This is a genomic window from Brevibacterium sp. CT2-23B (genome assembly GCF_013168765.1).
GTDB classification, from domain to species: Bacteria; Actinomycetota; Actinomycetes; order Actinomycetales; family Brevibacteriaceae; genus Brevibacterium; species Brevibacterium sediminis.
On the sequence record NZ_JABBYK010000002.1, the window covers coordinates 57672 to 111821 of the forward strand.

The 54150-nt window shown below is 64.5% G+C and carries 61 protein-coding genes (2 of these 61 running past the window's edge); 34 read left to right on the forward strand and 27 right to left on the reverse strand.

All coding sequences use genetic code 11. From position 1 onward, the window contains the following. A protein-coding gene (locus HIM68_RS05300; protein ID WP_172170400.1) for an aspartate dehydrogenase domain-containing protein crosses the window boundary here: on the reverse strand, nt 1–889 show its 5' portion. It extends 71 nt beyond the left edge of the window; 889 of the gene's 960 nt are visible here — the first part of the coding sequence; the start codon lies at nt 887–889; the stop codon falls past the left edge of the window. Nucleotides 890–996: 107 nt separating this feature from the next. On the opposite strand from HIM68_RS05300, the gene HIM68_RS05305 reads away from it, so the two are divergent. Further along, entirely contained in the window at nt 997–1617 is a 621-nt protein-coding gene (locus HIM68_RS05305) for a DNA-3-methyladenine glycosylase I (RefSeq protein ID WP_172170402.1), read from the forward strand. After that, on the forward strand, nt 1614–2057 hold the full coding sequence (locus HIM68_RS05310; RefSeq protein WP_172170404.1) for an NUDIX domain-containing protein: 444 nt from the start codon (nt 1614–1616) through the stop codon (nt 2055–2057). The genes HIM68_RS05305 and HIM68_RS05310 overlap by 4 nt, the downstream gene beginning before the upstream one ends. A 62-nt stretch (nt 2058–2119) precedes the next feature. On the opposite strand, the gene HIM68_RS05315 is transcribed toward HIM68_RS05310, so the two are convergent. Both HIM68_RS05315 and HIM68_RS05320 read right to left on the reverse strand, forming a co-directional pair. Beyond that, nucleotides 2120–2596 (reverse strand): hypothetical protein, encoded by a 477-nt coding sequence (locus HIM68_RS05315; RefSeq protein WP_172170406.1) that lies wholly within the window; start codon nt 2594–2596, stop codon nt 2120–2122. A gap of 308 nt (nt 2597–2904) precedes the next feature. Then, nucleotides 2905–4038, reverse strand: a complete 1134-nt coding sequence (locus HIM68_RS05320) for a YafY family protein (RefSeq protein WP_301539181.1) — start codon at nt 4036–4038, stop codon at nt 2905–2907. A 126-nt stretch (nt 4039–4164) separates the two neighbouring features. Between HIM68_RS05320 and HIM68_RS05325 the strand changes: the two genes are divergently transcribed. Beyond that, nucleotides 4165–5388, forward strand: a complete 1224-nt coding sequence (locus HIM68_RS05325) for an integrase (RefSeq protein ID WP_172170410.1) — start codon at nt 4165–4167, stop codon at nt 5386–5388. A 78-nt stretch (nt 5389–5466) separates the two neighbouring features. On the opposite strand, the gene HIM68_RS05330 is transcribed toward HIM68_RS05325, so the two are convergent. Further along, nucleotides 5467–6030 carry a hypothetical protein gene (locus HIM68_RS05330; RefSeq protein WP_172170412.1) on the reverse strand — a complete coding sequence of 188 codons (564 nt, stop codon included), beginning with the start codon at nt 6028–6030 and terminating at the stop codon, nt 5467–5469. Between the two features lie 110 nt (nt 6031–6140). Here HIM68_RS05330 and HIM68_RS05335 point away from each other — a divergent pair, with 110 nt between their 5' ends. After that, the gene (locus HIM68_RS05335; protein ID WP_172170414.1) at nt 6141–7373 is read left to right on the forward strand and encodes an MFS transporter; all 1233 of its coding nucleotides are present in this window, start codon (nt 6141–6143) and stop codon (nt 7371–7373) included. Between the two features lie 77 nt (nt 7374–7450). On the opposite strand, the gene HIM68_RS05340 is transcribed toward HIM68_RS05335, so the two are convergent. Beyond that, nucleotides 7451–7792 (reverse strand): helix-turn-helix transcriptional regulator, encoded by a 342-nt coding sequence (locus HIM68_RS05340; RefSeq protein ID WP_172170416.1) that lies wholly within the window; start codon nt 7790–7792, stop codon nt 7451–7453. Nucleotides 7793–7808: 16 nt separating this feature from the next. Between HIM68_RS05340 and HIM68_RS05345 the strand changes: the two genes are divergently transcribed. Next, the gene (locus HIM68_RS05345; RefSeq protein ID WP_172170418.1) at nt 7809–8324 is read left to right on the forward strand and encodes an SRPBCC domain-containing protein; all 516 of its coding nucleotides are present in this window, start codon (nt 7809–7811) and stop codon (nt 8322–8324) included. A 10-nt stretch (nt 8325–8334) separates the two neighbouring features. Here the strand turns inward: HIM68_RS05345 and HIM68_RS05350 are convergent, their stop codons facing one another. Continuing rightward, a complete protein-coding gene (locus HIM68_RS05350) occupies nt 8335–8868 on the reverse strand; it encodes a DoxX family membrane protein (protein ID WP_172170420.1) in 534 nt (177 codons plus the stop codon). 114 nt (nt 8869–8982) lie between these two features. Between HIM68_RS05350 and HIM68_RS05355 the strand changes: the two genes are divergently transcribed. After that, entirely contained in the window at nt 8983–9534 is a 552-nt protein-coding gene (locus HIM68_RS05355) for a TetR/AcrR family transcriptional regulator (RefSeq protein WP_139468213.1), read from the forward strand. A 73-nt stretch (nt 9535–9607) separates the two neighbouring features. Here HIM68_RS05355 and HIM68_RS05360 read toward each other — a convergent pair whose 3' ends face one another. The 4 genes from HIM68_RS05360 to HIM68_RS05375 all read right to left on the reverse strand — a co-directional run bounded on the left by HIM68_RS05360 (nt 9608) and on the right by HIM68_RS05375 (nt 13960). Beyond that, the gene (locus tag HIM68_RS05360) at nt 9608–11059 is read right to left on the reverse strand and encodes an MDR family MFS transporter (RefSeq protein ID WP_172170424.1); all 1452 of its coding nucleotides are present in this window, start codon (nt 11057–11059) and stop codon (nt 9608–9610) included. A gap of 315 nt (nt 11060–11374) precedes the next feature. Then, complete coding sequence (locus tag HIM68_RS05365) at nt 11375–12385, reverse strand: aldo/keto reductase family protein (RefSeq protein WP_172170426.1); 1011 nt, start codon at nt 12383–12385, stop codon at nt 11375–11377. Between the two features lie 73 nt (nt 12386–12458). Further along, nucleotides 12459–12827, reverse strand: a complete 369-nt coding sequence (locus tag HIM68_RS05370; protein WP_172170428.1) for a hypothetical protein — start codon at nt 12825–12827, stop codon at nt 12459–12461. Between the two features lie 767 nt (nt 12828–13594). Next, nucleotides 13595–13960, reverse strand: a complete 366-nt coding sequence (locus tag HIM68_RS05375; RefSeq protein WP_172170430.1) for a VOC family protein — start codon at nt 13958–13960, stop codon at nt 13595–13597. Nucleotides 13961–14116: 156 nt separating this feature from the next. Here HIM68_RS05375 and HIM68_RS05380 point away from each other — a divergent pair, with 156 nt between their 5' ends. Continuing rightward, the gene (locus HIM68_RS05380) at nt 14117–15079 is read left to right on the forward strand and encodes a WYL domain-containing protein (RefSeq protein WP_172170432.1); all 963 of its coding nucleotides are present in this window, start codon (nt 14117–14119) and stop codon (nt 15077–15079) included. A gap of 42 nt (nt 15080–15121) precedes the next feature. Here HIM68_RS05380 and HIM68_RS05385 read toward each other — a convergent pair whose 3' ends face one another. The 5 genes from HIM68_RS05385 to HIM68_RS05405 all read right to left on the reverse strand — a co-directional run bounded on the left by HIM68_RS05385 (nt 15122) and on the right by HIM68_RS05405 (nt 19551). Beyond that, a complete protein-coding gene (locus tag HIM68_RS05385) occupies nt 15122–15427 on the reverse strand; it encodes a helix-turn-helix transcriptional regulator (protein WP_172170434.1) in 306 nt (101 codons plus the stop codon). Nucleotides 15428–15757: 330 nt separating this feature from the next. Then, entirely contained in the window at nt 15758–16420 is a 663-nt protein-coding gene (locus HIM68_RS05390; RefSeq protein ID WP_172170436.1) for a GntR family transcriptional regulator, read from the reverse strand. After that, entirely contained in the window at nt 16417–17823 is a 1407-nt protein-coding gene (locus tag HIM68_RS05395; RefSeq protein ID WP_172170438.1) for an MFS transporter, read from the reverse strand. The genes HIM68_RS05390 and HIM68_RS05395 overlap by 4 nt, the downstream gene beginning before the upstream one ends. Before the next feature lie 148 nt (nt 17824–17971). Further along, complete coding sequence (locus tag HIM68_RS05400) at nt 17972–18607, reverse strand: NAD(P)-dependent oxidoreductase (protein ID WP_172170440.1); 636 nt, start codon at nt 18605–18607, stop codon at nt 17972–17974. Then, nucleotides 18604–19551: an EamA family transporter gene (locus HIM68_RS05405; RefSeq protein WP_172170442.1), complete on the reverse strand. Its 948-nt coding sequence runs from the start codon at nt 19549–19551 to the stop codon at nt 18604–18606. The genes HIM68_RS05400 and HIM68_RS05405 overlap by 4 nt, the downstream gene beginning before the upstream one ends. A gap of 79 nt (nt 19552–19630) precedes the next feature. On the opposite strand from HIM68_RS05405, the gene HIM68_RS05410 reads away from it, so the two are divergent. Genes HIM68_RS05410 through HIM68_RS05425 form a run of 4 tightly spaced genes read left to right on the forward strand, consistent with a single transcriptional unit; the run spans nt 19631 to nt 22972 of the window. Then, complete coding sequence (locus tag HIM68_RS05410; protein ID WP_172170444.1) at nt 19631–20512, forward strand: LysR substrate-binding domain-containing protein; 882 nt, start codon at nt 19631–19633, stop codon at nt 20510–20512. Between the two features lie 37 nt (nt 20513–20549). Next, nucleotides 20550–21305, forward strand: coding sequence for an enoyl-CoA hydratase/isomerase family protein (locus HIM68_RS05415; protein WP_172170446.1), 756 nt, complete (start codon nt 20550–20552; stop codon nt 21303–21305). A 44-nt stretch (nt 21306–21349) separates the two neighbouring features. Continuing rightward, nucleotides 21350–22156, forward strand: coding sequence for a thioesterase family protein (locus tag HIM68_RS05420; protein ID WP_172170448.1), 807 nt, complete (start codon nt 21350–21352; stop codon nt 22154–22156). 15 nt (nt 22157–22171) lie between these two features. Further along, a complete protein-coding gene (locus HIM68_RS05425; RefSeq protein ID WP_172170450.1) occupies nt 22172–22972 on the forward strand; it encodes a sulfite exporter TauE/SafE family protein in 801 nt (266 codons plus the stop codon). Nucleotides 22973–22986: 14 nt separating this feature from the next. Here HIM68_RS05425 and HIM68_RS05430 read toward each other — a convergent pair whose 3' ends face one another. Beyond that, nucleotides 22987–23928: an AraC family transcriptional regulator gene (locus tag HIM68_RS05430; RefSeq protein ID WP_172170452.1), complete on the reverse strand. Its 942-nt coding sequence runs from the start codon at nt 23926–23928 to the stop codon at nt 22987–22989. 80 nt (nt 23929–24008) lie between these two features. Here HIM68_RS05430 and HIM68_RS05435 point away from each other — a divergent pair, with 80 nt between their 5' ends. Continuing rightward, on the forward strand, nt 24009–24806 hold the full coding sequence (locus HIM68_RS05435; RefSeq protein WP_172170454.1) for an NAD(P)H-dependent oxidoreductase: 798 nt from the start codon (nt 24009–24011) through the stop codon (nt 24804–24806). Between the two features lie 142 nt (nt 24807–24948). Here the strand turns inward: HIM68_RS05435 and HIM68_RS05440 are convergent, their stop codons facing one another. After that, nucleotides 24949–25641: a hypothetical protein gene (locus HIM68_RS05440; RefSeq protein ID WP_172170456.1), complete on the reverse strand. Its 693-nt coding sequence runs from the start codon at nt 25639–25641 to the stop codon at nt 24949–24951. A gap of 271 nt (nt 25642–25912) precedes the next feature. Here HIM68_RS05440 and HIM68_RS05445 point away from each other — a divergent pair, with 271 nt between their 5' ends. Both HIM68_RS05445 and HIM68_RS05450 read left to right on the forward strand, forming a co-directional pair. Continuing rightward, a complete protein-coding gene (locus HIM68_RS05445; protein WP_172170458.1) occupies nt 25913–27001 on the forward strand; it encodes a DUF1524 domain-containing protein in 1089 nt (362 codons plus the stop codon). Nucleotides 27002–27187: 186 nt separating this feature from the next. Further along, entirely contained in the window at nt 27188–28789 is a 1602-nt protein-coding gene (locus tag HIM68_RS05450; RefSeq protein ID WP_172170460.1) for an AMP-binding protein, read from the forward strand. Between the two features lie 3 nt (nt 28790–28792). On the opposite strand, the gene HIM68_RS05455 is transcribed toward HIM68_RS05450, so the two are convergent. Together HIM68_RS05455 and HIM68_RS05460 are read right to left on the reverse strand one after the other, a co-directional pair. Then, complete coding sequence (locus HIM68_RS05455) at nt 28793–29308, reverse strand: PaaI family thioesterase (RefSeq protein ID WP_172170462.1); 516 nt, start codon at nt 29306–29308, stop codon at nt 28793–28795. Between the two features lies 1 nt (nt 29309). Next, nucleotides 29310–29750: a PaaI family thioesterase gene (locus tag HIM68_RS05460; protein WP_172170464.1), complete on the reverse strand. Its 441-nt coding sequence runs from the start codon at nt 29748–29750 to the stop codon at nt 29310–29312. A 75-nt stretch (nt 29751–29825) separates the two neighbouring features. Here HIM68_RS05460 and HIM68_RS05465 point away from each other — a divergent pair, with 75 nt between their 5' ends. Further along, nucleotides 29826–30293: a helix-turn-helix domain-containing protein gene (locus tag HIM68_RS05465; protein WP_172170466.1), complete on the forward strand. Its 468-nt coding sequence runs from the start codon at nt 29826–29828 to the stop codon at nt 30291–30293. A gap of 82 nt (nt 30294–30375) precedes the next feature. Here the strand turns inward: HIM68_RS05465 and HIM68_RS05470 are convergent, their stop codons facing one another. Next, a complete protein-coding gene (locus HIM68_RS05470; RefSeq protein ID WP_172170468.1) occupies nt 30376–31605 on the reverse strand; it encodes a calcium:proton antiporter in 1230 nt (409 codons plus the stop codon). A 428-nt stretch (nt 31606–32033) separates the two neighbouring features. Next, entirely contained in the window at nt 32034–32567 is a 534-nt protein-coding gene (locus tag HIM68_RS05475) for a DUF1453 family protein (protein ID WP_172170470.1), read from the reverse strand. Nucleotides 32568–32646: 79 nt separating this feature from the next. Between HIM68_RS05475 and HIM68_RS05480 the strand changes: the two genes are divergently transcribed. Further along, entirely contained in the window at nt 32647–33273 is a 627-nt protein-coding gene (locus HIM68_RS05480) for a TetR/AcrR family transcriptional regulator (RefSeq protein ID WP_172170472.1), read from the forward strand. A 70-nt stretch (nt 33274–33343) separates the two neighbouring features. Here HIM68_RS05480 and HIM68_RS05485 read toward each other — a convergent pair whose 3' ends face one another. From HIM68_RS05485 to HIM68_RS05500, 4 genes are all read right to left on the reverse strand, one after another. Beyond that, the gene (locus HIM68_RS05485; protein WP_172170473.1) at nt 33344–33910 is read right to left on the reverse strand and encodes an NADPH-dependent FMN reductase; all 567 of its coding nucleotides are present in this window, start codon (nt 33908–33910) and stop codon (nt 33344–33346) included. Further along, nucleotides 33907–35154 carry an LLM class flavin-dependent oxidoreductase gene (locus HIM68_RS05490; RefSeq protein ID WP_253903775.1) on the reverse strand — a complete coding sequence of 416 codons (1248 nt, stop codon included), beginning with the start codon at nt 35152–35154 and terminating at the stop codon, nt 33907–33909. Before HIM68_RS05490 ends, HIM68_RS05485 begins: the two co-directional genes overlap by 4 nt. A gap of 62 nt (nt 35155–35216) precedes the next feature. After that, nucleotides 35217–35663 carry a MarR family winged helix-turn-helix transcriptional regulator gene (locus HIM68_RS05495; RefSeq protein ID WP_172170475.1) on the reverse strand — a complete coding sequence of 149 codons (447 nt, stop codon included), beginning with the start codon at nt 35661–35663 and terminating at the stop codon, nt 35217–35219. A 167-nt stretch (nt 35664–35830) separates the two neighbouring features. Continuing rightward, nucleotides 35831–36310: a DoxX family protein gene (locus HIM68_RS05500; RefSeq protein WP_172170477.1), complete on the reverse strand. Its 480-nt coding sequence runs from the start codon at nt 36308–36310 to the stop codon at nt 35831–35833. Nucleotides 36311–36614: 304 nt separating this feature from the next. Here HIM68_RS05500 and HIM68_RS05505 point away from each other — a divergent pair, with 304 nt between their 5' ends. From HIM68_RS05505 to HIM68_RS05515, 3 genes are read left to right on the forward strand one after another with little or no spacing between them, the layout of a single operon-like run. Further along, nucleotides 36615–37148 (forward strand): molybdopterin-binding protein, encoded by a 534-nt coding sequence (locus HIM68_RS05505; RefSeq protein ID WP_172170479.1) that lies wholly within the window; start codon nt 36615–36617, stop codon nt 37146–37148. Between the two features lie 14 nt (nt 37149–37162). Then, nucleotides 37163–38044, forward strand: a complete 882-nt coding sequence (gene fdhD, locus HIM68_RS05510) for a formate dehydrogenase accessory sulfurtransferase FdhD (RefSeq protein WP_172170481.1) — start codon at nt 37163–37165, stop codon at nt 38042–38044. A 44-nt stretch (nt 38045–38088) separates the two neighbouring features. Then, on the forward strand, nt 38089–39231 hold the full coding sequence (locus tag HIM68_RS05515) for an aminotransferase class V-fold PLP-dependent enzyme (protein ID WP_172170483.1): 1143 nt from the start codon (nt 38089–38091) through the stop codon (nt 39229–39231). A 13-nt stretch (nt 39232–39244) separates the two neighbouring features. On the opposite strand, the gene HIM68_RS05520 is transcribed toward HIM68_RS05515, so the two are convergent. Beyond that, entirely contained in the window at nt 39245–39727 is a 483-nt protein-coding gene (locus HIM68_RS05520) for a MarR family winged helix-turn-helix transcriptional regulator (RefSeq protein ID WP_172170485.1), read from the reverse strand. 122 nt (nt 39728–39849) lie between these two features. On the opposite strand from HIM68_RS05520, the gene HIM68_RS05525 reads away from it, so the two are divergent. The 9 genes from HIM68_RS05525 (at nt 39850) to HIM68_RS05565 (ending at nt 49099) form a co-directional block, all read left to right on the forward strand. Then, the gene (locus tag HIM68_RS05525; protein WP_216656959.1) at nt 39850–40509 is read left to right on the forward strand and encodes a DUF998 domain-containing protein; all 660 of its coding nucleotides are present in this window, start codon (nt 39850–39852) and stop codon (nt 40507–40509) included. A gap of 277 nt (nt 40510–40786) precedes the next feature. Further along, nucleotides 40787–41020, forward strand: a complete 234-nt coding sequence (locus tag HIM68_RS05530; protein ID WP_172170487.1) for a hypothetical protein — start codon at nt 40787–40789, stop codon at nt 41018–41020. A 164-nt stretch (nt 41021–41184) separates the two neighbouring features. Next, nucleotides 41185–42429, forward strand: coding sequence for an MFS transporter (locus tag HIM68_RS05535; protein WP_172170489.1), 1245 nt, complete (start codon nt 41185–41187; stop codon nt 42427–42429). Between the two features lie 94 nt (nt 42430–42523). Further along, nucleotides 42524–42883 (forward strand): hypothetical protein, encoded by a 360-nt coding sequence (locus HIM68_RS05540; RefSeq protein ID WP_172170491.1) that lies wholly within the window; start codon nt 42524–42526, stop codon nt 42881–42883. Nucleotides 42884–43111: 228 nt separating this feature from the next. Beyond that, complete coding sequence (locus tag HIM68_RS05545; RefSeq protein ID WP_172170493.1) at nt 43112–43507, forward strand: general stress protein; 396 nt, start codon at nt 43112–43114, stop codon at nt 43505–43507. Between the two features lie 121 nt (nt 43508–43628). Further along, a complete protein-coding gene (locus HIM68_RS05550; RefSeq protein ID WP_172170495.1) occupies nt 43629–45002 on the forward strand; it encodes an NAD-dependent succinate-semialdehyde dehydrogenase in 1374 nt (457 codons plus the stop codon). Nucleotides 45003–45083: 81 nt separating this feature from the next. Next, complete coding sequence (locus HIM68_RS05555) at nt 45084–45884, forward strand: SDR family NAD(P)-dependent oxidoreductase (RefSeq protein WP_172170497.1); 801 nt, start codon at nt 45084–45086, stop codon at nt 45882–45884. A 66-nt stretch (nt 45885–45950) separates the two neighbouring features. Next, nucleotides 45951–47132: an NAD(P)/FAD-dependent oxidoreductase gene (locus HIM68_RS05560; protein WP_172170499.1), complete on the forward strand. Its 1182-nt coding sequence runs from the start codon at nt 45951–45953 to the stop codon at nt 47130–47132. Between the two features lie 110 nt (nt 47133–47242). Next, nucleotides 47243–49099 (forward strand): MFS transporter, encoded by a 1857-nt coding sequence (locus HIM68_RS05565; RefSeq protein ID WP_172170501.1) that lies wholly within the window; start codon nt 47243–47245, stop codon nt 49097–49099. Here the strand turns inward: HIM68_RS05565 and HIM68_RS05570 are convergent. Then, on the reverse strand, nt 49094–49402 hold the full coding sequence (locus HIM68_RS05570) for a hypothetical protein (protein ID WP_172170503.1): 309 nt from the start codon (nt 49400–49402) through the stop codon (nt 49094–49096). The two genes, HIM68_RS05565 and HIM68_RS05570, sit on opposite strands and share 6 nt — an antisense overlap. A 310-nt stretch (nt 49403–49712) precedes the next feature. Here HIM68_RS05570 and HIM68_RS05575 point away from each other — a divergent pair, with 310 nt between their 5' ends. The 6 genes from HIM68_RS05575 to HIM68_RS05600 all read left to right on the forward strand — a co-directional run. Next, nucleotides 49713–50852 carry a YbdK family carboxylate-amine ligase gene (locus HIM68_RS05575; protein WP_172170505.1) on the forward strand — a complete coding sequence of 380 codons (1140 nt, stop codon included), beginning with the start codon at nt 49713–49715 and terminating at the stop codon, nt 50850–50852. Nucleotides 50853–51111: 259 nt separating this feature from the next. After that, the gene (locus HIM68_RS05580) at nt 51112–51792 is read left to right on the forward strand and encodes a hypothetical protein (protein ID WP_172170507.1); all 681 of its coding nucleotides are present in this window, start codon (nt 51112–51114) and stop codon (nt 51790–51792) included. Next, nucleotides 51785–52897, forward strand: coding sequence for an SRPBCC family protein (locus HIM68_RS05585; protein WP_172170509.1), 1113 nt, complete (start codon nt 51785–51787; stop codon nt 52895–52897). Before HIM68_RS05580 ends, HIM68_RS05585 begins: the two co-directional genes overlap by 8 nt. Before the next feature lie 31 nt (nt 52898–52928). Continuing rightward, entirely contained in the window at nt 52929–53363 is a 435-nt protein-coding gene (gene gvpJ / locus HIM68_RS05590) for a gas vesicle protein GvpJ (protein WP_139908841.1), read from the forward strand. Then, a complete protein-coding gene (locus HIM68_RS05595) occupies nt 53360–54112 on the forward strand; it encodes a GvpL/GvpF family gas vesicle protein (RefSeq protein ID WP_172170511.1) in 753 nt (250 codons plus the stop codon). The genes gvpJ and HIM68_RS05595 overlap by 4 nt, the downstream gene beginning before the upstream one ends. A gap of 8 nt (nt 54113–54120) precedes the next feature. Further along, nucleotides 54121–54150, forward strand: the beginning of a protein-coding gene (locus tag HIM68_RS05600; RefSeq protein WP_039206887.1) for a gas vesicle protein GvpG. It continues 222 nt past the right edge of the window; the window shows 30 of its 252 coding nt (coding positions 1–30); its start codon is at nt 54121–54123; the stop codon falls past the right edge of the window.

The window sequence follows — 54150 nt, forward strand, 5'->3', positions numbered from 1 at the left end:
CCGGGCTCGGTGTCGACCGGATGTCGAAGGCGAATTCCCCTGCGGACCCGGACGCCCGGATTCGGTGGGCGGACTGGGTCTGACCGGCGACCGCCTGGAGCACGACCCGCACCCGCTCCAACGAGGCACCGAGTAAGTCGGCATCGGTGCGTTCAGGTGCGGTGTCGGTCGACGCAGCTCTGGCTCCTGAGTCTGAGGCCGGTGCAGCAGAACTCAGTCCGCGGGTGGCCCAAGCGAGGGCGACGGCGATGTTGACATTGGCGGGGAACTTCTCGATCGCCTCGGCGGGATTGCCCTCGAACACCGTCAGAGGGCCGTCCTCAGGACGGAGGACACGCAGACGCTCGGCTTCGGTCTCGGACATCCACGGTCGGATGAGTCCGCTCGCCTCCTTCGAGGTGGTGATTTCGACGCTGTCGAGGCCATCGGACTGAGCCGCCGCCTCGAGCACATCGAGTCCGCCGATCGCCCCATTGGTCACATGCAGGCGGCCGGGTCCGGCGAGCAGACCCGCACGGGTGCCGGGATCGGCCATGGCTCCGACACTGGTGAGCACGAATGGGTGACCGGCCGCGATGACGGCGGGGCCGAATCGGGCGGCGGCGGGAACCCCGGCGCATTCGACGATAACATCGAAGCGGTCGAACATCCTCGGCGACGGTGATTGCGTCGATGACGCAGCAGGCAACGATGGGGCCGGTTCGTGAACTGGGGTGGTGAGCGTGGGGAGGTCGACCACCTCGGCGCCGTGATTCGGGCGACCTCTGTGGTTGGCTCGATCCGAGACCAGGGCGGTCAGGTTGAACGCCCCGGACTCGAGCTCGGGAGAGAGCAGCCGGGCGACGTGACGGCCGATGGCACCGAAGCCGAGGAGGAGCACTGAAGTCATGGCCGCACCTTATCGGAGACATCTGACACGGGGCTGGACCGTTGCCGCAGGAGGCCGGAGCGTGGGGGTGCGCGGGCAATATCAGTGCGACGCGATACGGTTGCAGGATGGACGACGAATCACAGCCGAGCGCATCCGGGGGAGCCGTCACCGGCGACGACGGACTTGCCCGCACCCCGTGGGCGTACGGCGACCCGATGCTGCTGGACTACTACGACAGTGAGTGGGGCCTGCCCATCCACGACGAGGCGGGGCTGTTCGAGCGGATGAGCCTCGAGGGATTCCAGGCCGGTCTGTCGTGGCTGACGATTCTGAAGAAGCGGGATCGGTTCCGTGAGGTCTTCGCCGGATTCGATCCCGACGCCGTGGCCCGCTTCGGCGAAGGCGAGATCGAGCAGCTGCTGACCGATTCCGGGATCATCCGCCACCGCGGCAAGATCGAAGCCTGCATCAACAATGCCGTTCGCGTGATCGAACTGCGTGAAGACGGCGGACTCGATGCGTTCCTGTGGTCGTTCCAACCTGCGCAGACCCCGCGACCGCGTACCATTGCTGAGATCCCGACGACCGGACCGGAATCCGTGGCGCTGTCGAAGGCGCTGAAGAAGAAGGGGTTCCGCTTCGTGGGACCGACGACGATGTATGCGCTGATGGAGGCCATCGGCATGGTCGATACGCACCTGCTCGATTCCCACCGCCGAGGAGCGTCCGGAGTGTGGTCGGAATGAATGACATCCGCGTCTCCGCACTCGTCCTCCTCCACCCGCAACGCCGGGAACTGCTCATGGTGCGCAAGGCCGGGACCAGTTCCTTCATGCTGCCCGGCGGCAAACCCGAAGAGGGGGAGACCGCTGAGGACACCATCGTCCGTGAGATCGCCGAGGAGCTTGGACTCGATCTGGACCGTCACCGACTGCACGCTTTGGGCACGTTTGCTGCCGCGGCGGCGAACGAAGCCGATCACCGTGTCATCGGCGACGTGTTCTGCTATGACGGTCTGCCGGCAGCACTCGATGTGGAGAACATCGCGCATCTGGCCGAGATTGCCGAAGCCGGATGGTTTCCCATCGACCCGCTGCCCGCGGACACCGATATCCGCCAGTTCGCGCCGCTGACCCGCAATGAAGTCATCCCGGCGCTGCAGGTCGCGGGGAGGTCAGCTGGTTGACCGAGTGAAGCGCCGTCGTCTTGCGCGGTGCGATGCTGCTTTCACGCTGGGCGGCGCTGGTCTCATGCGGTGCGACGCTGGAACCCGAGGTCGAGGGTGAACAGGTGCAGGGAATGCACCACGGTGATCGCGGCGATGAGGAAGCTCAGTGAGATGTCGATGATACCGAAGATCGTCAGCGCGGGTGGGCTGACGTAGCCGGGTGCCTGCAGGAGGGTGCAGCCGATGACGATCGCGCCGGTGAGGATCGCGATCAGGACGGCGATTGTCGTGCGGCCCACCGCTGCCAGGCACAGCAGCCCGGTGGTGAACAGCAGAGCGAAGAGCGCGAAGACATCGACGCCGCGACCGATGATGAGGACTTCCTGCCACAGGTTCCCGTACGTGACCGAACTGCCCGGCTCGGGGGAGTAGTAAGGGAAGAACGATGCGGCGATCACCAGCATGACCAGCGGCCCATAGAGGCGGGCATAGATGATGTTCGTGCGGCGGATGCGCTCGGCGAGGCCGTCGGCGCTGCGGAGATTTCCGGTCGTCATCGACCGTCCGTCATCTGTTGCTGTCACTGCGGCCTGCCGTCGGAATCGAGGATGGCGGTACGAGGACTCGTTGCTGTGCCGAAGCACGGCAGAAGCATCTCATTTCTCCGATCAGAGGATTAGGGATTGTGGTCGGCGGCGGCCCGAATGGATTAGTCGCCATCAAGCGAACCGATACCTGAAACGTATCCAGGAAAGTTACCGCTCGGTGTTCTCGGGCGACAAGGAATGGACATGACTCACGGGTCATGCCCGCGAAATTTCACATATTCGCACAAAGGCTTTTATGTCGGGTTGTGACCTTATCCCTATTTCGCTGCTCGGGGAGCCGCATTCTTCGCTCGGGAAGGTGCGAGGTCGGATGCCGCATGGCCCTCGGCAGCCCGACCGAGCTGGACCGAGAGTCGGTGGAGGCATTCGCGGAGGTCGGGACTGTCGATGACGGTGAAGTCGGTGTCCAAGCGCGCCAGGGCCAGGGCCATCGTGGTCAGGCTCTGGCCGCCGACGGTGACGAGACAGCGGTCGTCCTCGAGTGCTTCGACAGTGCCTTCGGCGGACGCGAGCTTCTTCATCACTGTGGGCGCCGGTGCATCGACGATGACTTGGGCCGAATGCCGCCACCTGGGTTCCGTGGCGTGTCGTTCGACGAATTCTCCGATGTCGTCGGCCGGCAGTGGACGTGGAGTGAAGCTGCGGCCGCTCGGGGTCTTCGGCACGATGCGTTCTGCGCTGAAGACCCGCCAGTCCTCAGCCTGGGGTTCGAAGGCCAGCAGGTGCCAGCGGTGCTGACGATTGACGAGTCGGTAGGCTTCGACTTCCAGATGGACCTCGTGTGCCGAGGTGCTGCTCGGGTCGTTCGGTAGGAGAGAGTCGCCGGTGTCCGGGTCGGCTGTAACTGGGCTGGTGGCGCATGAGTCGCCTGTGCCGCCGGGTGAGCGGTCGGACGGTTCACCGAGATACGTGAAGCGCAGGCGTTCGTGTCGGCGACAGTGGTCGATGAGAGTGACGATGAGGTTGGGGTCGACAATCGGCATCGGCTGACTGCCGACGACCGGGACAGTGAAGTGCGCGAGGCTCTGCACCCGTGTCCGGACTGCGGTGGGGAGAATGGTCTCGAGCTTCGCCAGTGCCAGTGCCGAAGTCTCTTCCATTCCGCCGATGATGCAGCTCAGCCCAGAGTGGAGGCCGACGGCGACCGCCACCGCTTCATCGGCGTCGAACATGAGCGGCGGGATTCCCACGCCGTTGGAGGAGAGACGATATCCGCCCTCGTTTCCGCGTGTGCCGTCGATCGAATAGCCGATATCGCGGAGCGTGCCGATATCGTTCCGGATGGTCCGCGGGCTCACTCCCAGGCGATCTGCCAATTCGGTTCCCGACCAGGTTCGGGGCACCATCAACAGTGACAATAACCCGAGCAGTCGTGCTGCAGTCTGTGACATCTCTGCGTCTTCTGTCGTTTAGGAAGACCTCCTGCCTGAACTCAGAATAGCATTATGCAAATCGTTCCGGGGCAGAGCGAAAACAAAGAAGTGGCTTCCCCGAATTCGGAGGAACTAACAAAATTGATGCACGATCAGCAGAATATTCAGAGCATTCCTTCCCCAGAGACAACTGAAGCAGAATTCGACGTCGATGACTATCTCGAGTTGTATTCGTCGGCACGGAAGAAGGACAAAGGGTGGATCCTCGACGAGGTCATGATCCTCACCGGTTGGTCACGTGACCATGCGCGGCGCCGCCTGGCGGCCTTCCGCATCGGAGAAGATGATGCCTACGACGATCCGCCCGCCGACCAGCCGTCGTCGAGGTGCTGCAAATACTCACCCGAATCGCGAGCACTCCTCGTCCGGATCTGGGAGTGGTCGGGGTTCCAGAGTGGAAAGTACCTGGCCGCTGTGATGCCGCAGCTGCTCGATGCGGCCGAGCGACACGGCGCCCTGGTGCCCGACCGCGACGGTTACAGCCTCAAGGTCCGGTCCGAGCTGCTCGCCGTCAGTCCGGCGTCGATCGACCGGTATCTGCGCACCGCGCGAGCCGAGGACTTCCGAGATCGTCGGGTGTCGACGAAACGATTCACCAGTCCCAGCGAAGACTTCCTCGACTTCGCTTCGGGGCCGAACGAGCACGAACCCGGATTCTTCCTCGTCGACACCATTGCCCACGCAGGACCGACCCGGGCCTCGAACTGTGTGTTCACCATCAGCGCCTCTTGCCTGCACACCGGTTGGGTCTTCACCCACAGCCTTGCCGACAACGCTCCGGGCACCATGGTGGACGTGCTGCAGTGGTCGCTCGATGAGGTGCAGGGGATTCCCTTCTGGGTCAATGCCATCGAGCTGAGCAATGCCGATGGCACCGTCCACGAGGCGACCGACCGGTGGGCGCGGGGACTGGACATCCATTTCAGTCCGGTGCTCAAAGATCTCCGCCGCGATCGGCTTCCGGAAGCGTCGCGGCATCAGCATCTCGTCCATGAGTACGGCAATATCCGCCGCTATGACACCGACGAGGCCCGGTCTGCACTCAACGGACTCTGGCGCGCGGTCGATGACCGGCTCAACTACTTCACTCCCACGCGCAAACCGGCTGGCTGGGCCGATGACGGTCACGGCGAGCAGCGGCGAATCTACGACGAACCGCGCACACCGTTCGAACGTCTGCGCGCAGCGGGAGTCATGTCACCGACGCAGGAGGACGAGCTCACCCAGTATGCGGATGGTCTCGATCCGGCCCGACTGACCGAGGAGATCGTGTTCTGGCAGAGGCGTCTGCAGGAGCTGGCCGCCTGAGAGAGTTCCGTTCCCACGCCGCCGGCAGAGCATCGTGTCCGCTGGCTGTCGGCAGATCCGCCCCCTGGGGGTGGAGACTTAGTCCCGTTCCTGCCGCGAATACGCGATGAGCGCCCGGTACAGGTCGATCGGCGCGCAGTTGGCTCTCTTGGCCAGGGACTTCATGAGTTTGCGGTAGGTCTGATAGTCCATCTGCGCCGGATTGTCCGTGGGCACGAGAGCGAAATCGTGCAGAACGGTCAGCGCCCGGGAATCCATGATGGAGAACTTCTTGGGATTGACCACGGTGAGCAGGGTGCTGGCCATCGGAATTCCCACTCCGGGAAGCATCTGCAGCAAAGGCAGACGGAAGCGGTTGGGTGTGTCATCGTCGAGCGCGACGCCGGTGACGAAGTCGATGTCATCGGACGAGATCTCCTCGAGGCTCGGCAGAACTCCGATGGCCTTCCACTCGGCGACCTTGAGGAAATGCTTGCGTTTGAACGATTCGCGGACCTTCGTCTTCGGGCCGATATCGCTGAAGATCTCCGACTCGAGGTCCGTGAGGGCATAGAGCGGTTCGAATTTGAGGACGAATGCGGTGTCGATGGTGCCGCTGGGAGCGTCGCGTTTGAGGTCCGAGCTGAGTTCCGATGAGTTCATGGACCGATGGTAGGCGATCATTCTGACGTGGAGGTGAACACTTCTGCACCGGATGGACGGCAGATGGTGCGGGCACGGCAGATGCAGTGCCGATGTCGTAACCTCGGACTATGGACCCCGAACATCCGTCTCAGGCGACGTACACCCCGGCTCTGTTGGGTCTGGTGTGGACGGCGATGTTCGGGTTCTCCGCCTTCTTCTTCAGCTATTCGACGATGGTGACGATTGCGGCGACGGACGGACTGTCGACCGTCACCGGCGGGTCCGTGCTGACGACGATGATGATCGGTGTCATCGTCGCCCAGCCCTTCGCCCCGTGGGCCGGTCGCGTCTTCGGTTTCAAGGCCTCGCTCATGCTGGCTCTAGTCCTGCAGTTCCTCGGCCAGCTCCTCGGACTCTTCGTCACCCCGCCCCTGTTGGCACTCGTCCTCGCCGGACTCTGCGGAGGCGTCGGGTTCGGGCTCTTCGTCGTCCTCGCCAATGCCGCGGTCCCAGGAACGACCGCGCCGGGACGGATCGGCAAGGCGCTTGGCTTCTTCGGTGGGATCACTTCCCTGGCCGCGGCCGTTGGTGCTCCGCTGGGGCTGTGGTTGGTTGAGACGATCCCGATCTGGACCTTCCGCATCATCGTCTGTGCCTGTCTCCTCCTGGCCATCCCCACTGTGCTCAAATTCGTACCCGGTCGGCCGCCTCGGCGAGGGAATGACGATTCGGGAGAATCGGCGAGCGACAACGAGACGGTCGGGGTTCGGTCCGGACGCAACGAGAAGCGGAGCCTCCGAAAAGCAGGACGCTGGGCGGGGGAGGCCCTCGGGCTCGTCCTCATGCTCTCTCCGTTCCTCGTCGGCATGATCGTCTTCGGGATCATCGTCGGCTTCGGTCCGGGCGAGGACGTCGCCGTGGCGGCACTGTTCATCGCCGGGATGCAGATCTCGGCGGTCATCGGACGCTTCGTCGTCGGGGCCGTTTCGGACAGCTTCCCGCCGTTCGCTCTCAACATCTTGGGCCTCGTCCTGACGGCGATCGGGCTGGTCTGCGCTGTCGTCTCCTACGGTGGGACGCTGTTCGTCTCGATGCTCATCATCGGACTGGGATTGGGTGCCCTGCAGTCGGCAAGTCTCGTCATGGCTTTCGCCGCGGTCAGTTCGCCGAGCCGGGCCAGCGTCGCCTGGAATATGAACTTCGACATCGGGCTGGCCGTCGCCGGTGTGGTCGGCGGGCTCGGTTTCACCTATCTCGGGTCGTCGTCGACCTTCTTGGTGTGTGCTCTGCTTCTGCTGTTCACCGGTGCCCTGTCGTGGATCGCGCGGACTCTGCAGAGGCGGAACAACGGGCACGGCTGAGCTGTCAGTGCGGGCGCTGCTGACCCGGAGACTGCGGGGTGCGACTGAGCCTGTGGTTGAAGGGCAGGGCTGGATCGTCAGTGCGGGGACTCCTCATCGAGCTGCGCGAGCAGTCCGATGGCCGCACGTGTGTACTCACCGATCCAGCGATCATGGATCCGTTTGATCGGGAGCGGTGCCAGAGCCAGCAGTCGGGTGCGTCCTTCCTTGCGGCCGGTGACCAGCTCAGCGCCCTCGAGCACTCGAATATGCTGCAGCACAGTCGTGCGATCGAGGTCGGGAAACGCCTCGCAGACCTCACCGGTCGTCCGCGGTCGAGTCCGCAGCAGGTCGAGGACGCGTCGGCGGGTGGGGTTGGCCAGGGCCTTGAAGACCGCATCGTCGGATTCATCCGAGCCTGTTCCCAACTCCCGTGACATGTGGTAAAAATATCACATGACAGATGAGCAGAGCACCCAGAACACACCCGTCGAGCAGAACGATCAGTCCCGTCCACTGGAGGAGCTGTCCTTCACGGTCACCGGCTACATCTCGAAGACTCCTCATGAGACCTATGAGGCGGTCGCTGATCCCGAGCAGCTCTCGCATTACTTCACGACCGGCGGCGCCCGCGGCCGTTTGGAGGCCGGGGCCGACGTGACATGGGACTTCGCTGACTTCCCGGGTCGGTTCCCCGTCGAAGTCGTCGAGGCCGTCCAGGACGAGAAGATCGTCATCCGTTGGGAAGGCTCCGACGACTCCGTGGAAAAGGACACGACAACGACCTTCGAGTTCACTCCCGTCGATGACGGTGCGCGGACGCTCGTGACGATCACGGAGAAGTCCTGGAAGCTCACCGAGGGCGGAGCTCAGGGCGCCTTCGGCAACTGCATGGGCTGGACCGGAATGCTCTCGGCTCTCAAGGTTTGGATCGAGCACGGAATCAACCTCCGCGAGGGCTACTACAAATAAGCCCGGGGCGTCAGCGCCCGGACGGTCCCGCCGCAGAGTCCGATGTCGTCACAGTGCCCGACGTGCGCTGCCTTCGTGCTCCCCGTTGTGCCCGGATCTCCGGAATGAGCACTGCGAGGACCGCGGCAAGGAAGACGGCCTGCATTACTGTGCGCGGCACCAGCTGATCGTCCCACGGCAGATTCTCGCCGGTCAGCGCCAGATGCACATTCGCCGGGAACATGACGATGAGCATCAGTCCCAGCCCGCCGGCCGCCCACGGGCGAGTCGGGCGCAGCAGCAGGCCGAAGGCTCCGAGCAGTTCGAGCACCCCGGTCACGGTGACGAGCGCAGCTGCTGCTGGAAGCCATGGCGGCACCATGTCGATGAGAGCCTCGCGCATGCCGACGAAATGTGAGATGCCGGTGACGATGAACATCACGGCCAGCCCGAACCGGATTGCCACCGGCCATGTACCAAGACCACGTTCGGCCGCCGCCGAGTTGAAGCGCCCGACGGCGTAGACGGCGAGAGTGGTGATGAGGAGAAAGAGTAAGGGTGCCATGAGAGGCTCCTCCGATGAGCGAGGCCTTGCGGCCGCGGCGAATCTTTACAGTGAAAAGGTAGATCGTCGACAAGCATCTTGTCAATGAAAAGTTTGCTCCGGTACGATCGGACTGTGACTTATCATCATGGGGATCTGCGTCGGACCCTGTTGGCGGAGACCGCCTCGGCGATTGCCGAAGACGGCGTGGCCAAACTGAGCATGCGTGCGCTGGCGAAACGGGCCGGGGTCTCAAACGCCGCTCCGACGTATCATTTCGGTGACAAATCCGGTCTGCTCACGGCGCTGGCGACAGAAGGATACGACCGCCTGGCGGAGGCGATGTCCGGAGTCGACGAAGGCGGCGGACTCATCGACCGCGGAGTCGCGTACGTCGAATTCGCGCTCGCCTGCCCATCTCACTTCACGGTGATGTTCCAACCCCGGCTGCTCCACGATGACGACGGCGAACTGACTGCGGCCCGTCAGCGGGCGTGGGCGGCGCTCTCGGTCGGAGTGGCGACGACCAGATCAGGGCCGGACTCCGACTTCGGGGTGGCGGCATGGTCGCTCGTCCACGGATACGCCACTCTGGTGCTCAGCGGAGCAGTGGAGCCCGAAGACGCACTCAGACAGGCGCGCATCGTGGCGGGCCACCTCGTCGAGGGCGCCGACAGGAGCCGCTGAGGGGCTGGGCCGGATTTAAGGAGCTGGTGCGGATCCGCTGATGTGGCGGTGAGGCACCTGCGGTGCCCCGGAATCACTTGCCGGTGACCTTCTTCTGCCCCGGTTCGAGTCCGTGGGAGTTCTTGATGAAGAACGCGCCGATGACGCCGAGGATGCCGACGCAGGCGGCGACGAAGAACGCGACGTTCGCGCCGTGCACCAGGCCTGCCATGCCGTAGGTCTCCGGGTTCCGCGCGGCCGAGACCATGATCGTCACGAGCGCCGCGGTGCCGACCGACGCCGCGATCTGGCGCAGCGTGTTGTTCAGGGCAGTGCCGTGGGGGATGAGATGCGAGGGCAGCTGGTTGAGCGCGGCCGTGGTCACCGGCATCATCACCATGGCGACACCGAACATTCGGATCGTGTTGACGACGGCAAGGTAGACGAACGAGGTGTCCGGTTCCAGCCGGGCGAAGAGGAACGTGGTTCCGGTGAGCAGGACGAAGCCGGCGATGGCGAGCCATTTGGCGCCTATGGCGTCGAACACGCGACCGGTCACCGGTGACATCAGTCCCATCACCGCGGCGCCGGGGAGCAGGACCAGGCCCGACTCCATGGCCGAGAAGTCATTCATGTTCTGCATGTACAGCGGCAGGACCATCATGCCGCCGACCATGACGATGAACACGCACATGCCCAGCAGGGTGTTGAGCGTGAACATCCGGTAGCGGAGGATGCGGAACTCGAGGATCGGCTGTTCGAGTTTGAACTGACGGGTGATGAAGAATGTCAGCGAGATCGCGCCGATGACCAGCGGGATGAGCACCTCGGCGCTGAGCCAGCCGGCGTCACCGGCGGTGCCGAAGCCGAACAGCAGTCCGCCGAAGCCGAGGGTGGAGAGGATGATCGAGAGGACGTCGAGTCGGGGGAAGGTGCGTTCGGTGACGTTCTTGAGCAGGAAATAGGCGACGATGAGATCGATGATCGCGATCGGCAGCATCATGTAGAACAGCGTCTGCCAGGGCAGGTGGTCGACGATCCAGCCGGAGAGGCTGGGGCCGATGGCCGGGGCGAAGGCGATGACGAGGCCGAAGGTGCCCATAGCCGATCCGCGTTTCTCTACGGGGAAGATCGCGAAGAGAATCGTCTGCATGAGCGGCATGATGATGCCGCCGGCTGAGGCTTGGATGACGCGGCCGATGAGCATCACCGGATAGACCGGAGCGATCGCGCAGACGAGGGTGCCGATGATGAACAGGCCCATCGCGGTGAAGAACAGGCCCCTCGTCGTGAACTTCTCGATGAGGAACGCGGTCACCGGAATCATGATGCCGTTGACGAGCATGAAGCTCGTCGTCACCCATTGTGCGGCGCCGGAGGTGATGTCGAAGTAGTGCATGAACGCCGGCAGGGCGGTGTTGAGCAGCGTCTGGTTGAGGATGATGACGAACGCGCCTGAGACGAGAACCGCAAGCACGAGGTTCCGGTTGACCGGGGTGCCTTCTGACGGTTCCTTCTGAATGTCGTCTCCGTTCGCCAATGGCATCCCCTCACCTGTTGTTCGTCTGCGTCACTTCTCGTCTTCCAGCGACAGAGCGCCCGAGGCGGTGTGCTGAATCGGCCCCTCTTTGCGCCCGGAAATAAATTCCTTGGTTATATAACCGCTTCATGCAGTTTAACCCACCGCCCTCGCCGAGGCGGCCCCGGGTCGGTGTGAGATTCGTCGAGTTCATCTCCCAGTTGGGTGACGGACACCCGTCACCGCGGAGCTTTTGTCGCCGGTGAGGAAGATTCCGACCGCGGCCCCACCAAGGGACCGCGGTCGGAATTCCTACGGACGGTCGGCCGCCTCGGTGAGGGATCAGGTCAGGCGGGTGGACGGCGACTGGGTCTTGTTGGGGTCGGTCTCCGGCAGATCGCCGAGGATGTCGTCGATGCGAGTGAGGACGTCCGCGTCGAGGGCGACCCCGGCGGCCTCGGCGTTCGAGGCGATCTGCTCGGGGCGGGAGGCGCCGACGAGGGCGGTGGCGACGTTGTCGTTGGACAGCACCCAGGCGATCGCGAGCTGCGCCATCGTGATTCCGAGCTCGTCGGCGATCGGTTCGAGCTTCGCCACGGCCGTCAGCTTGTCGTCGTGAAGATAGCGGCTCCTGATCGATTCAGCGCCGCCGCCGTCCTCGTCGGTTGCCCGGGATCCGGCGGGGACCGGCTGGCCGGGCTTGTATTTGCCGGTCAGTGCGCCCTGGGCAATCGGGGACCAGACGATCTGCGAGATGCCGAGTTCCTTCGACGTCGGGACGACCCGTTCTTCGATGACGCGCCAGAGCATGTTGTACTGCGGTTGGTTCGACACGAGCTGGATGCCGAGGTCGCGGGCCAGGTGGTGGGCGGCGCGCAGCTGGTCGGCGTTCCATTCGCTCACACCGATGTAGAGTGCTTTGCCGGAGCGGACGATGTCGGCGAAGGCCTGCATCGTCTCTTCCAGCGGGGTTTCGTAGTCGTAGCGGTGGGCTTGGTAGAGGTCGACGTAGTCGGTGCCGAGTCGGCGCAGCGAGCCGTTGATCGACTCCATCATGTGCTTGCGCGACAGGCCGATGTCGTTGTGTCCCTTGGGTCCGGTGGGGAAGTAGACCTTCGTGAAGATTTCGAGCGATTCGCGCCTTTGGCCCTTGAGTGCGTCGCCGAGGACCTGTTCGGCGACGGTGTTCGCATAGACGTCGGCGGTGTCGAAGGTGGAGATGCCCGCGTCGAGGGCTGCGTGCACGCACTTCGTGGCGGTGTCATTCTCCACCTGCGAACCGTGCGTGAGCCAGTTGCCGTAGGTGATCTCGGAGATCTTGAGTCCGCTGTTTCCCAGATATCTGTGCTCCATGACCTCAGCCTACGACCGGGCGCGGAAGTGGGGAACCCCTCGCCGAGGCTGGGTCAGAATCCCGCGGGCCCTGTCACTTGGTCAGGGTCGGGAAAATGGAATCAGGCTGGGCTAGGTCCACGATGACATGTCCAATGGCGCTGGACTCGACCTTGGCAGCCACGATCTCCCCGCTGTCGGGATTGACAACGACCGTGGCAGGAACAGCTGATTCGTCGATCTCTTTGATCTTAGCTGGATCGGTCGTCGCCCCAGGGACGAGGTCGAGCGGGTCGGCTTCCGCACCGTCTTCGAGCAGCGAATCGATGCGGTCTCTTTCTTCGGCAGGGGAGTTGGAAATCTGTCCAGCATCCGGATCGGGTATGGCCATCGCGGGTTGGGCAGAGACCAAGGTGCCGGCGGCCATCGCCAGTCCGCTGACAGTCAGCGCAAGCTTCTTCATGGTCGTCCGTTCTGTAGGGGAAGTCCGGAACCAGACCATCGTACCCAGCTCCTCGCTCGGCTCTCTTGACCGACACGAGTTTTGGGCGATCGCCTAGTTCCGGCTGTCAGTCCTTATGCGGGCGCAGTCGCCCGGCTTCGACCGCGTCTGTAAAGAGCTGAGACGAGAACACCCACTAGCACTCCAACTGTGATCCCGGTCCAACCGATGATCACCGTCGCCGAATTGAATTGCGCTCGGCCGAGTGGAATCAGCAGATACTGGACGACCTCGACCGCGAGTGAACTCAATAGGGCCAGCGAACCGAAAAGCATGACATTCCGTCGCCTGGAGTACAAGCCGCTCGCGAAGCCTGCCGGTGCAAAGAGCAGCAGGTTCATCGACTGCCAATTCACATGGGTCAGCGTACCCGGAGAGGGCAGAGACCAGATCCACACCCGTGTGGTTCGCAGCCCCTCGTGAGCCTCGAACGCTTGGCTTGAAGGAGTGAGAGTCGCGGCAAGGATCAACGACAGACTTGCTAACCACAGGAAGACGACTGCGGGATGTTCGTGGATCTGTTTCCCAAGGCGTCTCGAGACGATTCCGGCGATAATCGCCCCGAGGGCGAATACCGGCAATGCGAATGGCAGAGCAGCCAGATACCTGAGCATTCACATCCTCGCACAGTTCGAATTGCCGGTCGGCATAGTCGTCCTGAATCGTATCGCCAATCTGTCCGACTGTTAGCCAGCGCTTCCGTGCTGACCCCTTCGCCGAGGCGGAGATCAGTCCACGGGCGAGACGCGGATGAGATTCCCGTCGGGATCGGCGACGACGAAGGTGCGCCCGAAGACTGCGTCGTAGGGCTCGGAAACGACAACAACTTCCTTTGCGGTCCAGTCGGCGAAAACAGCATCGACTGCTTCTGCGGTTCCGGGCACCATGAGTCCGACTTCTGACGTGCGCACTGATGTTTTTGTGACTGACTCACTTGCGCCGCTCCAGAGGGAGAACAGAACTCCCGGTGCGATTTCGAATGAGACGTAGTGGGGTGTGACCATCTCGGGTTCCATCTCGAAGAGGTTGCTGTAGAAGGCCGTCGAGGCGGCGGTGTCGGTGACGTAGATGAGGAACAGGTTCGGTGCAGGCATGAGGTGCTCCTTCTGTTTGCTGGTTTTCGATGATTTCGACGTTCGGTGACCTTCAGTTCGGTCGCCGTGGTTCTACACTGACAGCAATAGATGACAGCCCATGTCATGTTTGGAAACGAGCTCGGAAAAACTCTCTGCAGGGGGAGGAGGAACGAAGTGAAACGTCCGCAGCGATTGCTGTCGATCATCGTGGCGCTCCAGTCCGCTGGTCAGACGACGGCTGCTCGTCTGTCCGAACAGTTCGGTGTTTCGGTGCGAACGATCCTGCGTGACATCGACGCATTGATCGAAGCGGATGTGCCGGTCGTTGCAGCGCCCGGCCGCTACGGCGGGATCTCCCTGCAGACGAGAACGCAGATCGACGTGAACCGGCTATCCGCAACCGAAGCGGAGGCGCTGGCGCTGGTCGGTTTGGATTTCAGAAGTGCGCGCCATCTCGGCCTCGAAGAGGGAATGCTGCGGGCCTTCCAACGCTTAGACGCGCGGCGGCCAAAGCCGTTCGAGCGGACAGATCAGCAACTTATTCCTCTCCGTGAAGTGGTCGAGATCGATAGCTCGGCATGGTTCGCCGACGAAGCGGCATTCGACTTCGCTGACCTCGTCGTTTGCCTCCGGTCGGCCCGGCGATTGCAGATCGAATATCGGTCAAGCGGGAAAGCTGAAACGCGAATCTATCAGGTCGACCCGTATGGTCTCTATCTGCGAGGCGGGCGGTGGTACCTCATTGCCGATGTCGATGGGAATCCGCGCATGTTCGCCATGACCCGAATGCGGAAGTGGACTGTTCTTGAATCTGTACGGACGCTCCGGCCGGAGACGACGCTGCAGGGTGTTGCGCAATTTTTGGTCGAGCGTCTGGAGAGCCGAGAGGACGTATTTGTGACGGCTCTTCTCGAGGTCGGAGGAGAGGATATTGCGCGCAGGATCCTCGGCAGTCGACTGCGTTCCGTCGAACAAGTGCCGACTGATGATGCGAAAGTACGGATCATCGTCGCTTACGACCAACTCGACGGAGTCAGGCAGCTCATGCAATTCACCGACCACATCGAAGTCATCGATCCACCGGCGGCGCGGGAGCTGGTCAGGAAGCTGGCCGCCGACATGGCGGCACGACATTGAGGTATCGCTGGTGCGACGTGCGGCGACCACAGCCAGGACGAATCAGGCGATCTGGATTCGAGTTTCTCCGAAGACGAAGTCGAGTGTCAGGTTTCCGCCAACTGCTTCCAGGTAGCGCCGAGCAGTGCCGATCCTGGTGTTCTCAATGTCTCCGTGCTCAATCTTGGAGACTTGACGCCGTGAAACACCAATTCTGTCTGCAACTTCCTGCTGTGTGAGGCCTGCGTTGGATCGCAGTTCTTTCAATTGGTAGGCGCGCACCTCAGCAAGCATCTTCTGCTTGTGTCGTTCGACGTTCTCGCGGTCGACCGGGTGATGGGCGAGGAACTCGCTCAGCGTGTCAGCCATACTTCTCACTTTCCTTTCAGTCGCAGCATGTGTTGAGCGTCCTGAGAGCAGATGAATGTCCACCTTCCACATCTTCCAATATAGAATCTCTAGGTTCTGAACTCATTAGTGTGAAGATCGCGATTTCCGAGGAAGATGCCGGGACGTCCGGAATCACGCCAAAGGCGCCCGCCGCCGCATATTCGCGATGGCAATGTCGTTGCGGAGCGGATGCACCGCGGCACCTTGCCAATTCGGTACACCTTCCTCTGGACTGCCCACTGAAGAAAGTGATCACCTCAGAGAAGGATGTACCGAAACGCGTGTTGGCAGCAGGGTCAGCGGTTGAGCTCAGTGCGCCGGGCCGGCGTTCTCCGCAATATGCTCCCGCAGGGTCGCCGCGAAAGCTGCGGAATCGCCGGAGCGCAGATGTGCGACAAGGGCCTCGTGTTCGGCGATGAGTTCGTCCGAACGGTCGAGCAGGTGTCGGCTGTTCATGAAAAGCGTGAATCGGTGCCGGTCGGAAAGCAGCGAATACATCTCGAGCATCACCCGGTTGTCCCCTGCCTCGACGAAGCCGCGGTGGAACTCCAGGGTGAGTTCGATGAATCGGGCGACATCCCCCTCAGCGAAAGCGGCCCGATGCTGCGTGATGAGAGCGCCGAGTTTCTCCGCCAACCGTTTCCGCATGGGTTCGGATGCCCGCTCGACAGCGGTCGTCTCGAGCACATAACGGGCATCGGCGAGCTCGGAGACCGTGCGTTCGTCGATGCCTTGGACGATCGCCCCGCGCTTGGGATAGATGTGGATCCACCCCTCGTCCTGCAACCGGGCCAGGGCCACGCGCACCGGGGTGCGGCTGACGCCGATCTCGGTGGCCAGCGCCGCCTCGCCGAGCATCGTGCCGGGCGTGTGAGAGCCGTTGATGATCTGCCCGCGGATGACCGAATAGGCGCGCTCGGCCGCGCTCATTGATTCGGTCGCCGTTCTCGAGGATCCTGTCTTCTTACTCATTTCCCCACCCCGTCCTGTCTCGCGGCGGCAGCGGGCCGGTCGGCCGCCTCGGCGGGGGCGGGTGCGCGGCGTCCGGGCCAGCTCATCAGCGGAATCGCGCGGATCGAGAATCCGACGGCGACGAGCAGGACGAACGTGGCCATGAGGTTGATCCACAGGAATCCGCCGGCGCCGAGCACGGACCCGGCCATCGCCGCCATGAGCGCCCCGCCGAGGTTCATCGCCGAATCCGAGGCGCCCTGCAGCGGCACCTTCGCATGTGCCGGCACCGAGGCGGTGAGCAGGGACGAGCCGCCGATGAGGAACATGGACCATCCGATTCCGAGCAGCGACAGCGCGGTCGACAGCAGCACCATCGACGACTCCGGGGCCACCGCATCGATGACGCCGAGGACGATCGTGAGAACGAAGATACCGGCCCCACCTGCGATGACGACGCCCGAACCCCACCGGTCGGCCATCCAGCCGAACACGGGGGACAGGGCGTACATGCCGGCGATGTGGATGCTCACGACGATTCCGATGGCGCCGAGGCTGAACTCCTGGTGATCCATGTGCACCGGGGTCATGACCATGACGTTGGTCATCATCATCTGCCCCGCGATGATCGTGATCATCGCAAACAGCGGCACCGGGCGGGCCAGGGCGAAGCGCAGCGCTTCGCCGAGTTTCATCGGGGGAGGGGCGGTCGCCTCGGTGGTGGTGGACTCGTCGGTCTGTGCGGAATCCTTCGCCGAGGCGGCCCCGTCGTTGTTCTCGGTCGTGCCTTCACCGTCGTGGCCGGGATCGTCGACCCCGGGTTCGCCGGGGTGGTCGGTTCCGGCAGCCACCGACTTCGTCAGCGTCGAGGCCGACAGTGTGGCCAACGCGAACGCGACCATGGAGATGAGGTAGGGCCCGGCCAACCCGTTCATGCCCAGCGTTTCGCCGAGGTGGGCGCCCGGGGCGGTGAAGCTGGGGCCGAGGACGGAGCCGACGGTCGTGGCCCACACGACCAGGGACATCGCGCGACCAGCGGCGGCCGGGTCGGCGAGGTCGACGGCGGCGTAGCGGGCCTGCAGGCCCGAGGCGGTCGAGGATCCGCACATCATCATCCCGAGCATGAACAAGGGCAGGAACTGCAGAGCGACGCCGATGAGGACAACCACGGCGCCGAGCGTGCCGATGCCGAAGCCCAAGGTCAGCGCCTTGCGACGGCCGGAGCGACCGGCGAGCACGGCGAGGGGATAGGCGATGAGGCCGGCGCCGAGGATGACGCTCATCTGCGCGAATCCGGCCATCGAGGTCTGCCCGGTGATCTCTTCGGCGAGCAGTCCGCCGACGGCATACCCGGAGGCGATGCCGGCTCCCGAGAGGAGCTGGGCAGTGATGAGTTTGGCCTGTTCGCGGATGTGGCTGGTCATGGTGGTCTCACGTCGTTGTAGTGGTCAAGACCCACTCACATTAACTTGCATCCATCTTGGATACAAGAGTGAGGCTGACCGCAGGTGGGACAGACAGTGACGACCGAGGTGGTGGTCGGCCGATGCCCTTCGCCTGACCGCGCGAACCTCAGACTCTTGCGACGGTGAAGTGCCGGTCGCCCTCTGGTGATTCGAGTTCGTCGATGACGGCAGCGGCGAGGTCCTCGGCGCTGATGCGCGCCTGGCCGTCCGCCCCGATGAGCAGGGCTGTCGTTCCGCGCTGGTACTCGCCGAGGCGGTTGCCGGGTTCGAGCACCGCCGGCGGGCTGAGGTAGGTCCAGTGGTCTCCGCCCTGGTTGCGGCAGACGTCGAGCTGGGCGACGCTGGCGGCAGCGAGCTCCTTCCACTCGGCGGCGACGAACTCCGGGTCGTTGACTACGAGGATGTCGGCCCGGTCCGGGGAGCGCAGCGGCCCGGCACCGCCGACGATGAGCAGCGGCACCCTCGCGTGAGCGGTCGCTTGCAGCACTTCCTCCGTGGTGGAGAGGAACTGCTGTGTCTGACCGGGTGTCGCGCGCACAGTGAGAACGGCTGCGTCGGCACCGCGCAGGGCACGGTCGAGGTCCTGCGAACGACTGGCGTCAATCGCCGGCGGATGCACCTCGGGGCGAGGTGTGTGTTCGGGGTGGCGGGAGGCGGCGATGATGCCATGGCCGCGGTCGGCCGCCTCGGCGACGATGCGGGAGCCGACCATTCCGGTGGCTCCGATGACGGTGATCTTCATACTGCGGGTTCCTTATCTGTGCGGTTTGATGTGCGTGCACGGTTGAGTGCGGTCGGGGAGAGCTGTCCGCAGGCTAGTGCTGCCAGAGCGAGGACGAATCCGGCGATCTGCGCGAGGTTGAGGCTCTCACCGGCGAAGACGATGCCGAGTCCGGCAGCCACGAGCGGGGAGAGCAGTCCGAGCAGGGCGGTCGCGGTGACCGGCAGGCGTCCGAGGCCGCGGAACCACAGGGTGTAGGCGAGCAGTCCGCCGACGCCGCCCAGCCACAGATAGCCGGCGATGCCCGGGGCGTCGACCTGTGCGGGGACGCCTTCGATGAGCAGGGTGGGCAGGAGGAGGACGAGTCCGCCGGCACTCAGCTGCCAGCTCGCGAACCCGACCGGTCCGATGCCCGGCGGCAGTCCCCATTTCTTGGCGAGGATGACGCCGGTTCCCATCGAGGCGGCACCGAGGATGCCCGCTGCGATGCCGACTGGATCGAAACCGGCGCCGGGGCCGAGCACGACGAGACCGACTCCGGCAACGCCGACGAACCCCCAGCCCAATCGCCACACCGACAGACGCTCACCGAGGACGATGACTGCGAGGACGGTGACGAGGATCGGCTGCGCGGCTCCCAGGGTCGCAGCGACCCCGCCGGGCAGGCGAGCGGCTGCGACGAACAGGAGCGGAAAGAAGATCCCGATGTTGAGCGTGCCGAGCACCACTGCTTTCCACCACCAGGACCCGGCGGGCAGGCGGCGGGCGATGAGGAGGCCGATGAGGCCGGCCGGAAGGGCGCGCATGAGGGCGGCGAAGAGCGGATGGCCCGCGGGCAGGAATTCCGTGGTCACGAGGTAGGTCGAGCCCCAGACGGCTGGGGCCAGGGCGGTGAGGACGGTGGCTCCGACTCGTGAGTGCGTCGGTGACGGGGCGGATGGGGTGGGCGTGGTCATCGTTGTCATGACACCAGCGTCAACCCGCGCACTGCCATGAGTCCAACACATTGTTTTCATCCGATCAATGAACTGAGATCATTAATGGATGGAGTTGCAGCAGCTGCGCTATGTCCTCGCCGTCGCCGAGGAGCGGAATTTCACCCGAGCGGCGACGAAGACTCATGTCGTCCAGTCGGCGTTGAGCCATCAGATCAAGGCCCTCGAACGCGAGCTCGGCGTCCGACTCTTCGCCCGGACCAGCCGCAGAGTCGAACTCACCACAGCCGGGCACGCCTTCGTCGCCGGTGCCCGAGCCACCCTCGACGCCGCGGATCGGACCGTCACTGAGGCGGTCGCGGCGACCGGACAGATGCGCGGAAGTCTGAGCGTCGGAGCGATCCCGACGGTGACCCGACTCGACCTCACTGCGGTCCTCGGCCGGTTTCATCGCACGTATCCGCAGGTGAGTATCGGCATGAGCGTGGGAGGCAGTCTCGACTTCATCGAACGGATCCGGACGGGAAGCCTCGATGCGGCGGTCCTCGGACTGCCGGAGGACGTCGAGCCGAAGGGCGTGGCGAGCACCGTCATCGCACAGGAGAGGCTCGTGGCCGTGCTCGGCCCGGGCCATCGGTTCGCCGAACGCCGACGGCTGCGGCTGGCCGATCTCGCCGATGAGGCATTCGTCGACTTCCCCTCCGACAGTCCCGGTCGTTCACAGTCCGATCGGGCCTTCGCCGAGGCGGGACTGACCCGAACGGTTGCGTTCGAATCGATGCTCGTGGACATGATGCTCGACCTCGTCGGGCAGGGGCTTTGTATTGCGCTGCTCGCCCCGGCGGTTGTGCCGGACGGGCGAGAGCTGGCCACTGTGCCCGTGACCGACGGACCTAAGCGCGCGGAATACCTCGCCTGGAGCGAATTCAATCCGAGCCCGGCGGCGTCGGCCTTTGTTGAGTCGGCGTTGGCGAGCCTTGGGGCGGAATAAGGTTGAGGAAGCGACACACTCACAGGCAGGAGCCCGCATGATCAGGCAAGACCGCACCGACGACATTCTTACCGTCACCATCGACAATCCGGGGCAGGCGAATGCGCTCACCGAGGACATGCTCGGACAGCTCATCGACGCCTTCACCGAGGCGGGTGCTCACGAGAGCCTGCGCGCGGTCCTGCTTACCTCGGCCGGCGGACGCGGATTCTCAGCCGGAATGGACACCGCACAATTCGCGCACACGAGTGCGTCGCGGGCGTACGCGACGATCAGCCGCCTCGGCGAGGTGTGCGAAGCGATCAAGGACTGCGCCCTTCCTGTCGCCGCCGCCATCGACGGCTACTGCATCGGCGGGGCCGCCGAGATCGCCGCAGCCGCGGACTTCCGCATCGGCAGTCAGGACTCCTGGTATTCGATGCCCGAGGTGCGAATCGGCATCCCCTCGGTGCTCGAATCGGTCAACCTCCACCGCCTGATGGGCTGGACGAAGGCGACAGAGTTCGTGCTCACCGGCAACTGTTTCTCCGCCGCTGACATGCTCGCCTGCGGCTTCCTCAACGACTCCGTCGACGGGTCGGTCGAGGAGCGCGCACTCGAGCTGCTGCGCGACACCACACGCGCCGATCGAGCCGTCATCGCGCAGCAGAAGCGACTGCTGCGGACGTGGAAGAACACCTTCGAGGCGCATGCGATCGCAGACAGCCAGAAGGAGTTCGCGCTCGCCTTCGCCGCGAAGAATGAGACTGCCGACCCCGACTCGGGCGACTCAGCCCCCGAGGGCAAAGTCTAAGGTCGGGCAGAATGGTGGAAACGCTCAACGACTGAGGAAATTGCATGACAGACAACGAGGTCACACCACTGCCTGAGGCCTTCTACCTTCCGCGCGGCGAGGACGAATTCGACTCCACACGTGCGACGACGAGCCCGTGGGATGAGGCGATGCAGCACGGCGGCCCGCCCGCCGCGCTGCTCGCCCGTGCCGTCGAACGAGTCCGTGAGGACGACGCGATGAGCATCGGCCGGCTGACGATCGACATGCTCGGCCCCATCCCGCAGGGTCGCATCCGCACCGAGGCGACCATCGTGCGTCCGGGCAAGCGCATCGAACTCGTCGAGGCGAAGCTCTGGGCCGAGGATCGCCTCGCCGTCACCGCGACCGCGTGGCGAATGCGCTCGACCCCCGATTCGAGCGCCGAGGTGGCCTCGACCTTCGACACGTCCGCTGTGCCGGGCCCGCAGGAACAGAAGTACTTCCCCGGTATCAGCCCCGACTGGGGGTATGGCCGTGCCATCGAGTGGCGCTTCGTCTCCGGCGGTCTCCAGGAACTCGGGGCGGCCGACGTCTGGGTGCGACCGCGCATCCCGCTCGTCGCTGGTGAGGAGACGAGCCCGATCCAACGCTTCGTCATCGCTGCGGACTCGGCGAACGGCGTCTCGGCGGCGGTTCCGTTCGGCGAGTGGACGTTCATTCCGCCGTCACTGTCGCTGACCTTCGCTCGCGAACCGCGGTCGGAGTGGCTGAACATGAATGCCCGCACCCACGTCGGCCCTGATGGGCGCGGTGTCACGGACGGTGATCTGGCCGACGAGCACGGATATGTCGGATCGGTGACCCAGCCGTTGCTCATCGCCCGGCTCTGAGGTTTCCCGCCAGTCATGGAATTCCTCGGACTCGTCCTCATCGGCTGTCTCGTCGGCCTGACCACCGTGCTCTTCGGGTTCGGCGGCGGCTTCGTCACGGTCCCGATCATCACCCTCGTCGATGCGGACCTCGGACATGACACGGCGAGGGTGGCGGCGGCCACCTCGGCGCTGGTGATGCTCGTCAACGCGATCGTCGCGACGGTGTCGACGAAGCGATCCACGCTCGCCCACCTGAAAGGGCGATGGTGGCTGCTCGGGCTGCTCGCGCTGGGCGGGGGATTGGGTGCGTTCGCAGGACGATTCGCACCGGACGCGCTGCTGCAGTGGGGGTTCGTCGCGTACATCGCGGCCACTGCCATCGATCTGCTCGCCCGGCCCGGATTCTTCCGACGCAAGGCCGCGGTCGTCGATGACGTTGGCGAAGTCAGCGAGGGAGGCCGAGGAATCGCCGCTGTCTGGGGTGTGCTGATCGGTGGGCTGGCTTCGTTCCTCGGTGTCGGAGGGTCGGTGATGACGGTGCCGATGATGCGCCGGTCCGGGGCGACGATGACCGTGGCCACGACCCTGGCTAACCCGCTGACCTTGGTGATCATGAGCCCGGCCGTGCTCGTGACGATCCTGACCCCGGCGGCGATCGATGCCCCGGGCATCGTGGGATCACTCGACCTGGTGGCGGCCGCGGCGCTGCTCATCGGCGGACTGCCGATCATCGTGTTCCTGCGCCGTCGGGTGCCGAAGATCCCCGAGATCCTCCACGCCTGGGGGTATTTCGTGTTGCTTGTGGCGGCTGGGGTAGTCGTCGCCGCGGCGTGAGGAAGCAGGTGCAGTCAGGCGTCTGCTGACGCCCTGCGATACCGGCTGGGGCGGATCCCGTACTCGCGATAGAAGGCAGTGCTGAGTGAGTATCCGCTGGAGTAGCCGACTTCGAGCGCCACGGATTCGACTGTCGAGTCGCTCTGTTCAAGGAGGTCGGCGGCCAAGCACAGACGCCAGCTCGTCAGGTATGTCAGAGGGGGCTCTCCCAGCAGTTCGGTGAAACGTCTCGCCAGCGTCGCTCGCGAGACGTTGGACTGTTCGGCCAGAGTCGCGATGGTCCATGGGTGCTGCGGGGAATCATGGATGGCGCTGAGCGCGGCGCCCACGGTCGGGTCGGAGCTCGCGCGGTACCAGCCTGGGGCCTGAACTTCGGGCATTGCGAACCAGTCCCGCAGCGCCGCAGCCAGCACGACGTCGAGCAGTCGATCGAGGATGACCTGTTGTCCGGGCTCTTCGCGCATGATCTCCGTCTCAAGAAGACCCAGCGTCTTCGTGCGCTGTGACTCGTGCGGCACGACGAATACCCGAGGGAGTGTCGTCAGCAGGCGGTCGGCTACGCGACCGTTCACAGTGAATGATCCGGTCAGCATAGTGTCATCGGCATCCAACTGTGTGCCGCAGGTCCGGGTCCCCAGCGCAATGCTGTCGGCCACACCTCCGTCTGCGGCAAGGCAGACTCCCGACTCCGTCTGGACGTACATGGGATCAGGAGACATTCCGGGGTCACTGGTGACCTCGAAAGGGGCCTGTCCGACGACAACGGCGATGTCATGGGGCTTGAGTCGGTGAGGCTGTCCGCCATCGACGATCCACGCATCACCCCGGATCATGGCGACGAGCGTAAGAGAGGACTTCTCCGCGAACACTGCAGACCATGGCGGATTCGCCAAAGTCCTACCCAGCAGCGCGCCGGACGACCGGATATGTGTGAGCACATTTGTCAGAGCATCCACGTTGCCATTTTAGACGATGGAGCATCTATCTGATCGTGCCACCTATTCTCCGTCTCGTGCGCCTCGTATGTAATTGAGTCATGAACTCATTTCATGAACCGATCTCCGGTCGCGCCCACTGGGTCTACACACATCCGCAAGCAGATTCGCTCAACAGGCACCTGCTCCAAGTCGGTCGATCCGCGCTGGCCGAAAAATACGAGCTCACAGTGTCGGATCTCTACGCCGATCGCTTCAACCCGACGCTCGGTGAGCATGATCTCGGAAGTCTGTCCGGCGCCGGTGGGAACCTGGCGGAACTGACTGGCAAAGCCTATGCCCGGGGTGAGGTCGAGCCTGAGGTGAGACGCGAACAGGAGCGGCTGGCGGCGTCCGAACTCCTGGTTCTCCAGTTTCCGCTGTGGTGGTACGGGCCTCCCGCGATGCTCAAAGGATGGATCGACCGTGTGCTGCAGACCGGTTTCGCGCAAGGCGACGTCGATGACTCCACCGGGCTGCCGAGACGCTACGGCGACGGTCGGCTCATGGGCAGGAAAGCACTGATCATCGTCACAGCAGGAGACGACAGTCGAACACTGGGCCCACGCGGAATCAGCGGCGACCTCGAATCACTGCTCTTTCCGCTGACACACGGTGCACTGTGGTACGTCGGGATCGAAACCTTCGACCTCCACGTAGTCTATGACGCGGATGGGCTCGGTGCCGACGGCAGAGAACGGGAGGCCGCGCGACTGACCGCTCGGATCGCGGGACTGCGCGAGGAACGTGCGCGTCCCTACCGTCGAATGCTGGGCGGAGACTATGACCGGTCCACTCGGGCGCTGGTCGACAGCGTCCATCCCGGACGCACGGACCTGACGATCCACCGGGCCGGTTGACCGAGGCTGTTCGACCGCTCGCCTCAGCCATGTTCCTGGCCAAAGACCGCTCGCATGAGCGCCGAGCGCTCACCTCAATCCGCAATGCGTGTGCGCTCGAGGCTAACTCGAGCGGTCGACGAGGGTGGGTCAGAGAATGTGCTCAGTTGTCCCAGCGGCGCCTGCGCAGAATAGGTGGCAGGCCGAAGTAGATCGGCGGGCGGGCTGAGGCCGGACGCGCAGTTTCCGAAGAAACAGCCAGTGGTGACGGTTCTGTCGTGACAGCGTTTCCCGCGACAGTCGCACCTTCCGTGCCGCTTCCGGAATCACTCTCATCGCTTCCGCTCGTGCCCAGCGCCCAGGCGCTTTCCCAGCTGATGAGTTCGCCGGCATGGCAGACGGGGTCGCCTCCGCTCGACGGCGGCTCGGCCCACATCCACAGGTTGATCCCGTACTCCATGAGAACCAGCTTGTGGGAGGCCTCTCGTGACGAGTTCTCCTTGACCAAAGCCGCCCGCACCTTCGCCGAGGCGTCCTCGAGATCCGTCCACCCGTCCTGCCGATGTGGCAGGAACACCCACGTCCCAGCGGGGACGTGATTGGGCACGAGCCCTTCGAGGGCGGCGATCTCAATCGAGTCCCCGAACTCATCGAGCATTTCCCTGAAGCACGCACGGGCCACTTCGGGGGAGGGCGCGACGATGAGGAGGTGTGCCGCCTCGGCGCGCACCTCATCCAGTGAAAGACGCGTGAACGGATTCGCACGCATCGACCCGAGCACCTGCGTCCAGTGCCCCGGCACCGTCCCATCGGCAAGGAACCCGCTGGTGCGCGGACGCTCCTCATCGTGTCGCATCGAAAATCCTCCTCGCCGAGGCCGCCCACCGTTCCCTCCCATCATGCACCCACCCGACGGTGGAGTCAGATGGGAAGGTCAGTGGGAGGTCTGCTGGCACGTTTCCGCGTATCTAACGAATGGGATACGTTCCGGCCGATCCCGTGCCATCGTCGCCCGGCCCGCCCTACACTGATCGGAGTGGATCGGGCAGCGGCATTCGTGTCGGCTCGGTCCACGACCACGTCTGAACCACCTCGCCCCAGTGGCGAGCCTGCACGCCCGAAAGCCCATGCCCTTGCTCTCTTCCTCACGCCGCGCACTCGCGGCATTCGCAGCAGTCCTGTCCCTCGGCCTCCTCTCCGGATGTGCCGAGGATGCCGATCCGACCGTCGACACCGTCTCATCCGGCGCCGCCGACCCCACACCCACACGTGGGGCCTCGGAGGCAAGCGAGGATATCCCCTCGCCGTCGGATTCCGATGACACCGACGAAGCCGGCGAAGAGGACGAAGGCCGCGCGGGCAGCGCGGCGACGGGGACCGCCTCGGCGATGTTGGACGAACTCACGGTCAAGGGCCGGGCGCCGAAGACCGGGTACGACGGCGACCTGTTCAAATGGCGGTCGGACACCGACCACAACGGCTGCGACACCCGCAACGACGTGCTCCGCCGCGACCTCACGACCATCACCCTCAAGGCCGGAACTCACGGATGCATCGTGCTGGCTGGAACGCTTGACGACCCCTATGCCGGGGAGACCTACGACTTCGACCGCAGTGCGAACGCCGTCGACATCGACCATGTCGTCGCCCGCTCGAACGCCTGGCAGACCGGGGCTTTCAAATTCGATGACGAGACGCTGAAAGGGTTCGGCAACGACCCACTCAATCTGCTCGCAGTCAGCTCAAGCCTCAACCGACAGAAGGGCGACGGCGACGCCGCGACCTGGCTGCCGCCGCACAAGAGCTTTCGCTGCGAATACGTCGCCCGACAGATCGCCGTGAAGCACAAATACGAGCTGTGGGTGGTACCGGCCGAGAAGTCCGCCATGGAACGCGTGCTGGCGAAGTGCGATGACCAGCCCGCCTTCGCCGAGGATGTCGACTGGCCCGGCCCCGGTGACGGCGACAATGTCACCACGAAGGAAGAGACCCGCCCGGCGAACCAGAAATCCTCGAGCCCGGGCTCATCGAGTTCATCGAGCTCGGGCTCGTCGTCGAGCGGAACCACGAGTGGATCGTCCAGCAGCTCCGGCTCGTCGTCCTACTTCGAGAACTGCACGGCCGCCCGCGAAGCCGGCGCCGCACCCGTCCACCGAGGCGACCCCGGATACGGGTCCCACCTCGACCGCGACGGCGACGGAGTCGGCTGCGAATAGCGGAGGCATCGCGCCCACGTTCGCATGGAACCGAAGCGCGGACAGGGAACGGTCGCGCTGACGATCGGCCGCCTCGGCGAGGGGTGGTGTGCACGAGGTCACAGTCGCTCGGTAATCTGAAGTCGAACACCGTCGCAGCTGCGCCTGCCGACGGTCGCCACGATCATCGACGATGAGGAGATCCCCATGTCCGGACTCGATACCGCCCTGACTCCGCTGCGCTTCCTCGAGCGCTCGCTCGAGGCTCACCCGGATCGGGAGGCGATCGTCGACGGGCCCCGCCGGTTCACCTACAGGCAGATGGCCGAGACCGTGCAGAACCTCGCCGAAGGACTCGTCCGCCGTGGCCTGAAGCCAGGGGACACGGTTGCGGTGCTCGCCCCCAACAGCGCCGAGGCGCTCATCGCCCACTACGCGGTCCCGTTGGCCGGCGGCGTGCTCGTCATGCTCAACACCCGACTGGCCCCGCCCGAGGTGGAGTACATCCTCGGCCACAGCGAGGTGAAGTTCTTCTTCGGCGATGCCGGACTCCTCCAGCCGGTCATCGATGCCGGGGCTGCGAACGCCGTCGAAACGATCGTCGTCCACCCCGACGAGAACGGCACCCCAGGTGAGGTGGCCGCCGCGGATCTCAGCGTGGAAGCGTATGCCGACTGGACCGCCTCGGCGCCGGAATCACCGCGAGCCTACGAAGTCGAAGACGAAACGGCGACGATCACCGTCAACTACACCTCGGGCACGACGGGTCGGCCCAAGGGTGTGATGTACACCCACCGCGGGGCATATCTGAACTCGCTGAGCGAGGTCATCACGCAGGGCTTCGCCCCGCTCACCCGGTACCTGTGGACGTTGCCGATGTTCCACTGCAACGGTTGGTGCACGACATGGGCGCTGACCGCGGTGTCGGGCACGCACGTGTGCATCCGCGCCGTGCGCGGGCCAGAAGCCTGGCGGCTCATCGACGAGGAGAAGGTCACGCGGATGGCCGGTGCTCCCGTCGTGCTCAACACCATCGCCGGGGCCAAGGAGGCCCACGACCTAGGCGGATCGCTGTCCATCACCACTGCCGGCGCCCCGCCGTCGCCGACGACGATCGCCCTCCTCGAGGGGCTCGGCATCGAGGTCATCCACGTCTACGGGCTCACCGAATCCTACGGCCCGTACTCCTCGTGTGAACCGCAGCCCGGATGGACCGGCCTGCCGGTGGAGGAGCGCGCGAAGCTGAAGTCCCGACAGGGGATCGGCATGATCAGCGCCGAACGTATGCGCGTGGTCGAGCTGCGCGACGACGATGTGCTCACCGACGTGCCTCGCGATGGGGTGACGATGGGCGAGATCGTCATGCGCGGCAACAACGTCATGAAGGGCTACCTCAACGCGCCCGAAGCCACCGCCGAGGCGTTCCGCGGCGGCTGGTTCCACACGGGTGATCTTGCCGTGATGCACGAGGACGGGTACGTCCAGATCCTCGACCGCGCCAAGGACATCGTCATCTCCGGCGGGGAGAACATCTCCACGATCGAGGTCGAGCAGGCCCTCGTCGCCCACGAATCTGTCGCCGAGGCGGCCGTGGTCGGAATGCCCGACGAGAAATGGGGACAACGACCGTTGGCCTACGTCGTTCTGGGGCCCGGTGCCAAAGTGAACGAAGCCGACCTCATCGCATTCGTCAAGACCCGCATCGCCTCCTACAAGGCACCGGCCGGAGTCGAATTCGTCGAGGAACTGCCGACGACGTCGACCGGCAAGATCCGCAAGAACGCACTGCGGGAGATGGCTGGGAGCTGAGGTTCAGGCCGATTCGAGAGGGAAGACCAACAAGCTGCTCGTTGCCGTCGCGACGGTCTTGCCTGCTGCGTCAACGACCTCACCCTCGGCAAAGGTGACCCGGCGTCCCGGTTTGGTGACTGTGCCGGTGGCGACCAGAGGGCCGCTGTCGGCGGTCACGGGCCGCAGGTAGCTGACGTTGATGTCGATCGACGTGTAGCCCATACCTGCGGGCAGCAGCGAATGCGCGGCACATCCGAGGACCGAGTCGAGCAGGGTACAGACCAGACCGCCGTGGACCACTCCGATCGGGTTGTAGTGGGACTCGTCGGGATGGCAGGTGAAAGTGACCTTGCCCCGCTCCACCTCGGTGAATTCCATTCCGATGTGTGCTCCGATGGGAGCGCCGGGAATCTCGCCGTCGGCGATCTTCTGGAGGAAGTCGAATCCGTCGAGGTGGGGAAGCTGCTTGAGACCGATGGCCGGATCGCCCCAGGTCACGGTCGTTTCGCGAAGTTTCGGCTCAGCCTCGGTGCTCATCTCAGTTGCTCCCTTCGGGCATGGGGACGTTCTGGAGGCGCAGCTGGCCGCGTGAGAGCTGCTTGCCGCTGGCCGCATCCGTGATGATGATCTCCCAGAGCTGCTGAGTGCGTCCCTGGTGAAGAGCGTTGCCCTCGACATTGACGCGGGCTCCCATGCTCGGGCGCAGGAAGTCGGTGGCGTTGTGGACGCCGACGGCGAACTCGCCGCGCTCAGCCACGGCGTATGAAGCGCCGATGCTGCCTGCGCTTTCGACGATGGTCGTGTACACGCCGCCGTGGATGACGCCCCATGGAGTGTGGTGATTCTCGTCGAGTTCGGCATATCCCCGCACCGAGGTGGCCGTCACCTCCTCGACGACGAAACCGGAAGCCGCGACGAATCGACTTGCCTTCTCCAGCGAGACATCGGGGGTCTGGGCGGCCTGCGCGTCATCAGTCATGTGTTCTCCTTCGATCTGACTTGCTATTATGAAGTTAGCCTAGGGCGTCGACGACGGTCAACCGAAGGAGGGGACATGGAATGGCTCGAATACGACTCCGCTGCCTGCTCGATCCGACGCAGTCTTGATGTCATCGGACAGAAGTGGACGCTGCTCATCCTGCGGGATGCGTTCAACGGCGTGCGGCGATTCGATCAGCTGCGCGACCACCTCGGGGTCTCCGACCCGGTGCTCGCCGAACGTCTTCGCACACTCGTTGCGGCCGGGCTGCTCGAACCCGCGTCCTACAGCGAACCGGGCCGGCGGGCGCGAAAGGAATATCGACTCACCGACAAGGGCCGCGAGCTCTATCCCGTGCTCATCGCACTGCTCCAGTGGGGTGACAAGCACTGCTCAGGGCTGGACGGCCCGCCGGTGAGCGTGACTCATCGCGACTGCGGCGAACCGGTCGAAGCGAAGGTCATGTGCGCGGCCGGCCATAAGCTCACCTCACCGAACGAGGGCCAGGCAGCGCCCGGCCCCGGTGCAGAAGTGAGAGCGTAAGCCCTCCCGTCGCTGGCGCTCTGGCGAAGAGGCGTAGGCTGCTCACGCGTTGTTTCGGCTGCTCACGCGTTGTTTCGGCAGGTCACGCGAAAAGTGCGAGGCCGAACACGACGAAGATGATGATGTGAGCGGCCCCCTGGACGGCCGTTACCTTCTTGGCGGCGAAACCGATGATGGAGACCATGAGCGTGATCGCCAGCAGCGCGAGGTTGATCGGTGACTCGGCGAGCACGATCTGCTGATCGGTGAGCATACCGATGACTAGAACCGTCGGAATCGTCAGCCCCACCGTGGAGACCTGTGCACCGTGGCAGAGGTTGCTCACTCGCTGGATCTCGCCATTCCACGCCGCTCGCAGAGAGGTGAGCGTCTCGGGCAGGAACACGATCATCGCAATGACCACCCCGGACAGTGCCACCGGAGCGCCGAAGCGGCCCAGACCGTCGTCTAGCAGCGTGGCCATATCGTGGGAGAGCAGCACAATTGGCAGCACCGTGGCGACGAGGAGGACCAGCCGGAGGACGATCTCCACGCGGTGGGTCGAGAGGATCTCGACGATTCCGTGAGACGCGTCGTCGGTCTGGCCGGCCGCCTCGGGTCGGGTTGATTCGGGCCGGCCGGCCGCCTCGGCGGGGGAGGACTGCGTCGTTTCGGCAGTCGATGAGGTGATCGCCTGCACGGCCTCGAAGGGGGCCACCTCGGTGAATTCGTGGGCCTGCGGTCCCATCTGGCGGTAGAGGAAGAAGGCGTAGGAGCCGACGGTGACCACGATGATCGGGATCTCCTGCCAGATCTCGTATGCGCCATCGGGGGTGCCGATGAGGGCGGGCACGGCGAAGGCGAGGGCGGCGAAGACGACGATCATGACCAGGTAGTTCGAGACGCCGGTGCGGTTGTGGGTGAGCGCGCCGTGGCGCAGTCCGCTGACGAGCAGGCACAGGCCGATGACGGCGTTGAGGATGATCATCGACACCGCCATCACCGAATCGCGGGCGATCGTCGCGTGGTCGCCGGGGCCCAGCAGCACCGCGGCGATGAGGATGACCTCGATGAGGCAGATCGAGATCGTCAGCACGAGTGAGCCGTAGGGGTCGCCGAGGCGGTTAGCTAAGTGTTCGGCCTCGGTGACGACTCCGAAGGCGCAGATGAGGATGACCGCGATGATGACCACGAGTGCGGTCACGAGCAGCGGCAGGGGGACCGGCGGGGCAAGCAGAGAGCCCATGAACTGCAGGGCGATGAACACGCCCCAGCCGAGGACGAGTCGCAGAATTGCGGTCGGCGTGATGATGGTGCGGAGGGCGGCGGTCATGAAAGGTCTTCCTGTCTCTGAGGCCGTCCTCATCGTGAGTCTCACTCAGCCGGGTCGTCCCGACTGGTTCCTTCCGCTTTCAGGTTATCCAGGCCCGCTTGGCCCGGCAAATCCGGTGACCTGCGGCACCGGATGGCTTGGGGTGCGGGTGCGGCTCGAGCGCGCCGTCGGCCAAATTGGGGTGCGTGTTGGTGGGCGCGAGCCTTTCGTCGGAGCGCACGTTATGGTTCTGCATAGGGTCCTCGGAAATGACCACTTTCCTCGCTGTGAAATTCAGAGCAGGGTGTATTGATTCGCTGGATCGGGCAGCCGCTACGGCACGGTTTGAGTTGAGTGGCCCACGTTTGAAACGAGTGCTACTCGTCGTCAACCGTGCCCTTGCCAGCACGTTGCCGCTCACGGCTGTCGCACGTGGTCGACGAGCCCGCTCACCGGTGTCGCGCGCGGTCGACGAGGCTGCTCAGTGCTGATGTGTCGGAGCCGTTCCGTATCGCGTCGCGATTGCTGAAGGGAATGCCCGACTGCAGACCCCGCCCGCCGCAGGTGATCGCTTCGCCGAGCAGGCTCAATCCGATGCTCAGTGTCATAGGCCGAACGGCTTCCTCGGCGCCGATGAGCTGAGCTCCGAAATGCAGGCCCAGCCCTGCCAGCAGGCTGCAGGCCCAGATGATCATCGTTTTCACCGTGTATTTCTGGTGGAGAGTCCCGTCTCGTTCGAAGAGGACCGTGGAAGCTCCGCGCAGCATTCCGAAGCTGACACCGACCACCACCGAGGCGGTCAGGAAGGTGAGGTTCGCCGGTGTCCAATGGCTGAATCCCCATAGTTCCTTGACGGCCAGTCCCAGCAGGATCAACGGTGGGATTGCGAGATCTTTGGCGTCGACGGGCTCTCCGCGGAAGCGTCGAACGATGACGACGACGATGACGGCTACAACCCCGAGGGTGATGAGGAGGGGTGACATGGGTGATCTCCTTTGATGTATTAGCATGTGCGTGCTAAAATGATAGCATGATGTGGCATGGGTGTGCTATAAAAGATCTATGCCGAAATTCGTCGACCCTGTTCAGCGCCGTGAGTCTATTGCCGATGCGCTCTTCGCCATCGTCCTCAGGCAGGGACTCTCCAAGGTCTCGCTGCGGACGATCGCCGATGAAACCGGCTTGGCCATCGGCTCCATCCGGCACTACTTCTCCGGCGCCGACGGGATCGTGCGCTTTGCGCTCGAGACCCTCGTCGAACGTGTCGGAGATCGGTTGGAGACACGATTGGCCGACATGCTTCCCAAGCTCGATGCTGGGAGCATCGATCGCGATCAGGCCAAAGAGCTGACGGTCGACTTCCTCTCCGAACTGCTGCCGCTCGACGAGACCCGGCGGCGGGAGTCGGTGGTGTGGCTGGCCTTCGAAGAGGAGGCGCGCACGGCACCGGAGCTTGGCGACGTCTTCGAGACTTCCGTGCGCGGCACCCGTGCTCTCATGGCCCGAGTCGTTGAGAGTATGAGTGCCCGCGGAGTCCTGCACGCGGGCCTCGACGCTCAAGTCGAAGCCGAGACCCTCGCTGCCCTCATCGACGGGTTGACCTTGCGCTCGGCGCTTCACCCCGAGGTTCTTGCTCCTGAGCGTGCTCGCGAGCTCCTCGCTGCGCATCTTGAGAAGCTGCGCGCCTGACCTTGGTCATGGGGCGCTGCACGCAGAGTTCGCATATTCAGACGGTGGGCGGATCATCGCTCTTGAACGATCAGAACCCGTAGGCTGCGTCCCGCTCCTCTCGGATCGAGGCGAACGTGCGGGTGAGTACGACGGTGTCCTCGACGAGGCGGTCGAGGCGCTGGAGGACGTCGTGGCTGACGATCTCGCCGCGGTGCAGGTCGCTTTCGCCGACGAACACATACGGCTGGACGACCTGCGCCTTCATGTAGCTGAGGATCGGCAGCAGGTGCTGGGCCGGAATGAGATAGTGCTTCGACGAACCGGCCGTGGCGATGACGCCGACGACCTTGTCGAGGAAGGCGCTCGTCGGCAGCAGATCGAAGACGTTCTTCAGCGCCGCCGGGATCGAGGCCTGGAAGATCGGGGTGCCGATGATGATCGCGTCGGCGTCCATGAGGTCCCGGGCCACTCGACCGGTGTCGCCGGTGTACTCGGTGAAGTTCCGACCGTCGGCGAAGACCATGTCCGCCTCGGCGAGATCGATGACGCTCAGCTCGATGGTGGAGTCATAGGTGGTGACCGCCTCGGCGAGGTGATCGATCACGGTCCGGGTCTTCGTCCCGACGTTCGAGCCGGACAGCAGGACCATCTTCATGCCAGCGCCTCCTCGGCGGAATCGAATGCGGAACCAGCAGAGCCGGACGCAGAACCGGCAGGGCCGGACGCTGAACCGGCGGATTCGGTCGGCGGATCCGCAGGCGCGGTGGCGGTGTACTTCTTGACGGCGGGCAGGATCTCGGTGCCGATGATCTCGATCTGCTTCATCACGTCGGCATAGGCCATCCCGCCGAAGTCGACCTGTGCGAGATAGCGCTGATGACCGAAGACCTCATGCTGGTGGAGGATCTTCTCGATGATCTGCTGAGGGCTGCCGATGTTCGCGATGCTCGCCGGGTGGACGCTCTGCGCGAAATGCTGCTTGGGCATGCCCTGCCCGTTCGTGCGCTTCATCCCCTCGTTGATGTGCGGATACATCGCCTGCAGCGCCTCTTGCGAGGTCTCCGCGGCATGGAAGAATCCCGCCGTGGCGATCGGCAATGTGGCCGGATCGAATCCGGCATGCGCGGCCGCGCGACGGTAGGCATCGACGGTGCCCTTGAACACCGAGGTGGTCCCGCCGAGGTGGGCCATGACCATGGGGACCCCGGCCAGTCCCGCCTTCACCGCGCTCGCCGGTGCCCCGCCGACGGCGCGCCAGATGCGCAGCGCCAGCCCGGTGGGGCGGGGGAGGACCTCGGCGTCGTTGAGCGGAGCCCGGAACTGCCCGGACCAGGTCACCTGCTGTTCGCGGTTAATCTTGAGCAGCAGATCGAGCTTCTCCTCGTAGAGCTCTTCGTAGTCGCGCAGATCGTAGCCGAGGAGCTCGAACAGGCCGACCCGCGAGGCGCGACCGGCGACGAGCTCGGCACGACCGCCGGAGATGAGATCGATCGTCGCGAAGTTCTCGAATACCCGGACCGGGTCCGAGGTCGACAGGATCGTCGAGGAGCTGCCGATGCGGATCGTATCCGTGGCTTGGGCGATGGCACCGAGGATGACGGCATGGGCCTGCGAGGCGAAGAACTCCTGATGGCTCTCGCCGAGGCTGAAGAAGTCGAGTCCGGCTGCCTCGGCGGCTTGGGCGTAGCCGATGAACTCGTGGATGCGCTGGCCGGCGTCGACGCGTGATCCGTCGTGCGGGTCAGGCAGATGGTCGCCGAGGCTGTAGATGCCGAACTGCAGTCCCTGGCCTTGGTCGAAACCGAATTCGTGCATATAGTTAGGCTGCTGTGACGGCAGGGATTCAGTCGTTTCGGAATGCTGCTGAGGGGTGGTGTGCAGCTGCGCGGACTCGCTCAAGGTGTCTCCTCGTGACGGTGACGAAAATGTCATTTGCCATGTCAACTGAGACGGCCGCGGGATTATTCCCGCGGATTCTCGCCGCGCTTCCGGCTGGTGTCGTAGAGCTTCTTCATCAGTGCGTGCAGCTGCACCTTCTCGTCCTCGCTCAAGGAATCGTCGAACAAAGACGCCTGCTGTTCCTGCTGCGAGGGAAACGCCCGTTCGAGTAGTTCGCGGCCCTTGGGTGTCAGCGAGATGTGTTTGGTCTTCCAGTCCTGTTCGCGAGAGATCAGGCCCTCGGACTCGAGCCGGGCGAGCATGCGGGAGATCCCGCCGCTGCTGACGGTCAGTCCTTCGGCGAGAGCGGACTGCGTGATCGGCTCGAAATTGCGGATATGGGCAAGGGCTTCGAACTGGGCGACGGTGAGCCCGAACTGCCGCAGGTGCTCATTGGAGAGCTGGTTGCTGTTTTGGACGAAGCGGGCCATGCGCAGCCAGATCAGCGTGCTCAGGCTCAGATCATCCACCGCTTCTCCTTCTTCTGACTGCGTAGTGGCCGCCGGCGTCGTGATCGCCGCGAGCGGCCATCCCGACCTGCCCTCACATTACCTGCGGCGTGCGAGGGGTCGGGAATGGTCCGCGGCGAGGGTGGTGACTGCGTTGGGCAAGCCAAGTGCCTGGCGTTTGCTGTAGCTCAGGCGTCGGCGGCCACGGCGCGAGATGCGCTCGAGCGCTTACGTCCCTTGCCTGCCTTGCCGGCGAAGAGGAGGCGGTCGACGCTCAGACGGCCAGGACCTGCAGCGGCAATCAGCAGAGCGCCTGCGGCCAGTGAGGCGACGAGCTCCCAGCCTCCCTGATCGACGAACGGGGTCGGGGTGAGGTGGACGATGATCAGGGCGCCGATGACATTGGCTGCCAGCAGGAATCCGACGATGGGAGTGAGCGCACCGAGGATGAGCAGTGCTCCGCCGATGAGTTCGACGAAGGTCGCGATCGGGGCCGCGATATCGGCCATCGGCACTCCCATCTGCGCAAACGAATCGCTCGTTCCGGCGATGGTCCACTCATTGAACTTCTGCCACCCGTGGGCGATGAAGATCGCGCCGAGGCCGATCCGGGCAATGAGAGTGATGATGTCGCGGGCAAAGGTCGGCAGTCCGGTCGTTGCGTACACGGTGATCTCCATGATTGGTTGAAATTGCAATCACACGGTATGTGCCGAACATGGCAATACGCTGGCAATCCCTTATCGCCAACGAGGCAAAGCAGCGAGAGCAGCCCTCAACGATTCGTCCCTTGCGTTGCCGTCTCTTCCCCGCGACCCGGGGTCGTGCCGTCTCTGGTCATCCCCGATCGGAGTGGGACAATGGTGGCCAAGACCGTGCCTCGTGGGTGAGCGCAGGGATCGCGAGCAGGCACACGTACCAGATGTGCTGCTTACGGGTGCGATTGAAACTGATTGGGAAGAGGGCAGATAGGTGAGCGAAGAGAACGGCGAACTCCTCGGGGCGGGACGCAAGGCTGCGGTCATCATTGCCTCCACCTCGGCGGCCAGGGGAGAGGCCGCGGACACGACGGGTCCGATCCTCGTCGATTGGCTGCGCGGCCGCGGTTATGAGACTCCCGAGGCTATCGTCGTCCGCGACGGCGAACCCGTCGGCGACGCACTCAAGCAACTCCTCGTCGACACTCCGGAAGTCGACCGTCCTCGCGTCATCGTTACCAGCGGCGGCACCGGGCTCGCTCCCGACGATCGCACTCCTGAATTCACTGCCGAACTTCTCGAACGCCAGTCCCCGGGCCTCATCTATGCGATGTGGCGCAAGGGTCTCGAGTCGACATCCTCGGCGGTGATGAGCCGCGGAGTCGCGGGAGTGCGCGGACGCAGCTTCGTCATCAACTTCCCCGGTTCGAAGGGCGGGGTCAAGGACGGAATCACCGTCATCGACGACCTCCTTGAGCACATTCAGACCTCCGTCGAGGACACCACCGACCACGGCCCCCGGGTCTGAGAGAGGAACGGAGAATGCAGATGCGCAAGGCCGTGCGAGCCCGGGTCTATAAGTTCGACGCCACCGGTGAGATCTCGGCCGGTCCGGATTCCCTGGCAGGCGAGGAGCCGCTGGAGATCCAGCTCAACGGTGAGCAGTACACCGTGACCATGCGCACCGCCGGACACGACGTCGAACTCATCGCCGGTTATCTGCTCTCCGAGGCGGTCGTGACATCGATGGACGATATCGAAGAGGTGAACTTCTCTGCCGGACTCGCCCCCGATGGCAGCCGGAACTACAACGTCGCCCAAGTGCGTCTGGCTCCTGGGATCTGGAATCCCGAGACGGCACCGGCCCGCAACGTCTACACCTCATCCTCGTGCGGGATCTGCGGAACCGCGGCAACCGATGCCGTGACGAAGACCTCCGCTTTCCCCCTCATTCCTGCCGCGTTTCATGTCGAGGACCAAGGAGAGTACGAGTTCCCGCAGCTGCTCTCCGCCGCCCGGATCGGTGAGCTGCCCGATCGGCTGCGGCAGACGCAGGAGATCTTCGACAGGACCGGCGGAGTCCATGCCGCTGCGCTGTTCGCCGTCGGAGACGACCCGAACGCAGAACCCGAACTACTCGTCGGTCGCGAGGACGTCGGCCGGCACAATGCCGTCGACAAGGTCATCGGCTGGGCCATGGCCAACAGTTGCCTGCCGCTGCGATCGACCGTCCTGCAGGTGTCCGCGCGGGCATCGTTCGAACTCGTCCAGAAATGCGCGATGGCCGGCATCCCGATGATGTCCGCCGTCAGCGCCCCCTCCGCGATGGCCGTCGACTACGGCAAGGACGTCGGCGTGAGCGTCATCGCCTTCAACCGCAAGGGCAAATTCAACGCGTATTCGTACCCGGAGCGGGTGGCCTGACCTCGCCGAGGCGGCCCCGCGGTTCCGGTGCTAGATTCGCTGGCATGGACATCAATGACGATCCCACCGGCTCCACCTCCCGTCTGACCATTGCGCAGGCACGCACCGAATGGGACGTGCAGACGGCCTTCCTCGATTCCTGCTCCTACGGTCCGCCGCCTCGGCGAGGATGGGATGCGCTGCAGCGCTCCCTGAGTGAGTGGCGGGCTGGAAGCGTCCCCTGGCCGCGGTGGGCGGAATCGGTCGACACCAGCCGCGAACTCTTCGGCCGCCTCGTCGGTGTTCCCGCAGATCAGGTAGTCACCGGGGCCGCCGTATCGCAGCTGCTCGCCCCGATCGCCGCCGCACTGCCCGACGGTACGGAGGTCCTCATCCCCGACATCGAGTTCAACTCTGGGGTCTACCCGTTCGCCGTCCACGCCGACCGTGGGGTGCGGGTCCGCGCCGCGCCGCTGAAAACCCTCGCCGAGGCGGTCGACGAGTCCACGACGCTCGTGTCCTTCTCCGCCGCACAGTCCGCGACCGGTGAGGTCGCCGATATCCCGGCGATCACCCGCGCCGCACGTGAAGTCGGAGCACTCACCGTCCTCGATGGCACGCAGGCGGCCGGATGGCTGCCGCTCAACGCGACCGACGTCGACTTCCTCGCCGTCGCCGCTTACAAGTGGCTGTGCGCCCCGCGCGGGACAGCGTTCCTCACGATGCCGTCGCAAGCGATAGCCGCCGACAACTCCCATTCGCGCCGTGCGGAGTTCTTCGACCGACTCAAGCCTCTGGCCGCAGGCTGGTTCGCAGCCGGGGGAGCTGCCAGCTACGGGATGCCGATGCATCTGGCCGACGGTGCTCGCGCCTTCGACATCTCACCGGCCTGGCACTCATGGGTCGGCACGGCTCCAGCGCTCGAACTGCTGCTCGACGTCGGCATCGACCAGATCCACACTCATGACATCGCCTTGGCCAACCGTTTCAGAACCGGGCTCGGCCTTGCAGAGTCGAACTCGGCGATCGTGTCGATCGAGCTCGGGATCGTCGACCGGTCCTGGCCCGGTGCCCCCGACCGACTCGACGCGGCCAGGGTCAGGTACTCGCAGGCCGGAGGGAATATGCGCTTCGGTTTCCACCTCTTCAACGACGAGTCCGACGTCGATACGGCGCTCAACGCTGTGATGGACACGGCGACCGTCTGACAGGAGCGGGTGGCTACTCCTGACCTCCGGTCGCGCGGCGGGTAGCCTCGGCGGCGTGATCGAGGAAGCCGGCAATCGTCTCCAGGGCCGCGTCATCGAGTCCGGACAACCCGGCACCGAGCTCCTCACCCAAAGGTGCCAACTGTGAGAACAGCTCGGGCAGGTGAGTCGGATCAACGCGGACGACGACGGTGCGTCGGTCGGTCTCCGAGCGCTCGCGGACCACCCAACCCTGCTGCATGAGCCGATCGATGATGCCGGTGGTCGTCGCCGGCGGCAGCGCGAGCATCCGTGCGAGCTCACCGGTCGTCACAGCCTCGTGGCGGTGGACGAGGTTGAAGCATTGCAAGTCGATCGGACGCATCCCCAGCCGTGCACTGAGGTGCTGGCCGAAGATCGCCAGTTGGAGTTCGAGTTCCCGATAGCGGTCGAGGACGCGCCACATCGGGGTCTCGCCCGAATTGATCTCGGGGACCTCAGGAACGGGATCACTCATGTCCACATCCTCTCAGTCTTCGGCAGGGAAGTCGTGCGCCGCTATCGCCAGACCCGCATCTAGTCCAGACCCGCACGCGGCAAACTCTTTCGGTTTCAAGATATTTCGTTTATCGTAATAGTATGTCAGATGGTCTCGACGTACGTGCCGCAGTCACCCGATCGATGCTCGGGTGGGGCGTCGTCGCGGGTCCCTTCTACATCGCGTTCGGCCTCATCCTTGCCCTGACCAGGGACGGATTCGACCTGACCCGTCACTCGCTCAGTCTGCTCAGCCTCGGTGAGGGCGGCTGGCTCCAGATCCTCAACTTCGCCCTCACCGGCATCATGGTCATCGTCGCCGGGTGGGGACTGCTGCGCGCGCCCACCGACCGGTCACGCGGCACCGGCATCGCTGTCATCATCGCCGGCGCCGCGCTCGTGCTCGCCGGGGTATTCCGCCCCGATCCCGTTGCCGATTTCCCTCCCGGCGCCGAGGCGACCGCCACCACCGGTGGGATCCTGCACCTGGTCATGGGCGCCGCCCTGTTCATCGGCCTGACCGTTGCGGCACTCATCCTGGCCGGCACCTTCGCCCGTCGCGGCGAGCGCGGCCGCGCCGCACTGTCACGCATCCTCGGCGTCGTCGTGGTCGTCGCGTTCCTCGCCGGGGCCGCGCTGTCTGCCTCCCCGATCGGGGTAGGTCTGCTGTGGCTGGCCGTCGTCGCCGGATTCGCCTGGCTGCTCGTCAGCTGCCTCTGGGTCTACCGGATCGTCCCGCACCCCGACCTGTCCCGGCGCTGAGCCTCGAACCCTCAGCAGTTCGGTAACACAGTCATAACGATCGATCGGACGTTTGCCAGGGGCGAGCAGGCGTCCGGCCCAGCCGGTCGCGGTAGTACGGCTTTTGTGAAAATTCTGACACATTCAACAATTTCTTCATGTGGCAATCCGAGCCCGAACTCGCAGGCTAATCTTGCTGTCGGTGCCTGTCCGGCGTGACTGGAACGGGCGCGGGTGACAGACCCCGGCGCATTCCGACCGCACCTGGCGGAGATGCCGACAACGAGATGGAGTGACGATGACCTACACGCTGCAGGCCGTTGAGAACTCGGATGAGAAGGCCGGCCTGGTCCGGCGATTCCGCAACGGTGCCCTCATCGTCATCTTCGCCTCCGTACTGTGCGGGCTGCTGGCATGGAATGAACCGCAGCCGGCGGCGGTCGCGCTCGCCGTCTTCGTCGGCGGGGCGGGCATCCTCGCCATTGACATCGCCCTGGCTTACCGATCTTCGGTGCGGCGCTCGAAAAGCTGAACCGCGGAGGAATCCGCGACAGACCTGCCCAAACCTGCACCCGTTCTGCCCCCGTAGCGCTGTGCCACCGCGGTTGCATAACCGCTCCTGAGACACCGCAACACCCGTCGTCAGCCTCCGGCTAGCATGCTGACTTGAAGCATGCCGGCGACAGGAGGTGGACAATGGCCAACCAGGGCCAGCAACCGGATCAGAAGACACCTGGCATCGGTCTTCTCACCGTCCTCCTCGGCGCCGTCGCCGCCGGGCCCATCATGCTCTACGGCCTCAGTGCCACGAGCGATTCCATCATCGCCGAGCTCGGCATCTCCGAAGCCCACTTCGGCCTGCTCGCCACCACCTGTTTCGGCGCTGCCGCGATCGGCAATGCTACCCTCGGCCGTCTCGCCGACCGGCATTCCGACCTCTCGCTCATGGCGTTCATCTTCGTCCTCGCCGCACTCGCCCTCCTGCTTGTGGCCGTGCCCGACGGATTCTGGATGCTGCTGGCAGCCGCCGCCCTGTCCGGCATCGCCCAATCCTTCCCCAACGGCGTGACCAACCGGATCCTCCTCGAGCGCGTCCCGGACAGGAAACGCATCGGCTGGGTCGGTATCAAACAGTCCGGAGTCCAGGTCAGCCAGCTCGTCGCCAGCCTCGCCTTCCCCGTCCTCGCGCTCGGCATCGGCTGGCGCGGCGCGGCACTCACTGTCGCGATCATCCCGCTCATCCTGCTCGCGATGACCTGGTATTCCCTGCGCACCACCCCGCTGCTGACCGCTCCGAAATCCCCAACCGACACCCCCGCCGAGGCGACCCGACCTGACCCCGAACCTGCCCCCACCCGTCCGGCCAAGCACCCCGGCATGGTGTGGGCATTGGCGCTGTTCGGACTGATCAACGGCATCGGCGTGCAGGCGACGAACGTGTACATACCGCTCTTCGCCGTGCGGGAGATGGGCTTCAGCCTCGTCCTCGGCGGCGCCTCGGCCGCGCTGGCCGGCGTCATCGGCGTCATCGCCCGCGTCACCTGGGCCAGGCGCATGGCCAAAGGCGCCTCGGGGCCGCGCCTGCTTTTGGTCCTCGCCCTCATCGCGCTGGCCGGGGCGGTGCTATTCCTCATCGCCGACGTTGCCGGGTGGGCCCTGCTCGTCTGGGTTGCAGTGGCCTTCCACGGCATCTCTGCGCTCGGCGTCTCCGTGGTGCTCATGGCCGCACTCATGCGCGCGATCCCGGCGTCCTCGATGGTCTCGGCCAGCGGCATGGTCACTGCCGGAATGTTCTTCGGCTTCGCCCTGGGACCGCTGCTCATGGGCGTCATCGTCGGCTCACCCGGCGGGTTCGTGCTCGGCTGGATCGCCGTCGGCATCACCTATGTGCTGTGCGTGATCCTCGCGCTCATCCTGATTCGTGTGAGCTCACGCCGCTGACGCAGGCCCCCGTCCACTGACCGCGGCGGCTGTCCCTCGCCCGAATCCTCGACCGCCTCGGCAGTTGTCAGACTCAGGACCTAGAATAGAACACATGTCTGAATATGATCCTCCGGCGTGGATGATCCGCTACCGGAACTTCAAAACGCTGTGCTCCTATGTCTGCGGTGAGTTCATCCGCTTCTACCTCACCACCGGCTGCGATCAGATCAGGTATACGCATTCGCAGATCACCGAGGGGCTGCCGAACTATTCATGCCGGCTGGAATCCGACGACGGATCGGTTCTGCTGCTGCCGCTCGATGACTGGGTCGATCGTCTGGACGAGGTCATGCCGCTGGTGCGGACGTGGCTGGGCGAGCATTCGGATCTCAAAGGGTGCAAGCCGGAGAAGTCGCACTACCAGGGTGACCGCTATTGGTTCACCCGCTGGCAGGAGGCCAACCCGTGGTGACGGGCGACTCTGTGATGACGGTGGCCCGCAGTCGGGCGCCTTGGACATCCGGCGGGTGGGTCGCACTAGAATCCGGACCATGCGCAAACGTGTGATCGTGATCGTCATCGCGGCCTTGGCGGTACTGGGGCTGATCGCCACCATGCTGGGCGGCGTGCCTGCCTGAGTCGCTTTCCGGCCTGACATCGTCCGCCGTGCCGGCGACTCTGCAATGCTATGTTGAGCGGCATGGGAAGCAACGACGATCTCAACCCACAGAAGCCGGACGTGACGAGTCACAAGCCGATCGTGAAGACCTTTCACGACGACATCGGTGTGCTCAATCAGTTGCAGAAACTCGCGTCGGAAGGCGTGCCGAAGACGGCCCTGCACGTCTTCGCCCACGATGCGGAGAGCACCGACGAAGTGGTCGGCACCGGCGGAACCCTGGAAGGCCTCGGAGAGCTCGTGGCCGAGCGGTACAACGAACGAGGCGACGAACTCAGGAACCGCTTTCAGCGGTACGGCTTCGACTCCGATGAGATCGAGAAGTTCGAAGATGATCTCGACAACGGAGCGATTCTGCTTGTGATCGACGACCCCGATCTCCGTGCGGATTATAAAGGCAATCGCCGGGCACCGTAAGGGGGCTGGTCGCGGACGTCGACGTTTGGGACGGTGGATTCTCGGTTCGGCAGAGGTCGCGGAGCGAAGACGATTGCTGCTCCGCAGAGCACCTCGACGAACCTCGAGGAAAGGAGAAGCCGTGACCGCGAAATTCAATACCACGAACCCGGCGACCGGAGAGGTCCTCAAGGAATTTCCCACAGCCAGCGACGACGAGATCTCCGCCGTCATCGACGCCTCCGACGCGGCCTTCCAGACATGGCGGACGACCGATGTCCGGAAACGTTCTGCACCGCTCGCCCGAGCGGCGGATCTCATGGACGAGCGCAAGTGGGACCTCGCTGAGCTCCTCACACTCGAAATGGGCAAACTGCGCGCTGAGGCCGAAGCAGAGGTCGAACTGGCAGCGCGGATTCTGCGCTACTACGCCGAAGAGGGACCCCTGCTGCTCTCTGACGAGGTGCTCGCACCGTCCAGTGGAGGCAGCGCGGTGATGAAGTTCGAACCCATCGGTCCGATCCTCGGTGTCATGCCGTGGAACTTCCCCTACTACCAGGTGGTCCGCCTGACTGCACCCAACCTCGTGGCGGGCAACACCATCATCCTCAAGCACGCTTCGAACTGTCCGCAGTCGGCTCTGGCCTTCGAACAGGTCATGAACGATGCGCAGCTGCCGTCCGACTGCTATCGCAACGTCTTCGCCGACAATGATCAGATCCAGACGATCATCGCCGACGAACGAGTGCGAGGCGCATCGCTCACCGGCTCCGAAGGCGCTGGTGCAGCCGTGGCAAGCGGTGCGGGGAACAATCTGAAGAAGTCCATCCTCGAACTCGGTGGAAGCGACCCGTTCATCGTCCTCGACTCCGCGGATCTGGACGCGACCGTCACCGCCGCCGTGAAAGGGCGGATGACGAACTCCGGCCAGAGCTGCATCGCCTCCAAGCGCCTCATCGTGGTCGACGATCTCTACGACGAGTTCGTGGATCTGTTGACGGCGAAGATGTCGCAGTTCGTCGCCGGCGACCCAGCAGACTCCGTCACCACGATGGCGCCTCTGTCCTCCGAAAAGGCCGCCCGAGACCTCATGGAGCAGGTCCAGGACGCTATCGACCACGGGGCCCATGTGCACACCGGCGGGCACCGAGTCGATCGACCGGGTGCCTTCGTCGAACCCACGGTGCTGACCGGGGTGACCGAACAGATGCGCGCCTACTCGGAGGAGCTGTTCGGACCCGTCGCGGTCGTCTACTCGGTCGCAGACGAGGATGAAGCCGTCGCACTCGCCAATGACTCGTCCTTCGGACTCGGCGGCACGGTTGTCAGCGACGACATCGAGAAGGCCCAACGCGTCGCTGACCGCATCGACACCGGAATGGTGTGGATCAACCAGGCCACCTGGACCGAACCCGACCTGCCCTTCGGAGGCACGAAGCGCTCGGGCGTCGGTCGGGAGCTCGGCGCAGAGGGCGTTCGCGAGTTCGTCAACAAGAAGCTCATCCGTACGCCCTGACCAGAACACCCCGGTGCCGACCGGTAACAGTTGGCACCGCGGCGCCAGGGGGGTCGTCCCTGGACCGATCGAGAGGGAGACATGGATCTCAACATCCGCGACCGCAAGGCACTGGTGACGGGGGCGAGTTCGGGCATCGGGCTGGAGACGGCCCGTCAGCTCCTCGCCGAAGGAGCCGTCGTCGTGATGACCGGGCCCGAGCCCGACGAACTCAAAGCCGCAGTCGACGAACTCGCCGAGTTCAAGGAGCGCATCTACGCCCACGACGCCGATATCGCCGATGACGATTCAGTCGACGAACTCGCCGCGTCCGTCGCCGCCGACGTCGGCGACCTCGACATCCTCGTCAATGTCGCCGGCATCCACGGGGCCGGCGGGCTGTTCCACGAGATCAGCCAGGAGGGCTGGGACCGAACCATCGACGTCGACCTCATGGGACCGGTCCGTGTCACTCGGGCGTTCCTTCCGGGACTTCGCCGAGGCGGCTGGGGCCGTATCGTGTTCGTGTCCTCTGAAGACGCGGTGCAGCCCTATGACGACGAGCTGCCGTACTGTGCGGCCAAGGCCGGCATGCTCTCCTTGGCCAAGGGACTCTCGCGCACCTACGCCTCCGAAGGACTGCTGGTCAACACCGTCTCTCCGGCGTTCATCGCGACCCCGATGACCGACGAGATGATGAATGAGCGAGCCCAGCAGAAGGGAACGAGCTTCGATGAGGCCATCGCCTCGTTCCTGCGCGAGGAGCGTCCGTTCATGGAACTCGGACGTCGCGGCCGACCGGAGGAGGTGGCCAAGGTCATCGCATTCCTCTGCTCGGACGCCGCGAGCTTCGTCAACGGTTCGAACTATCGCGTGGACGCCGGATCGGTGGCCACGATCTAGTGCGCCAGAGCGTCCCGAACACCGAATACAGGCACAGCAGAGACGACAGGAAGAGGAGCATCCGACATGGCTGAGTTCCGATATGTGATCATCGGCGGCGGCATGGCCGCTGACTCCGCGGCCCAGGGGATACGGGAGATCGACGAGGAGGGTTCGATCGCCATCATCAGCGATGACGTCGACGAACCCTATACGCGTCCCGCGCTGAGCAAGCGACTGTGGACCGACGAGAGTTTCGACGAGAGCGACAACTACTTCGACACCGCCGAGGCGACCGGAGCCCGGATCAGCCTCCGCACGGAGGCGACCGCAGTCGACGTCGAAGCGAAATCCGTGAGGACGACCCTCGGCGACTTCACCTATGACAAGCTGCTCTTCGTCACCGGCGGGAGACCGAAGGGCATCGATCTGGACGAAGGTGAGCGGGTCATCTGCTTTCGCGAGTTCAACGATTACCGCCGTCTGCGGGATTTGTCGGGCCGGAACCTGAGCATCGCAGTCATCGGCGGCGGCTTCATCGGCACCGAACTCGCCGCCGCCCTGGTGCAGAACGACACCCGAACGACTCTGATCTTCGACGACGACACCCTCGGCGGGTCCATCTTCCCGCCGGACCTCGCCAAGCAGTTCCACGAACTCTATCGCAGCCACGGAGTGACTCTCGTGCCGGGCACGAAGGCCTCGGGTGGGCACGTCGACGGCGATCGAGTGGTGCTCGACTGTGACGGCGAGTCCCATGAGTTCGATGCCGTGGTCGTCGGCCTCGGCATCGAACCAGCGACCCAGCTCGCAGAGGAGGCGGGATTGGACACGGACGACGGGATCATCGTCGACGAATCGCTGCGGACCTCAAAGCCGGACGTCTTCGCAGCCGGAGACGTTGCTCGCTATCCCGACAGGATCCTCGGACGACAGCGTGTCGAACACGTCGACAACGCCACCCAGATGGGCAAGGCCGTTGGGCGGATCATGGCCGGCGCGGACGAGTCCTACACCCATACACCGTACTTCTACACGAACGTCTTCGACTTTGGGTACCAGGCGGTCGGCGAGCTCGATCCGACACTGCGCACCGTCGAAGACTGGAAGAAGCCCCATACGGATGGAGTGGTGTACTACCTCGGCGAGGACGGACGCGTGCGCGGAGTCCTCATGGTGAATATGGAGGACCGTCTCGACGCCGCGCGGGAGATCCTCACCGAAGACTGGGACCACACACCGGGTGACCTCGTGACCAGAATCTCATGAACTGTGGGTGAAGAATACTCCCCTTCAGGCGTCCGCACCATGCCTTGTCGGCCCGGCGGAGTGTGCTTAGACTGCCTGGCAATCGAGTGGCGTCGTCCAGGAGGTGTCTGATGAGTGAGAACGTCGAGCTCGGAACGATCAAGACGGATGTGCCGGCCCGGTTGGACCGGCTGCCTTGGGCGCGATTCCACTGGATGGTCGTCGTCGGGCTCGGCAGTGTGTGGATCCTCGATGGTCTCGAGGTCACGATGGTCGGCAACGTCGCGGCTCGGATGACCGAAGAGGGCAGCGGCATCGACATGACCGCGGGGCAGATCGGCACCGCCGGTGCCATCTACGTCCTCGGCGCCTGCGTCGGTGCGATCGTCTTCGGCCAGCTCACGGACCGATTCGGCCGACGCAAGCTCTTCCTCATCACTCTCGTGCTCTATCTCGTCGCCACCGTCGCCACGGCGTTCTCGTTCTCCGCCTGGTACTTCTTCCTCGTCCGCTTTCTCACCGGTGCCGGCATCGGCGGGGAATACGCGGCCGTGAACTCGGCCATCGACGAACTCATCCCCGCCCGCGTCCGGGGCCGCATCGATCTCATCATCAACGGCTCCTACTGGCTCGGCGCCGCCGGTGGGGCGGCGACGACGCTGCTGTTCCTCAACACCGACATCCTGCCGAAGATGATCGGCTGGCGCCTGGCCTTCGCCGTCGGCATGCTGCTGGCGATCTTCGTCTTCGTCGTGCGCAAGAACGTTCCAGAGAGTCCGAGGTGGCTGTTCATCCACGGTCGGAACGATGAGGCCGAACGTATCGTCGGCAAGATCGAAGACGGCATCGAGGCGGAGACCTCACAGACTCTGCCGCCGCCGAAGAAGACCATCACCGTCCGGCAGCGGAAGACGATCTCGTTCGACGAGATCATGAAGGTCGCTTTCACGATCTATCCTAAACGCGCGATCCTCTGCCTCGTCCTCTTCGTCGGTCAGGCGTTCCTCTACAACGGCATCACCTTCAACCTCGGCACGATCTTCAGTGGTTTCTATGGAGTCGCCGCAGCCTCGGTGCCGATCTTCATCATTCTGTGGTCGCTGAGCAACTTCGCCGGCCCCGTCGTCCTCGGCAGGCTCTTCGACACGATCGGTCGGAAGCCGATGATCTCGTTCAGCTACCTCGGATCGGCGGTCGTCGCAGTCGTCCTCGCCTTCGTCTTCAATGGTGAAGTCGGCGGCGAATGGCTCTTCCTCCTGATCCTCGTCGTCTGCTTCTTCCTCGCCTCGTCCGGGGCCAGTGCGGCCTATCTCACCGTCAGCGAGATCTTCCCGATGGAGACGCGGGCACTGGCCATCGCGTTCTTCTACGCCGTCGGCACGGCCGCCGGAGGCATCGCCGGACCGCTGCTCTTCGGCGGCATGATCGAATCCGGGGATCGTTCCCAGGTGGCCTGGGCATTCTGCATCGGGGCGGCGGTCATGGCGCTCGGCGGGGTGGCCGAGCTGCTCTTCGGAGTCAAAGCGGAAGGTGCCGATCTCGAAGACATCGCTCGCCCGCTGACAGCCGAGGACGCCGAAGGCGCCGCCGCGCGGGACAGCCGCGAGCAGAGCGAGGGCACCACCGCGCACACCGAGGGCACTGAGCAGACCGAGCCCGCTGAACCACGCGAGACTGCGGCGCGGCCCGACGCGGAATCCCGGTCCAGCCGTCTGCGCCCCGGTCCGGGCTCGGCCGGCGTCTACGCGCCGTGGCCCTCCGTGTCCTCCCGCGAGGTTCCTCCCGAGGTCTCGGCCAACGAGGTCAATGGCATCATCGAGTTCGTCCGCGACATGGAACCTGTCGGGGAAGTGGAACTCTACCGGGCGATCGGGGCTCGTCGGTGGGGCCCGGGACGGTTCCGCGCGGCCGTGCGCGAAGCGATCAGGCGGGGCGCCGTCCATCGCAATCGCCACGGCAGACTGGAATACCGCGGCGACGATTCATAGTCCGGGTTCGTCGGTGAGCGGCGCCCGCGGAGGCGGGGGAAGCATATCGATGAGTTCGTTGACGGCTTTGGCCAGAATGTCGTGCTGGTACAGGGACATGAAGTACGCCTCATGGATGTAGGCGTCGAGTTCGCAGTCGCTGAGGTCACCGCCGAGGCTGACATAGTGCAGCCACATCCCGGTGACCGAAATGTTCCAGAATTCGACGGCCTCTGCGAGTTCTCTGCGTCTCTTGATCGCCCGTTCGTCGGAGAACGAGGAATCGGGCTGAGTGTCGATGCGGCTCGGGTTCTGATCGTCCATGGTCCTGATGATTCGCCTCGTGATGTTCGCAGCAGGAGGGGTCTGCCGGCTGTTCCAGCGATCCGATGTTCAGCGGACCGCGCTCGTGTGTGTCCACGTGCCTCGAATCTCCCAGCAGTGTACGCTCTGCTTCCCGAGCAGGGCTAGAGGCGGACAGCGCTCCGCCTGCCACTTCTGAATCGCCGTCGATGGTCTCCGCGGTCGACTCTACGCAGGTATTTCCGTGAGGCCCCGTCACCTCTGTCGCATTCCCTGAGCCTCCAATAGCGTGGGCGAACCTGGAACCGAGGACCGGCGAAGAGAGGTGGCCATGAGCGAATTCGGCATCGAGGAGGAGTTCTTCCTCATCGATCGGCAGTCTCTTCTGCCTGTTCGGTCATCGAACAGCGTGCAGGCGATCCACGATGTGATCGGAGCGAACAGGGCGTCGGGGTGTACGGAATGGCTGCCATGCCAGATCGAACATTCCTCGCCCGTGTTCACGAGATCGGCGGAGGCCTTCGATTCGCTGCTCGGCTTTCGGCATGATCTGGCGAAGGCCTCGGCGCCGCACGGGATCTTCGCCGTTGGGCTGGGGACTGCTCCCCGTATTCCCGCAGGATCGGCAGAAGTCAGCGAAGGTGACCGCTACCGGCTCTTCGCCGACCTGGCGCCGGGAATCGCCGCCGAACAGTACATCAACGGCATGCATGTCCATGTGGGAGTCCCCGACCGTCGAGCAGGGGTGAAGGCGCTCAACGGCATGCGACGCTGGCTGCCCGTGCTCACAGCCCTGAGCGCGAACTCTCCGCTGTGGCGAGGAGCCGACACCGGCTTCGCAAGTTGGCGTTCGGTGCACTATCGGCAATGGGTCGTCTACGGCATTCCTCCCCATTTCGCCGACCTCGAGGACTACGAGAACCAGGTTGCGGATCTCCTCCGCACCGAGGTGGTGCTCGACGAGGCGACACTGGGGTGGCTGGCACGACTGTCGCCGGGACACGAGACCGTCGAGATCCGCACCTGCGACGTGCAGCTCGACGCCGGAACAGCGCTGACTCTCGCCTTGCTCATCCGTGCCCTGGTCCACGTCGAGATGGAAGATCCCCGACCATGCACGACGCCGACGCAGCTGTTGGACGCCGCTCACTGGCAGTCCGCTCGATTCGGACTGACCGGCAGTCTGATGGACGCGGAGACGCGGTCCGACGTGTCCGCGCAGTACGCCGTGCGAACCGTCTATGACCGTGCCCTGCCTGTCCTGCAGCGGACCAGTGATGCCGAGGTCGTGCGCTCCGGACTCTCCCTCCTGCTCAGCCGGGGCACGGGATCCGAATGCCAACGTCGTGCCCTGGCCGGTGAGGGAGTGTCTGGTCTGATGACCTGCGCCGAGCGGCGACTCACTGATCGGTCACGGAGCGGCCCGAAGCAGAGTGCTGTCGTGTACTCGGGCGATCCTGACCCCCCTTGACGGATCGGGGGTCGTCGAACAGACGATGGAAAAAGGGCAGATTGCTCTCGGCTTCACTATCAAGCCCGCAGATGCGAACCGGAATCTGCGACAGCGTCGGACGACAGGCGGCGAAGAGTTCCGCCTCCCGTCGACGCACCACATCCTTCGAATCACATCATTCCGCAGCGGACCCGCATCCCCTGAACAGCAGAATCAGCAACGGACCGCTGCACCCCATATTTCGAACCGTGCGCCACGCACACGAGCGGAGGTTACCGTGAACAACAAGATGAAACTCACCGGCCTGATACTGGCGGGCTATGTGCTCGGCAGGACCAAGAAGCTCGGCCTCGCATTGACGATCGCTTCGACGGTCGCCGGAACGACAGCGGCGAAGAACCGCGACCAGCTCCTGGGTGGGCTGAAGGACTTCGCCGAGTCCTCTCCCGAGCTCAAGAGCCTGCAGGAGAAGATCACCGGTCGTCTGGCCGAATCAGGCAAGAGCGCGGCCAGAGCCGTGGCAGCCAAAGGAGTCGACCAACTCAGCGTCCGCCTCCAGGAGCAGACCGAGAAGATGAAGTCGACCCTCGACGACGCCGCCGACTCGATCGACCCCAATGTCGATGACAGCGAGGGCGCGGACGACGAGGAGGAAGCACCCGAGGCAGAGGACGAGAACGCTCCCGAGAACTCGGAGGAGTCTGAAGTCGACGAGGCGGAGCCGACCGACGATGAGCAGCAGGCCGACGAAGAGCCGCAGGCAGAGGAGGAAACTCCGAAGAAGCCGGCAGCCAAGCGGTCCTCGACAGCGAAGCGCTCTGCGAAGGGAACGCGTTCGTCGAAGTCCTCGACCACTTCGCGCGGTTCGCGCACGAAGTCGGGCTCCAAGCGCTCGACGACTGCGAAGAAGACATCGACCCGCGCCGCGGCCAAGCCCGAGGAGGCCGAAGATGAGTGATGATTCGATCTTCAGCGGCCTCAAGCAGCAGGCCGGAGACTATGCCAAGACCTTCGGCCGCAAAGCCATGAACACCGTGGGCGACAAGGTCGAGAAGTTCGCGGACAAGCTCGACGGCGTCGGCGATTCGGCGGGCCCGGCTACTCAGGCCGGGGCCGAAGAGATCGCCGAGGGCAAATCGCCTGCGAAAGCCGCGGTCTCGGCGGCGGCGACCGGTGTCAAGGACAAGATCAAGGGGGTTTTCGGAGGCGGCTCAGGAGGATCCGGCGGTTCCGGGGCGGGTGACTTCAAATTCTCGAACATCGTCGAGACCGCCGAGGTCGGAGTTCCGCTGAGCGTGGCCTATAACGCATTCACGATGTTTGAGGACTGGCCCGACTTCATGAAGAAGGTTGAGAACGTCGAACGCACCGACGACGTCACCCTCAGCATCAAAGGGCAGGCCGTGTGGTCGCATCGGACGTGGGAAGCCACGATCACCGAGCAGGTTCCCGACTCCCACATCGTCTGGGAATCGACGGGCGAGAAGGGCTACATCAGCGGCAGCATCTCCTTCCACGAAGTCGCTCCCAGGCTGACGCGCATCATTGCAGTGGGCGAATACCACAAGCAGGGCTTCATGGAAGGTGTCGGTGCACTGTGGTTCACCGTTCCCCGCCGTTTCCGCCTCGAACTGAAGTTCTTCGTCCACCACGTGATGAGGCAGATCATGCTCGACCCCGACAGCGTCGAAGGATGGCGCGGAGAGATCCGCGACGGGGAGCTCGTCACCTCCCATGAGGACGGCCTCGAACAGGACCAGGCCGAATCCGAAGACAGCGAGGACGAGCCGGCCGAGGATCAGGTCGCGGACGACGACTCCGGCGCGGATGAGGACGAACCCGGCGAATCCGAGGCGGCGGAGACCGATGTCGAGCCCGCCGAGGGCGAAGCCGAAGAGGAGTACGAGGAGGAGCCGGCAGAGGAATACGAGGACGAGGAACCGGCCGAGGCAGACGACGCGGAGCCCGTAGAGGACTTCGAAGAGGAGCCGGAGCCCGCCGAGTCCGAGGAGCCCGTGGAATACGAGGAATCCGACGAACCAGACGACGAGGAACGCCGCTGAGCGTTCTCCAACCGGGAAGCAGGCAAGGACAATGAGCACCAGCACAATTGAACGTTCACGCGGCAGCTACGTCGACCGTCCGTCATCGAGTTCGCTTGCGGACGTCATCGAGATCATCCTCGACAAGGGCCTGGTCATCGATGCATACGTGCGCGTCTCACTCGTGGGGATCGAGGTCCTCACGATCGACGCGCGCATCGTCATCGCCAGCGTGGACACCTATCTGCGCTTCGCCGAGGCGACGAATCGCCTCGATCTGACCCAACAGGGCGGACGCGATCTGCCGGAGATGATGGGCGGAATGATGGAGAACGGCTCCAAGGGCAAGACCCAAGGAGCTGTGGAAGGCATCAAGGATGCCCTCACCTCGGATGATTCCGACGACGACTCCGGTGAGAGTTCGAATCAGGAGAAGTCGCGTCGCCGGACCAAACGCCCGGCGCGCAGCTCCTCGGAGTCCGAATGAGCGAAGAAGGCGCACCTTTGACCGATCGATATCTGTACGGGATCGTACGCGCCGGCGCGAAGTTGCCGACCAGGCCCGACGGAGTTCAGGGCAATGCTCTCGCTCTCGTCGAGTCCGGGGCAGTTGCGGCCGTGGTCACGGAACTCGCGGACAGTGGGATGCTGGGCACTCCGGAAGCTCTGCAGAACCACAGCGTCGTCCTCGACGAGCTGGCCGAGAAGCAACCGGTGCTGCCGCTTGCATTCGGGACCGTCGTCCCCGGAGGGACCGAAATCGCCGAGGAGGTTCTCGCTCCGCAGGCGGAGGCCTTCGCCGAGGCGCTCGAACAACTGTCCGGATGCACGCAGTACATCCTGAGGATCACCTTCGACCGCGACGCGATACTGCGGGAGATCGTCAGCGGCAACCCCGAGGTGGCCGAGCTGAGGGAGAGGATCAGCGGCACGAGCGAAGACGAGACGAGGAACGAACGCATCCGGCTCGGAGAGATCGTCGTCACGACGATGGAGAGCTGGAGAAGGACCGAAGCTCCTCCGATCCTCGAGCAGATCCGATCCGCGACCGTGGAGACGGCGACGCGAGAAGTCGGCCAGGCCGAGGACGTCGCCGAGGTGGCCGTGCTTGTCCGCAGGGACGCCCTCGACGAGTTCGACTCCGTCATCGAGGAGTTGGCGGAGGCGAACCAGGAACGGATGAGATTCCGGCTGATCGGACCGCAGGCACCCTATGACTTCGTTCCCGAGGTGTAGGTGACGTCATGGGACTCCTGTCAGCAGTGTTCGGCGCT

Excerpts from the sequence above, each read along its gene's own strand:
- HIM68_RS05305 (WP_172170402.1), top strand. The coding sequence starts at position 997 with ATGGACGACGAATCACAGCCGAGCGCATCCGGGGGAGCCGTCACCGGC.
- HIM68_RS05310 (WP_172170404.1), top strand. The coding sequence starts at position 1,614 with ATGAATGACATCCGCGTCTCCGCACTCGTCCTCCTCCACCCGCAACGC.
- HIM68_RS05315 (WP_172170406.1), bottom strand. The coding sequence starts at position 2,596 with ATGACGACCGGAAATCTCCGCAGCGCCGACGGCCTCGCCGAGCGCATC.
- HIM68_RS05320 (WP_301539181.1), bottom strand. The coding sequence starts at position 4,038 with ATGTCACAGACTGCAGCACGACTGCTCGGGTTATTGTCACTGTTGATG.
- HIM68_RS05325 (WP_172170410.1), top strand. The coding sequence starts at position 4,165 with ATGCACGATCAGCAGAATATTCAGAGCATTCCTTCCCCAGAGACAACT.
- HIM68_RS05330 (WP_172170412.1), bottom strand. The coding sequence starts at position 6,030 with ATGAACTCATCGGAACTCAGCTCGGACCTCAAACGCGACGCTCCCAGC.
- HIM68_RS05335 (WP_172170414.1), top strand. The coding sequence starts at position 6,141 with ATGGACCCCGAACATCCGTCTCAGGCGACGTACACCCCGGCTCTGTTG.
- HIM68_RS05340 (WP_172170416.1), bottom strand. The coding sequence starts at position 7,792 with ATGTCACGGGAGTTGGGAACAGGCTCGGATGAATCCGACGATGCGGTC.
- HIM68_RS05345 (WP_172170418.1), top strand. The coding sequence starts at position 7,809 with ATGACAGATGAGCAGAGCACCCAGAACACACCCGTCGAGCAGAACGAT.
- HIM68_RS05350 (WP_172170420.1), bottom strand. The coding sequence starts at position 8,868 with ATGGCACCCTTACTCTTTCTCCTCATCACCACTCTCGCCGTCTACGCC.
- HIM68_RS05360 (WP_172170424.1), bottom strand. The coding sequence starts at position 11,059 with ATGCCATTGGCGAACGGAGACGACATTCAGAAGGAACCGTCAGAAGGC.
- HIM68_RS05365 (WP_172170426.1), bottom strand. The coding sequence starts at position 12,385 with ATGGAGCACAGATATCTGGGAAACAGCGGACTCAAGATCTCCGAGATC.
- HIM68_RS05370 (WP_172170428.1), bottom strand. The coding sequence starts at position 12,827 with ATGAAGAAGCTTGCGCTGACTGTCAGCGGACTGGCGATGGCCGCCGGC.
- HIM68_RS05375 (WP_172170430.1), bottom strand. The coding sequence starts at position 13,960 with ATGCCTGCACCGAACCTGTTCCTCATCTACGTCACCGACACCGCCGCC.
- HIM68_RS05385 (WP_172170434.1), bottom strand. The coding sequence starts at position 15,427 with ATGGCTGACACGCTGAGCGAGTTCCTCGCCCATCACCCGGTCGACCGC.
- HIM68_RS05390 (WP_172170436.1), bottom strand. The coding sequence starts at position 16,420 with ATGAGTAAGAAGACAGGATCCTCGAGAACGGCGACCGAATCAATGAGC.
- HIM68_RS05395 (WP_172170438.1), bottom strand. The coding sequence starts at position 17,823 with ATGACCAGCCACATCCGCGAACAGGCCAAACTCATCACTGCCCAGCTC.
- HIM68_RS05400 (WP_172170440.1), bottom strand. The coding sequence starts at position 18,607 with ATGAAGATCACCGTCATCGGAGCCACCGGAATGGTCGGCTCCCGCATC.
- HIM68_RS05405 (WP_172170442.1), bottom strand. The coding sequence starts at position 19,551 with ATGACAACGATGACCACGCCCACCCCATCCGCCCCGTCACCGACGCAC.
- HIM68_RS05410 (WP_172170444.1), top strand. The coding sequence starts at position 19,631 with ATGGAGTTGCAGCAGCTGCGCTATGTCCTCGCCGTCGCCGAGGAGCGG.
- HIM68_RS05415 (WP_172170446.1), top strand. The coding sequence starts at position 20,550 with ATGATCAGGCAAGACCGCACCGACGACATTCTTACCGTCACCATCGAC.
- HIM68_RS05420 (WP_172170448.1), top strand. The coding sequence starts at position 21,350 with ATGACAGACAACGAGGTCACACCACTGCCTGAGGCCTTCTACCTTCCG.
- HIM68_RS05425 (WP_172170450.1), top strand. The coding sequence starts at position 22,172 with ATGGAATTCCTCGGACTCGTCCTCATCGGCTGTCTCGTCGGCCTGACC.
- HIM68_RS05435 (WP_172170454.1), top strand. The coding sequence starts at position 24,009 with ATGAACTCATTTCATGAACCGATCTCCGGTCGCGCCCACTGGGTCTAC.
- HIM68_RS05440 (WP_172170456.1), bottom strand. The coding sequence starts at position 25,641 with ATGCGACACGATGAGGAGCGTCCGCGCACCAGCGGGTTCCTTGCCGAT.
- HIM68_RS05445 (WP_172170458.1), top strand. The coding sequence starts at position 25,913 with ATGCCCTTGCTCTCTTCCTCACGCCGCGCACTCGCGGCATTCGCAGCA.
- HIM68_RS05450 (WP_172170460.1), top strand. The coding sequence starts at position 27,188 with ATGTCCGGACTCGATACCGCCCTGACTCCGCTGCGCTTCCTCGAGCGC.
- HIM68_RS05455 (WP_172170462.1), bottom strand. The coding sequence starts at position 29,308 with ATGAGCACCGAGGCTGAGCCGAAACTTCGCGAAACGACCGTGACCTGG.
- HIM68_RS05460 (WP_172170464.1), bottom strand. The coding sequence starts at position 29,750 with ATGACTGATGACGCGCAGGCCGCCCAGACCCCCGATGTCTCGCTGGAG.
- HIM68_RS05465 (WP_172170466.1), top strand. The coding sequence starts at position 29,826 with ATGGAATGGCTCGAATACGACTCCGCTGCCTGCTCGATCCGACGCAGT.
- HIM68_RS05470 (WP_172170468.1), bottom strand. The coding sequence starts at position 31,605 with ATGACCGCCGCCCTCCGCACCATCATCACGCCGACCGCAATTCTGCGA.
- HIM68_RS05475 (WP_172170470.1), bottom strand. The coding sequence starts at position 32,567 with ATGTCACCCCTCCTCATCACCCTCGGGGTTGTAGCCGTCATCGTCGTC.
- HIM68_RS05480 (WP_172170472.1), top strand. The coding sequence starts at position 32,647 with ATGCCGAAATTCGTCGACCCTGTTCAGCGCCGTGAGTCTATTGCCGAT.
- HIM68_RS05485 (WP_172170473.1), bottom strand. The coding sequence starts at position 33,910 with ATGAAGATGGTCCTGCTGTCCGGCTCGAACGTCGGGACGAAGACCCGG.
- fdhD (WP_172170481.1), top strand. The coding sequence starts at position 37,163 with ATGCAGATGCGCAAGGCCGTGCGAGCCCGGGTCTATAAGTTCGACGCC.
- HIM68_RS05515 (WP_172170483.1), top strand. The coding sequence starts at position 38,089 with ATGGACATCAATGACGATCCCACCGGCTCCACCTCCCGTCTGACCATT.
- HIM68_RS05520 (WP_172170485.1), bottom strand. The coding sequence starts at position 39,727 with ATGAGTGATCCCGTTCCTGAGGTCCCCGAGATCAATTCGGGCGAGACC.
- HIM68_RS05525 (WP_216656959.1), top strand. The coding sequence starts at position 39,850 with ATGTCAGATGGTCTCGACGTACGTGCCGCAGTCACCCGATCGATGCTC.
- HIM68_RS05530 (WP_172170487.1), top strand. The coding sequence starts at position 40,787 with ATGACCTACACGCTGCAGGCCGTTGAGAACTCGGATGAGAAGGCCGGC.
- HIM68_RS05535 (WP_172170489.1), top strand. The coding sequence starts at position 41,185 with ATGGCCAACCAGGGCCAGCAACCGGATCAGAAGACACCTGGCATCGGT.
- HIM68_RS05540 (WP_172170491.1), top strand. The coding sequence starts at position 42,524 with ATGTCTGAATATGATCCTCCGGCGTGGATGATCCGCTACCGGAACTTC.
- HIM68_RS05545 (WP_172170493.1), top strand. The coding sequence starts at position 43,112 with ATGGGAAGCAACGACGATCTCAACCCACAGAAGCCGGACGTGACGAGT.
- HIM68_RS05555 (WP_172170497.1), top strand. The coding sequence starts at position 45,084 with ATGGATCTCAACATCCGCGACCGCAAGGCACTGGTGACGGGGGCGAGT.
- HIM68_RS05560 (WP_172170499.1), top strand. The coding sequence starts at position 45,951 with ATGGCTGAGTTCCGATATGTGATCATCGGCGGCGGCATGGCCGCTGAC.
- HIM68_RS05565 (WP_172170501.1), top strand. The coding sequence starts at position 47,243 with ATGAGTGAGAACGTCGAGCTCGGAACGATCAAGACGGATGTGCCGGCC.
- HIM68_RS05570 (WP_172170503.1), bottom strand. The coding sequence starts at position 49,402 with ATGGACGATCAGAACCCGAGCCGCATCGACACTCAGCCCGATTCCTCG.
- HIM68_RS05575 (WP_172170505.1), top strand. The coding sequence starts at position 49,713 with ATGAGCGAATTCGGCATCGAGGAGGAGTTCTTCCTCATCGATCGGCAG.
- HIM68_RS05585 (WP_172170509.1), top strand. The coding sequence starts at position 51,785 with ATGAGTGATGATTCGATCTTCAGCGGCCTCAAGCAGCAGGCCGGAGAC.
- gvpJ (WP_139908841.1), top strand. The coding sequence starts at position 52,929 with ATGAGCACCAGCACAATTGAACGTTCACGCGGCAGCTACGTCGACCGT.
- HIM68_RS05595 (WP_172170511.1), top strand. The coding sequence starts at position 53,360 with ATGAGCGAAGAAGGCGCACCTTTGACCGATCGATATCTGTACGGGATC.